This is a genomic window from Brevibacterium sp. AGC70 (assembly GCF_057334195.1).
This window is the reverse complement of the sequence record NZ_JBHFIH010000014.1, coordinates 319,928-373,718: the sequence shown is the minus strand read 5'-3', so window position 1 is coordinate 373,718 and position 53,791 is coordinate 319,928. Positions and strand designations below refer to the sequence as shown.

The 53,791-nt window shown below is 62.1% G+C and carries 42 protein-coding genes; 25 read left to right on the top strand and 17 right to left on the bottom strand.

Going from position 1 to position 53,791, the window contains the following annotated elements:
• Positions 1–98 precede the first annotated feature (98 nt).
• Positions 99–926, bottom strand: a complete 828-nt coding sequence (locus ACE03M_RS11900; RefSeq protein WP_485934096.1) for an MBL fold metallo-hydrolase — start codon at positions 924–926, stop codon at positions 99–101.
• Positions 927–1,139: 213 nt separating this feature from the next.
• On the opposite strand from ACE03M_RS11900, the gene ACE03M_RS11895 reads away from it, so the two are divergent.
• The 6 genes from ACE03M_RS11895 to ACE03M_RS11870 all read left to right on the top strand — a co-directional run bounded on the left by ACE03M_RS11895 (position 1,140) and on the right by ACE03M_RS11870 (position 8,554).
• Positions 1,140–3,272 (top strand): CocE/NonD family hydrolase, encoded by a 2,133-nt coding sequence (locus ACE03M_RS11895; protein ID WP_485934095.1) that lies wholly within the window; start codon positions 1,140–1,142, stop codon positions 3,270–3,272.
• Positions 3,273–3,278: 6 nt separating this feature from the next.
• Positions 3,279–4,232 carry an ABC transporter substrate-binding protein gene (locus tag ACE03M_RS11890; protein ID WP_485934094.1) on the top strand — a complete coding sequence of 318 codons (954 nt, stop codon included), beginning with the start codon at positions 3,279–3,281 and terminating at the stop codon, positions 4,230–4,232.
• Between the two features lie 7 nt (positions 4,233–4,239).
• Positions 4,240–5,283 carry an ABC transporter ATP-binding protein gene (locus tag ACE03M_RS11885; protein ID WP_485934093.1) on the top strand — a complete coding sequence of 348 codons (1,044 nt, stop codon included), beginning with the start codon at positions 4,240–4,242 and terminating at the stop codon, positions 5,281–5,283.
• The gene (locus ACE03M_RS11880; protein ID WP_143921184.1) at positions 5,280–5,999 is read left to right on the top strand and encodes an ABC transporter permease; all 720 of its coding nucleotides are present in this window, start codon (positions 5,280–5,282) and stop codon (positions 5,997–5,999) included. The genes ACE03M_RS11885 and ACE03M_RS11880 overlap by 4 nt, the downstream gene beginning before the upstream one ends.
• Positions 5,999–6,661: an ABC transporter permease gene (locus ACE03M_RS11875; protein ID WP_485934092.1), complete on the top strand. Its 663-nt coding sequence runs from the start codon at positions 5,999–6,001 to the stop codon at positions 6,659–6,661. The genes ACE03M_RS11880 and ACE03M_RS11875 overlap by 1 nt, the downstream gene beginning before the upstream one ends.
• 90 nt (positions 6,662–6,751) lie before the next feature.
• Positions 6,752–8,554, top strand: coding sequence for an ABC transporter family substrate-binding protein (locus tag ACE03M_RS11870; protein ID WP_485934091.1), 1,803 nt, complete (start codon positions 6,752–6,754; stop codon positions 8,552–8,554).
• Between the two features lie 9 nt (positions 8,555–8,563).
• On the opposite strand, the gene ACE03M_RS11865 is transcribed toward ACE03M_RS11870, so the two are convergent.
• Both ACE03M_RS11865 and ACE03M_RS11860 read right to left on the bottom strand, forming a co-directional pair.
• Entirely contained in the window at positions 8,564–10,252 is a 1,689-nt protein-coding gene (locus ACE03M_RS11865) for a DUF885 domain-containing protein (protein WP_485934090.1), read from the bottom strand.
• A 156-nt stretch (positions 10,253–10,408) separates the two neighbouring features.
• Positions 10,409–11,611: an ABC transporter permease gene (locus tag ACE03M_RS11860; protein WP_485934089.1), complete on the bottom strand. Its 1,203-nt coding sequence runs from the start codon at positions 11,609–11,611 to the stop codon at positions 10,409–10,411.
• Between the two features lie 89 nt (positions 11,612–11,700).
• On the opposite strand from ACE03M_RS11860, the gene ACE03M_RS11855 reads away from it, so the two are divergent.
• The 3 genes from ACE03M_RS11855 (at position 11,701) to ACE03M_RS11845 (ending at position 15,102) form a co-directional block, all read left to right on the top strand.
• Entirely contained in the window at positions 11,701–12,303 is a 603-nt protein-coding gene (locus tag ACE03M_RS11855) for a TetR/AcrR family transcriptional regulator (protein WP_485934088.1), read from the top strand.
• A gap of 180 nt (positions 12,304–12,483) precedes the next feature.
• Positions 12,484–13,806 (top strand): metal-dependent hydrolase family protein, encoded by a 1,323-nt coding sequence (locus ACE03M_RS11850; RefSeq protein ID WP_485934087.1) that lies wholly within the window; start codon positions 12,484–12,486, stop codon positions 13,804–13,806.
• Between the two features lie 105 nt (positions 13,807–13,911).
• A complete protein-coding gene (locus ACE03M_RS11845; protein WP_485934086.1) occupies positions 13,912–15,102 on the top strand; it encodes a M20 metallopeptidase family protein in 1,191 nt (396 codons plus the stop codon).
• Positions 15,103–15,132: 30 nt separating this feature from the next.
• Here the strand turns inward: ACE03M_RS11845 and ACE03M_RS11840 are convergent, their stop codons facing one another.
• Together ACE03M_RS11840 and ACE03M_RS11835 are read right to left on the bottom strand one after the other, a co-directional pair.
• Entirely contained in the window at positions 15,133–15,870 is a 738-nt protein-coding gene (locus ACE03M_RS11840) for an MgtC/SapB family protein (RefSeq protein WP_143921190.1), read from the bottom strand.
• A 156-nt stretch (positions 15,871–16,026) separates the two neighbouring features.
• Complete coding sequence (locus tag ACE03M_RS11835) at positions 16,027–18,477, bottom strand: ABC transporter permease (protein WP_485934085.1); 2,451 nt, start codon at positions 18,475–18,477, stop codon at positions 16,027–16,029.
• A 202-nt stretch (positions 18,478–18,679) separates the two neighbouring features.
• Between ACE03M_RS11835 and ACE03M_RS11830 the strand changes: the two genes are divergently transcribed.
• Complete coding sequence (locus ACE03M_RS11830; RefSeq protein ID WP_485934084.1) at positions 18,680–19,336, top strand: TetR/AcrR family transcriptional regulator; 657 nt, start codon at positions 18,680–18,682, stop codon at positions 19,334–19,336.
• 40 nt (positions 19,337–19,376) lie between these two features.
• Here the strand turns inward: ACE03M_RS11830 and ACE03M_RS11825 are convergent, their stop codons facing one another.
• Both ACE03M_RS11825 and ACE03M_RS11820 read right to left on the bottom strand, forming a co-directional pair.
• The gene (locus tag ACE03M_RS11825; RefSeq protein WP_485934083.1) at positions 19,377–20,087 is read right to left on the bottom strand and encodes a DsbA family oxidoreductase; all 711 of its coding nucleotides are present in this window, start codon (positions 20,085–20,087) and stop codon (positions 19,377–19,379) included.
• A gap of 58 nt (positions 20,088–20,145) precedes the next feature.
• Positions 20,146–21,273, bottom strand: coding sequence for an Rv2578c family radical SAM protein (locus ACE03M_RS11820; protein WP_485934082.1), 1,128 nt, complete (start codon positions 21,271–21,273; stop codon positions 20,146–20,148).
• 77 nt (positions 21,274–21,350) lie between these two features.
• Between ACE03M_RS11820 and ACE03M_RS11815 the strand changes: the two genes are divergently transcribed.
• A complete protein-coding gene (locus ACE03M_RS11815; protein ID WP_143921194.1) occupies positions 21,351–22,262 on the top strand; it encodes a phosphotriesterase family protein in 912 nt (303 codons plus the stop codon).
• Positions 22,263–22,308: 46 nt separating this feature from the next.
• On the opposite strand, the gene ACE03M_RS11810 is transcribed toward ACE03M_RS11815, so the two are convergent.
• Positions 22,309–22,833 (bottom strand): flavin reductase family protein, encoded by a 525-nt coding sequence (locus ACE03M_RS11810; RefSeq protein WP_143921195.1) that lies wholly within the window; start codon positions 22,831–22,833, stop codon positions 22,309–22,311.
• Positions 22,834–23,104: 271 nt separating this feature from the next.
• Between ACE03M_RS11810 and ACE03M_RS11805 the strand changes: the two genes are divergently transcribed.
• The 3 genes from ACE03M_RS11805 to ACE03M_RS11795 all read left to right on the top strand — a co-directional run bounded on the left by ACE03M_RS11805 (position 23,105) and on the right by ACE03M_RS11795 (position 27,417).
• A complete protein-coding gene (locus ACE03M_RS11805) occupies positions 23,105–24,472 on the top strand; it encodes an MFS transporter (RefSeq protein WP_485934081.1) in 1,368 nt (455 codons plus the stop codon).
• 72 nt (positions 24,473–24,544) lie between these two features.
• Positions 24,545–25,924: an LLM class flavin-dependent oxidoreductase gene (locus tag ACE03M_RS11800; protein WP_485934080.1), complete on the top strand. Its 1,380-nt coding sequence runs from the start codon at positions 24,545–24,547 to the stop codon at positions 25,922–25,924.
• A gap of 209 nt (positions 25,925–26,133) precedes the next feature.
• Positions 26,134–27,417, top strand: a complete 1,284-nt coding sequence (locus tag ACE03M_RS11795) for an MFS transporter (protein ID WP_485934079.1) — start codon at positions 26,134–26,136, stop codon at positions 27,415–27,417.
• 123 nt (positions 27,418–27,540) lie between these two features.
• Here ACE03M_RS11795 and ACE03M_RS11790 read toward each other — a convergent pair whose 3' ends face one another.
• Together ACE03M_RS11790 and ACE03M_RS11785 are read right to left on the bottom strand one after the other, a co-directional pair.
• A complete protein-coding gene (locus tag ACE03M_RS11790; RefSeq protein ID WP_485934078.1) occupies positions 27,541–27,789 on the bottom strand; it encodes an endonuclease domain-containing protein in 249 nt (82 codons plus the stop codon).
• A 249-nt stretch (positions 27,790–28,038) separates the two neighbouring features.
• On the bottom strand, positions 28,039–28,467 hold the full coding sequence (locus tag ACE03M_RS11785; protein WP_485934077.1) for a hypothetical protein: 429 nt from the start codon (positions 28,465–28,467) through the stop codon (positions 28,039–28,041).
• A 566-nt stretch (positions 28,468–29,033) separates the two neighbouring features.
• Between ACE03M_RS11785 and ACE03M_RS11780 the strand changes: the two genes are divergently transcribed.
• The 3 genes from ACE03M_RS11780 (at position 29,034) to ACE03M_RS11770 (ending at position 33,198) form a co-directional block, all read left to right on the top strand.
• On the top strand, positions 29,034–30,545 hold the full coding sequence (locus tag ACE03M_RS11780; protein WP_485934076.1) for an MFS transporter: 1,512 nt from the start codon (positions 29,034–29,036) through the stop codon (positions 30,543–30,545).
• 348 nt (positions 30,546–30,893) lie between these two features.
• Complete coding sequence (locus tag ACE03M_RS11775) at positions 30,894–32,411, top strand: NCS1 family nucleobase:cation symporter-1 (RefSeq protein WP_143921201.1); 1,518 nt, start codon at positions 30,894–30,896, stop codon at positions 32,409–32,411.
• A gap of 61 nt (positions 32,412–32,472) precedes the next feature.
• The gene (locus ACE03M_RS11770; protein WP_485934075.1) at positions 32,473–33,198 is read left to right on the top strand and encodes an aspartate/glutamate racemase family protein; all 726 of its coding nucleotides are present in this window, start codon (positions 32,473–32,475) and stop codon (positions 33,196–33,198) included.
• 79 nt (positions 33,199–33,277) lie between these two features.
• On the opposite strand, the gene ACE03M_RS11765 is transcribed toward ACE03M_RS11770, so the two are convergent.
• Positions 33,278–33,985, bottom strand: coding sequence for a GntR family transcriptional regulator (locus ACE03M_RS11765; protein ID WP_485934074.1), 708 nt, complete (start codon positions 33,983–33,985; stop codon positions 33,278–33,280).
• Between the two features lie 33 nt (positions 33,986–34,018).
• On the bottom strand, positions 34,019–35,689 hold the full coding sequence (locus tag ACE03M_RS11760) for a DUF885 domain-containing protein (RefSeq protein WP_485934073.1): 1,671 nt from the start codon (positions 35,687–35,689) through the stop codon (positions 34,019–34,021).
• Between the two features lie 244 nt (positions 35,690–35,933).
• On the opposite strand from ACE03M_RS11760, the gene ACE03M_RS11755 reads away from it, so the two are divergent.
• The 5 genes from ACE03M_RS11755 (at position 35,934) to ACE03M_RS11735 (ending at position 41,338) form a co-directional block, all read left to right on the top strand.
• Positions 35,934–37,130 carry an MFS transporter gene (locus ACE03M_RS11755; RefSeq protein ID WP_485934072.1) on the top strand — a complete coding sequence of 399 codons (1,197 nt, stop codon included), beginning with the start codon at positions 35,934–35,936 and terminating at the stop codon, positions 37,128–37,130.
• 153 nt (positions 37,131–37,283) lie between these two features.
• Positions 37,284–38,081 (top strand): carbon-nitrogen hydrolase family protein, encoded by a 798-nt coding sequence (locus ACE03M_RS11750; protein WP_143921206.1) that lies wholly within the window; start codon positions 37,284–37,286, stop codon positions 38,079–38,081.
• 329 nt (positions 38,082–38,410) lie between these two features.
• Complete coding sequence (locus tag ACE03M_RS11745) at positions 38,411–38,569, top strand: VOC family protein (RefSeq protein WP_260847978.1); 159 nt, start codon at positions 38,411–38,413, stop codon at positions 38,567–38,569.
• A 112-nt stretch (positions 38,570–38,681) separates the two neighbouring features.
• On the top strand, positions 38,682–39,512 hold the full coding sequence (locus ACE03M_RS11740) for a TetR/AcrR family transcriptional regulator (protein ID WP_485934071.1): 831 nt from the start codon (positions 38,682–38,684) through the stop codon (positions 39,510–39,512).
• Positions 39,509–41,338, top strand: coding sequence for an MDR family MFS transporter (locus ACE03M_RS11735; RefSeq protein ID WP_485934070.1), 1,830 nt, complete (start codon positions 39,509–39,511; stop codon positions 41,336–41,338). The genes ACE03M_RS11740 and ACE03M_RS11735 overlap by 4 nt, the downstream gene beginning before the upstream one ends.
• Before the next feature lie 278 nt (positions 41,339–41,616).
• Here ACE03M_RS11735 and ACE03M_RS11730 read toward each other — a convergent pair whose 3' ends face one another.
• Both ACE03M_RS11730 and ACE03M_RS11725 read right to left on the bottom strand, forming a co-directional pair.
• The gene (locus tag ACE03M_RS11730; RefSeq protein WP_485934069.1) at positions 41,617–41,898 is read right to left on the bottom strand and encodes a hypothetical protein; all 282 of its coding nucleotides are present in this window, start codon (positions 41,896–41,898) and stop codon (positions 41,617–41,619) included.
• Entirely contained in the window at positions 41,895–43,475 is a 1,581-nt protein-coding gene (locus ACE03M_RS11725) for an acyl-CoA carboxylase subunit beta (RefSeq protein WP_143921210.1), read from the bottom strand. The genes ACE03M_RS11730 and ACE03M_RS11725 overlap by 4 nt, the downstream gene beginning before the upstream one ends.
• Positions 43,476–43,542: 67 nt before the next feature.
• Here ACE03M_RS11725 and ACE03M_RS11720 point away from each other — a divergent pair, with 67 nt between their 5' ends.
• Both ACE03M_RS11720 and ACE03M_RS11715 read left to right on the top strand, forming a co-directional pair.
• On the top strand, positions 43,543–44,490 hold the full coding sequence (locus tag ACE03M_RS11720) for a biotin--[acetyl-CoA-carboxylase] ligase (RefSeq protein ID WP_485934068.1): 948 nt from the start codon (positions 43,543–43,545) through the stop codon (positions 44,488–44,490).
• Positions 44,487–46,253, top strand: coding sequence for an adenylate/guanylate cyclase domain-containing protein (locus ACE03M_RS11715; protein ID WP_485934067.1), 1,767 nt, complete (start codon positions 44,487–44,489; stop codon positions 46,251–46,253). The genes ACE03M_RS11720 and ACE03M_RS11715 overlap by 4 nt, the downstream gene beginning before the upstream one ends.
• A 163-nt stretch (positions 46,254–46,416) precedes the next feature.
• Here ACE03M_RS11715 and ACE03M_RS11710 read toward each other — a convergent pair whose 3' ends face one another.
• The 3 genes from ACE03M_RS11710 to ACE03M_RS11700 form a co-directional block, all read right to left on the bottom strand.
• Entirely contained in the window at positions 46,417–49,164 is a 2,748-nt protein-coding gene (locus ACE03M_RS11710; protein ID WP_485934066.1) for a DNA gyrase/topoisomerase IV subunit A, read from the bottom strand.
• A 286-nt stretch (positions 49,165–49,450) separates the two neighbouring features.
• Positions 49,451–50,005: a TetR/AcrR family transcriptional regulator gene (locus ACE03M_RS11705; protein WP_143921213.1), complete on the bottom strand. Its 555-nt coding sequence runs from the start codon at positions 50,003–50,005 to the stop codon at positions 49,451–49,453.
• 239 nt (positions 50,006–50,244) lie between these two features.
• On the bottom strand, positions 50,245–52,917 hold the full coding sequence (locus ACE03M_RS11700; protein ID WP_485934065.1) for a bifunctional acetate--CoA ligase family protein/GNAT family N-acetyltransferase: 2,673 nt from the start codon (positions 52,915–52,917) through the stop codon (positions 50,245–50,247).
• A 122-nt stretch (positions 52,918–53,039) separates the two neighbouring features.
• Between ACE03M_RS11700 and ACE03M_RS11695 the strand changes: the two genes are divergently transcribed.
• Positions 53,040–53,627, top strand: coding sequence for a DUF5998 family protein (locus tag ACE03M_RS11695; protein WP_143921215.1), 588 nt, complete (start codon positions 53,040–53,042; stop codon positions 53,625–53,627).
• Positions 53,628–53,791: the final 164 nt, after the last annotated feature.

Genomic DNA, 53,791 nt, shown 5'->3' with positions numbered 1-53,791 from the left:
CCGTCAACTCGGACCTGGCCGGTTTTTCGCATATCGATGTGTGCCCTGACGGGAGTATTCAGGGCACGGTCTTCTGGACAGGAACTCGAACCGTCTTCTCAGGTGAGCTCGTCGTGGGCCCCTGAGACCCATTCGGCGTAGCGTTCGGCCGAGGTCGCCACAGCCTCCCTGGCTCCGCTCGAGATGGTCTGCCCGAAGTTGCCGTACATCCGATCGAAATCGAGGTCGGCCACCGAGGCTGCGATGCGTCTGACAACACCTGCCGACAGCGGCAGATAGTTGGGGAAGCTGCGCATGAACGTCACCCACCCTGAGCGGGCAACCGGCGCGATCGTGTCTCCGCTGAGCATCACGCCTCGACCGTCCTTGCCGGTCCACATGGCTACCGCGCTGCCGGGGAAATGACCGCCTATGCGCATCAAGCGGACTCCGGGAACTGGTTCAGCAAACTGATAGTAGCGCCAGATGTTCAATCCCTCGCGCTGGACCCAGCCGGCATCTGCACGGCAGACGAAGATCGGTGCATCGTCGAAGGCCGCGCTCCACTCGAGCTGCAGGCCGAACATGTGAGGATGACTGGCAGCGATGGCCTGAACCCCGCCGAGGTCCGAGACTGCGGCGATGACGTCCTCGTCGATGTAGGGCGGGACCTCGAAGAGCAGATTGCCATACTCGGTCTGCGCCAGATAGCACGTCTGCCCGATGCCCAGCTTCGGCTCCACACGCAGCGCGTAGAGACCTGGTTCTCGTTCGACGACGGAGACGCGGTGGTGTTCGAACTCGAGTTGTTCACGCGTCGTCCAGACCTGACCTGACTCCGGCAGCCACTGGCGGTCATCCGAACAGATCGGACACACATCCGGTGGAGGCGTACTCGTCTCGACACCGCACGTGCGGCATATCGTCACGTTCGCCAGTGCTGTCATCGGTGTGTACCCCCTGCACCCGAGGATAGTCGCCGAGTGCAGGTGGGGCCAGGTAGCCGGTGTCAGGTGTGGTTGGCTGTCATCCATATCACTGAGCGAAACAACTGAACAGCCATGCAGTTACCGCTGTTAACCTCGGGCACTATGGCACCAACTTCTTCGCACCAGCACACACGTACAGCACCACCAGCCGATGCCACGGAGGCATTCTCTGTGAGCAGCAATTGCGGACCTGCCGACCGATATCGCACGAATCCTCGCGGCGTTGACGTCATCGAGCACACGCGCATTCCCCTGTCAGACGGGGTCGAACTCGCCGCCCGGATCTGGCTGCCGGACGACCTCAAAGACAAACAGGTTCCAGCCGTCTTGGAATACATCCCCTACCGCAAGAACGACATGACCGCTGGTCGCGACCAGACGATCCATCCCGAATTTGCCCGCGCCGGCTACGCAAGCATCCGCGTTGATATGCGCGGCTGCGGGGATTCGACCGGGATCATGACGGACGAATACTCCGAAACCGAGCTTGATGACGGTCTTCAGGTGCTCAGATGGATCGCAGCTCAGCAGTGGTCGAACGGTAAGGCAGGAGTGATCGGAAAGTCGTGGGGCGGATTCAACGGGTTGCAGCTCGCCGCACTGCAACCACCAGAACTCGCCGCCATCATCACAATCTGCTCCACCGATGATCGTTTTGCCGACGATGTTCATTACAACGGCGGTGCCATAGTCGGCGACCAAATGCTCTCCTGGGCCTCCACAATGTGGGGATACAACGCACGCCCACAGGATCCTGCGGTCATGGGCGAGGGCTGGGCTCAGGACTGGAAACGTCGGATCGACGAAGCACCGGTCAATATCAACGACTGGCTCAGCCACCAGCGCCGAGACGCCTACTGGAAACATGCTTCAGTCTGCGACACCCCGGAAGCCATCAAGGTTCCGATCCTTGCCGTCGGCGGACTTCTTGACGAGTACCGAACGACCCTGTTTCGGCTGATGGAGAATGCGAACCACCAGCGAGAGACGAATCCCGACTACCCGCCGGTTCACGCACTGCTCGGCCCCTGGGCGCACAACTACCCGCACCAGGCAGCACCGGGACCGGGAATAGACTTCATCGCCGAAGCCGTGCGCTGGTGGGACCAGTGGATGAGTGGAATCGACAACGGAGTCAAGGACCAGCCGCAATTGCGTGCCTATGTCCCCGACAGTGCCCCCGTTCACTCCGACCGGGAGACTCGACCGGGACGCTGGGTCGCAGAGAGCAGCTGGCCCTCACCAGGAATCGAAGACGTCAGCTGGGACGTGCAGGACTCGACTCAGGCAGGTCCCCGTCAGCTGCGCAGCACCGAGCTCATAGGCTACAACGCCGGCAGCTGGCTGCAGTTCGGTGAGGCAGCGGGCATGGCCGGTGACCAGGCCGCCGATGACGCACGCTCCTACACCGCAGACTGGGATCTTCCTGCCGGCCTGGAGATCGTCGGCACCCCGAGCCTCAGAGCGATACTGACTTCGAGTTCAGACCGCGGAGTCATCGCAGCCCGCATATGCGACGTCGCTCCAGACGGCACCTCACGACTGGTGACCATGGGCCTTTTCAATCTGACACATCATTCCTCCCATGAACATCCCGCACCTCTGGCTCCGGGCCGGGACGTCACCATCGACTTCCCGCTCCTATCCACCGCCCACCGATTCCTGCCAGGCCACCGTCTGCGGTTGAGCATCTCCGCGAGCTTCTGGCCCATGCTCTGGCCGTCGCCCGAAGAGACTCTCCTGACGGTCACAGACGATCCGGAGCTTCGACTGCCCGTGCGCAGCGTCGACTCGGCCGAGGCCGACGCTGAAACCTCCCGGGAACTCACCGACCACCTCGGCGTGCCTCCGACCCCGCCAGTGTCCACGATCGATGCGTCAGGGCCGCCCATGACCCGCACCCTGGAGACTGATTTGGTCAATCGCAGCGCGACTGTGACCACTGTGTCCGAGGGCTGGCAGACCAACTCGAGCGACGGACTCTTCTATTACACGCTCGAGCGTGATTCCTATGAGCGCAGTGAAACCGATCCTCTCTCGCCGACAGCAATCTGCGAACGAGTCATCCGCTACCGGAGGCCCGCGCTTGCGGATCCTGTCAGCAGTCAGGCGTTGCTGCAGCAGGCCGATGCCGATGCGCTGACGAAGGATGATCAGGGATGGGATGTTGAGCTGCGGACACGCAGCACCATGAGCGGTGACACAGCGAACTTCCTCGTGACCAATGAACTCGTTGCCTACAAGGACGGAAGGCAGTTCCATTCGAGGACCACCACGAAGACCGTTCCGCGCGACCTGAACTGAGCAACGATGTACAAACTGAATAGACACGCACTCAATCGGCGCCGGGTCCTGCGAACGCTCGGCGCACTCAGCGTTGGAATGGCAGCGGCCACGCTGGGCGGTTGTACCTCCACCACGGCCAGCGTCGGTGGTGCCAAATCAGGTGCTGCCAGGCGCAGGATCACCATCGGATCCAAAGGATTCGCCGAGAGCTGGATCATGGGCGAACTCTACGCTCAAGGGCTTCGAGCTCGCGGATACCAAGTGGATCTGAAGACGAACGTCGGATCCAGCGACATCATCAATACCGCACTCCAGTCGGGCCAGATCGACATCTACCCCGAATACACCGGGGTCATCGTGGTGAATTGGGTTGGCATTGACACTGCGCTGGGCACGGCCGATGAAACCTATGACATAGCGAAGGGGTGGGAGAACGAGCATGGAGTGACCACACTTCAGGCCACACCTTTCGAGAACAAGAACGCGGTCGCTGTGCGTAAGGAATTCGCCGACGAACATGGGCTGAAGAAGGTGTCCGATCTCAAGGGCATCGGAGATTTCACCTATTCGACGTACCCGGACAATGTCTCCGGAGCAATCGGGTATGAGGGCATCGTCGACACATACGGTCTGACGAACATGAAACTCAAGACTCTGAGCATCGGACTGAACTACCAGGCAATCGAACGTGGCGAGATCCAAGCCGCGGACGTGTTCACCACCGATCCGCAGCTGCTGAGATCCGACCTTGTCGTTCTCGAAGACGACAAGAAGCTCTTCGGATTCCAGAACGTCGTACCGCTGATCAGGGACGATGTCTTTAACGACCTCGACGACGACGCGCCTGAGTTCTTGAACAGACTTCATTCACTCCTGACGATCGACGCAATCCAGGCGCTGAACGAAGCTTCCGCAATTAATAGGATCGACCCCGCTCAAGTGGCCAGGGTCTTTCTGCAAGCAAACGGACTGATGTGAGAACACGATGACATTTCCATCCACCGACCCGAAGACGACGTCGACCACGAACTCGTCCATCGTCTTCGACCAGGTCACCAAGCTCTACCCCGGACAGGCCGCACCGGCTCTCGATTCGCTTGACATCGAGGTGAAGTCGGGCGAACTCGTCTGCCTAGTGGGTCCGTCCGGTGGCGGTAAGACGACAGCTCTCCAGCTGGTCAATCGTCTTGTCGACCTCAGCAGCGGAGACATCCGCATCGGTGACCGAAGCATCATGGACATACCTGCCATCGAGCTGCGTCGAACTATCGGCTATGCAATTCAGCAGTCCGGTCTGTTTCCGCACTACACGGTGGCGGAGAACATCGCGATCGTGCCGACCATTCTCAAATGGGACAAGTCACGAATCACGCGCCGGACTGCCGAACTGCTCGAACTGGTCGGACTGACTCCGGTCGACAGCTGGTTGGGCAGGTATCCGTCCCAGCTCTCCGGCGGTCAGCAGCAACGAGTCGGAATCGCGCGCGCACTCGCGGCCGATCCTCCGGTCATGCTCATGGACGAACCCTTCGGAGCACTCGATCCGATCACCCGGATGGCGGTCCAGGACGAATTCCTTGAAATTCATCGGGCTGTCGGGAAGACGACCCTCTTCGTCACGCACGATATCGACGAGGCCATCAAGATGGCCGATCGGATCGCGATCCTCAAGCCTGGGGGCAAGCTGGCCCAGTACGACACTCCCGCCGAGGTGCTCACTCACCCTGCCGATGAGTTCGTCGCGGAATTCCTCGGTGCAGAACGTGGCCTCAAGCGCCTCGCCCTGACCACTGTCGCCGAGGTACTCGTCGCCAAGGCTGAATCCGAGCTGCCGGTGGAGTCTGATCTGCCTCAGGTCGAGGCCGACGTGACATTGAGGGAAGCACTGTCCGTGGTTTCCGCTGCTGGGGCACACGGTGCACGTGTGATGGAGCGGGGGAGCCACCTCGGCGACGTCACCCTGCACGATCTGGTCGATCCGCCAGCCAACGCCGTTGGCGCGAGGAACGGGGAAGGTGTCGGATCATGAGCGGGATCGCGCCTGCCGGCGATCCTGTGATCCCGGACTACGGACAGGCCTCCGACTGTGTGATCGGCAACGGCCCGTTCTGCGGTGATTGGTTCGTCGACCAGTGGTCGACTGTCTTCTGGCCGCCGCTGGTCGACCACATCTACATGGTCGTCATCGCCGTCGTGATCGGATTCGTCATCGCATTCGCCGCCGCGCTGATCGCCTACCGAAAGAAATGGCTGGCCGGACCCATCGGGATCGTCGCAACGTTCCTGTACACGCTTCCTCCTCTGGCGTTGTTTCAGCTGCTGGTTCCGTTCACCGGTCTGACTCTGCTGACCGTTGAGATCGCGTTGGTGTGTTTCACGCTTGTGATCATCTTTCAGGCAGTGCTCGCCGGTCTGGCGGCGGTCCCGGACGATGTGAAGAGATCAGCAATCGGGATGGGTCTGAACCAGAGACAGCTCATGGTCAAGGTCGAATTGCCGCTGGCCCTGCCATCGATCATCTCGGGTCTGCGCATCGCTACGGTGCTGACAGTGAGTGTGGCTACGATTGCGGCATTCGTCGTCGACAGCGGTCTGGGGTCGCCAATCCTCAAGGCCGTGTCGTCGCCGTTCAATACGCAGTTCATCGGGGCCGGAGCACTCGCGGTCCTCCTGGCCTTCGTCCTCGACGGACTACTGGTGATTGTCGGCAGAGTACTGACACCCTGGACGAGAGCGAGGGTCTGATGAAAGAGATATTCGGGGCATTTCCCTTCATCGCAGCCAACTTCGGGATGCTCATGGAGAAGACGAGCGAGCATCTGATCATCAGCCTCGTCCCATTGCTCGCAGCCATCGTCATCGGCGTGCCGATCGGTATCTGGCTCGGCCACATCCACAAGGGCGAATTTCTGGCAGTGAGCATCACGAACATCGGCCGGGCACTTCCAAGCTTGGCCCTCATCGCGATTCTCATCGGCTTCGTGGGCATCGGAATGCTCAACGCAATGATCGCACTGTTCCTGCTCGCTTTCCCGCCGATACTCAGTTACGCCTTCCAAGCCGTGAATTCTGCGGATCGTGATCTGACGAGAGCTGCGAGAGGAATGGGAATGACGCCTCTGCAGGTGCTGAACAAGGTGGAACTTCCCCTTGGCCTGCCGATGGTCATCAGCGGCATTCGCACTGCGGCCGTGCTGACAGTGAGCTCCGCAACGATCGCTACAATCGCCGGCAGCGGCGGATTGGGCGACGTTATTCTCAACCAAGTGGCATACGGGATCGAAGGCGTTCTCGCCGGTGCCGTTTGGGTTGCGATCTTGGCGATCCTCGTGGACCAGATCTTCGCTCTGCTGCTGCGAGTGGCTGCCCCGACAGGGGTGAAACAGCTGCGGGCGACGACGGTGTGAAGCCGAGTCCGCAATAGGAGACAGAAATACGGAACGACTCAATCAGCTGAGCATCAACTGCTCGATCATCTTTCACACACAGGAGTGAACATGAAGAAACGTCTGACGACTATTGCAGGAGTCGCCGCGATGGCGCTCATCGTGACCGGATGTACGCCGCCAGGGGGCAGCTCGGATTCCGCCGGGACAGGATCGGTTCTCAACGTCGGATGGAATGAAGCATTTCGTTCGATGAACGACATGACCAATGACGGCAATGCCGTTGCCAACACGATCATCGCCTACATGATGAACGACAACTTCAAATATTACGACGACCAGCTTGAACTGCACGACGGTGCGCTCGGCACCATCGAGAAGGTCTCCGAAGACCCGTTGAAGGTGAAATATACGTTCAACGAGGACTCCAACTGGTCGGATGGAACTCCTGTCGATGCCGTCGACCTGGCGCTGACCTGGGCTGCCCGCTCAACCAACTTCAATACCGTCGATGAGAACAATGACGACGCCGGAATGGTGAAGAAGAACGACGCCGACACCGTCTATTTCGACTCGACGAGTGTTGGCGCACCCCTGATCAAAGACTTTCCCGAGATCAGCGAGGATCGGAAGTCCCTGACCTTCACCTACTCTCAGCCCTTTGCCGACTGGGAGACAGAATTCGGCCTCGGCGCCTATGGATCGGGCGTTCCCGCTCACATCGTCGCTAAGAACGCCTTGGGCGCCGAATCTTCCGAAGAAGGAAAGACAGCGATCATCGAGGCCATCAAGAACAACGATGTCGAAGCCCTATCGAAGATCTCGAATTTCTGGAACACAGGTTTCGATTTCACATCCATGCCGGACAACGAGGACCTTCTCGTCCACAGCGGACCGTACAAGATCACCGCTTTCGAAGAGGGGCAGTACCTCACCCTTGAACGCGATGAGGCATACACCGGTCCCGTTGATCCGAAGATGGACACCATCACGGTTCGCTACAACGGCGATCCCATGGCGATGGTCCAAGCCATTGAGAACGGCGAAGTCGATATCACTCAGCCTCAGTCGACGGCTGACGTCCTCAAAGCGGCTGAAGATATCGACGGTGTCAGCATCATTCCCGGTGAAGATGCCACATTCGAGCACGTCGACCTCACATTCGACAACAACGGCCCCTTCGACCCTGCTTCGTATGGCGGCGACGAAGACAAAGCTCTGCAGGTCAGGCGGGCATTCCTCAAAACCCTTCCGAGACAGGAGATCGTCGATCGTCTGATCAAGCCGCTCAACGAGGAGGCAGGGGTCCGTGACTCCTTCAACCAGGCACCAGATTCCCCGCTGTACAAGGAGATCGCGGAGGGCTCTGGTATCTCGGATTACGACTCCGTCGACGTCGAGGGCGCGAAGAAGCTGCTCGATGAGGCGGGGGTGAAGGAGCCGACTGTCCGTTTCCTCTATGACAATACGAACGCACGCCGTGAACAGATCTTCCAGTTGGTCAAGGAATCGGCGGAGAAGGCAGGGTTCGCCGTCGAGGATTCCGGCGACGTCAACTGGGGTACGCGCCTCGGTGACGGAACCTACGATGCCTCCCTCTTCGGTTGGGCCCTGACGACGACCGGTGTCACGGAATCGGATTCGTACTACCGCAAGGGCGCGCAGAACAACTACAGCGGATATCACAACCCGACGACGGCGAAGAAGCTCGATCAGATGCTCGTGAGCATTGATCCTGAAGAGCAGAAGACACTGGCCGCGGACATAGAGAAGCAACTCATCGACGATGGGTTCGGGCTGCCGCTCTTCCAGTTCCCTTCGCTGACGATCCACCAGGATTCAGTGAAGAACGCCTCGACGACCACTCTTGATCCGTCGATGTTCTGGAACTACTGGGAATGGGAAAAGGAGTAACCGCTGACGTCAGCGGCGCATGGCCCTTGACAAGGTGTCCAGCCCGAGTGACCCAAGATTGAGTGCCTTCGAGTGGAAGCCCTTGAGATCGAAAGTCTCACCGGCTTCCGTTTCGGCATCGTGTCGAATCTGCTGCCACAGGCGATGCCCGATCTTATAGCTCGGGGCCTGCCCCGGCCAGCCCAGGTAACGGTCGAGTTCGAAGGCCAGGAATGTGCGATCCGTGGCGACATTGTCCTTGAGGAACTGCCATGCCTTGGCACGGTCCCAGGTCCCACCACCCAGATGTGTCGGTGCTTTGAGGCCGAGGTGGAATCCGATGTCGAGTGCTACTCGTGTGGTCCGCAAGCGTTGGGCATCCAGCATGCCGAGCCGATCGGCAGGATCGTCCAGGAAGCCGAGTTCTTCCATCAGCTGTTCGGCGTAGAGAGCCCATCCTTCGCCGTGACCGGATACCCAGCAGACGTGGCGGCGCCAGCGATTGAGTGAATCGGCAAGATAAGATGCCTGACCCATCTGCAGATGATGTCCGGGGACTCCTTCATGATAGACGGTGGTCTTCTCCTGCCAGGTCGCGAATTCGGTGACGCCATGAGGCACAGACCACCACATTCGTCCGGGGCGGGAGAAATCCTCGCTGGGCTGTGAATAGTAGACAGCGCCTGTGGCGGAGGGTGCAATCATGCACTCGATGGTCCGGAGCGGTTCGGGAATGTCGAAGTGCGTCTGCCCGAGTTTCTCAATGGCCTCATCGGCGACATCCTGCATCCAGGCTTGAAGCGCCTCGGTCCCGTGCAGAGCACGGTGCGGATCATTGTCGAGCATTGCCATGACGTCGAAGAGCCCGACCCCTGGGGCGATGGCCTTCGCGATCGCTTTCTGTTCGGAGTCGATTCGGTTGAGTTCATCGAGTGCCCAGCTGTATGTCTCTTCGAAGTCGACCTCAGCTCCCAGGTAGTTCCTGGAATGCAGCGCATAGGCGTCCCGACCACATGCTTCGTTCTCGTGCGCCCGAGTCATGAGCATTGCGAAGTAGTCGCTCAGCTCTGCAAATGAGTCCTTGGCCGCAGCGGCGGCGGCAGCAAGGTCGTTTCGCAGACCGGTCGAGAGGTTCGCGGCACCTTCGATGAGTGTGTCGAACCGACTGTTCTCCTTCGCCAGGGCAAGTGACTGCTCACGAACTCGTTCGATCTGCGCTCGGGCCGGGGTGCGGCCCGAGCGCTGCTGCGCGTAGGTCAAAGATTCTTGATACCCAGATATTGACGCTGGCAGGCCGGCAAGCGTCGACTTGATCGTCTCCCAATCTCTCGTCGTCCGTGTCGGCAAGAGATCGAAGATATCTCTCATCTGTTGGACTGGAGATTCAATCACGTTGAGGACGGTGTGACTGAGGTCGCTGTCGAAGAGGTCATCGGCGACACTGAATCGTTCGCGCATAGCATCGATGGTCACATCATCGGTGTCATCCAGACTGGGAGAACCGTTCATCGCTGCGGTCGTTTCAAGGTCAGCGAGTCTGTTCAAGGCGCGGGCCCGGAGATCCTTCGCGGCTTCGAATCCGGCAGGGGAGTAGTCATCGAAACCCTTGTCGTTGTCAAGGCCGAGGAATAGGGGAATCGACGGATAGAGGTCTGAAAGTCCGTCGAAGTAATCTTCGGCAATTCCATCGACGATTGATGGCTCTCTCACTGTGCTCATTGAGGAACGGTATCGCAGGGATGGAGCAGACGGCTGACGGTTCCAGCCTGTGGATACTTACTTTCGTCGGATGCCGACGCGGAGCCTGACCCTGTGCCTTCTGGGGTCGGCTCCACGTCGTTGAGGAGGAGGAAGTCGTTGAGGAGGAGGGACAGCTCAGCTCACGGCAGTCCGCTGCTTCGAGTGAGCCTTGAGGTGACCGACGAGGATGAGGGCGATGCCCAAGGAGAACCAACCGATGAGCGCCCACCATTGCATCGCCATGGGTGCATCCGGGAAGTAGGACAGGTTGCGCAGCAGGCTACCCGACGCGCCGGGAACGAAGAACTGGCCGATGTCTCCCCAGGCCCCTGCGAGGAACTCCTTCGGTGCCTGGAGCGAGGCGATCGGATTGCCGATGAACATCGTGAGCACCGCGCCGATCGCTATGCCACCCGGACCTATCAGTGAGACGAAGCCGTTGATGAGTGCCGCCGTCGCCGCGACTGCCAGGCCTGCAGCAAGTACGTTGAGCCCGAAGCTGCCCTGCAGAATGCCGAACCACGTCTGCAGGACGAGGGTAAGTGCAAGTCCGCCGATCGTGCCGTAGGCGACGACCGCGACCGCACGCATTCGGCGAGAGCGCACGAGCATGCTGGTGAGCACGCCGCCGACGATGCCGCCGATGGTCAGAGGCAGACCCGCGATCGCAAGGCCGGCACCGGTGGAATCGTTGTCGTTGAGCGGCACGACATCCGTGACCGTGACCTCAGGGACCTCCATCGCCGAGGCGTCTGGGGCCTGTGCCTGGTCGCCTGGGTTTTGCTGTGGTGCACCAGGACTGGGCTGAGATCCGGCTGGCTGAGAGGCCGCTGCGAGTGCATCCTGCATCTCCTGCATTCCGTCCTGCATGCCCGAGATCGCCTGCTTGTCGATCTTCTGCTGCATCTGAGCGGCAATCCCGCCCAGCTGCTGGGCAACAGGAGGGGAGGCAGCAGTCGAGGTGAGGATCTCAGGGTCGTCGCCAAGCAGGAGCGCCCCGTAGACCTCACGTTCACGGATGAGCTGCTGCGCCTCGGCGCGGGAGTCGACCTTCTTCAGATCGAGCATCCCCTCTGGAGCATCGGCCGTGATCTGATCGATCTGTTCCTGATCGCCGACGGCCGCAACCGGAAGATCTTTGGGCTCAGACGTGACAGTCGGCCAGCTGAATGCCAGCAGGATGACTGTGACGATCGCCGCGGCGAAGACCGCGGCGAGCAGTGCCTGTTTGAGGCTGGGCTTGTGCGCCCTCGTGTCGGCCGCCCTCGTGTCGGCCGTGCTCGTTCTGCCGCGCCTATCGTCCGTGCCGTCCGAGCTGCTGAGGATTCTCGTCGCCATGCCTATCCAATCATTGAAAACGAATACTCATTCGTTTTACTCTTTCGAGTACGATATATCAAGAATGGTCATTCGTTTTTGGAGGTTTGGTGCCGAAGGTCACGGACGAACACAGGGAAGCTATGCGCACGCGGATTCAGGATGCCGCGCTTGCGTGTTTCTTTCGCAAGGGCTTCGCCGGAGCGTCGATGGCAGACATCATCAAGGAGGCGGACTTGTCCGCCGGAGCCGTCTACGTCTACTACTCGTCCAAGGCGGAGCTCACGCTCGACGCCGGCAGGCGAATCATGGAAGAGCGTGTGGCCGAGCTGCAGGACTTCGGAACAGCAGACGAGGTTCCACCTCCACATGAGGTCTTCCCGCAGCTTCTGGACAAGATCCTCCATGACACCCCATTCGCTCCGCTGCTGCTGCAGGTATGGGGAGAGGCGTCGCATTCCCCGGATTTCGCCACAATCGCCGCTGAGATCTACCACGAACTCATCAGACGATTCGAGGCCTATCTGAATGTGTACTTCCATCGGAGTGCAGGGCTTGCCGAAGGCGTCGCACAGGCCAGGGCGCATCGGATCGCGCCGGCCGTCCTCGCGCTCATGCAGGGCGCCATCGTTCAGACCGCGATCTTCGATGATGCTTCGCATGCGCGGATCACGGATTCCGTCGAAGCCATGTTCGCTCAGCTCGTGGACTGAGGTTTCGCTGGCAGAGTTCGCGGACTGAGGTTCTGTCGAGACTGGAGCACCTGCCCTTCGCCGCCGGAGCCTGCCCGCTCTTCCTGGTCATGATGCGATCACTGTGCACCGCTGTGTGCGGAATGATCGACAATGGCACATGCAGCGCACGATCTCCCGTTGAAAGGATCACCATCACTGATGTCGACCGCCTACCTGCCCACCACGATCAACGATTCCGAGCACACTGTTCTTCGCGGAGCTGCCCTCATCGATGGCAACGGCGGTGATCCCCTCTCCAGTGCGGAGATCGAGATCAAGGACGGACGCATCGTCTACGCAGGACCCGAGCGCACCGAAGGCACCAGCTCGGCGGGGAAGGGCCACGACACTGGTGGCAAAGCCCCTCGTGTCATCGACCTGCAGGGCAAGACGATCATGCCCGGCTTCATCGACTCTCACGTGCACTTCGGACTCTCGATCGAGAACCAGGCGGCGAACCTCGCCCGCTTCGCCTCGGAGCGGATCGTGCGCAGCGCTGTCAACGCCCGGGCCACCCTCATGGCCGGAGTCACCACTGCTCGTGACCTCGGCGGAACCGACCGCGGCGTGCGCGACAGCATCCAGCAGGGGCTGATCCTCGGGCCCCGGATGCACCTGGCCATCACACCGCTGTCACCGACCGGCGGGCACACCGATTTCACGATGCCCAACGGTTTGTCCACCATGCCTGCCATGCCCGTCGACCCGATCATCGACACCGATGACGACGTCCGCCGGACAATTCGCACCCTCGTACGTTCGGGTGCGGACGTGATCAAGGTCTGCACCACCGGCGGCGTCTCGAGCCCATCGGACACCCCCGATGACATCGGCGTTCCCGAAGAGCATGTGCGACTCATCGTTGAAGAGACAGCCAAACGAGCAGGACAGCCCGTCGCCGCCCATGCCCAAGGAGCCGATGGCATCAAGGCAGCCATCCGCGGCGGTGTCCGCTCCGTCGAACACGGTTACGGAATCGACGACGAAGGCATCGAGCTCATGCTCGAGCGCGGAACGTTCCTCGTCCCGACGCTCAGCAGCGCACTGCGGATTCCGGACCCGAAGAACGTGCCCGACTACCTATACGAGAAGAAGGTCAGATGGTCCGCGATCGCGCGCGAACGCGTGGCCGTGGCGATGGCCGCTGGTGTGAAGGTTGCGCTGGGAACCGACGCCGGTGTGTGCCCACACGGACTCAATCTGCGTGAGGAGATGCATGCCGTCGAGCTCGGCCTGACACCGATGCAGGCGATTGTGGCGGGGACGAGGAACGCGGCGGAACTGCTGCGCCTGTCTGCTGACGTGGGCACACTCGAGGAAGGCAAACTGGCTGACCTTGTCATCGTCGACTTCGACCCGTTGGCCGATATCACCCAGTTGGCCGACCCGGCGAAAATCAAAGTCGTCATGCAGGGCGGGGCGCTGATGAAGGACTCCGCGAGTTGGTTCCCCAGCGCCCCCGTCCGGTCGCTGCTCGGGTGAGTTTGCGTCGACCGCCGAAACAGTCCGAACTCCATCCACCCACCGCTTCATCCACCCACCGCTTCATCCACCCACCGCTTCATCCACGATCAGAGAGGAACTACTATGACCCACGATTTCGCTGCCGAGGCACAGTCTCTGGCGACCGAACTCATTGACCTTCGCCGTGACCTGCACCGCAACCCCGAGCTGGGTCTCGAACTCCCAGTGACTCAGCGCATGATTCTCGACGCCCTCGAGGGACTGCCCTTGGAGATCACAACCGGCAAGGGGCTGAGCTCCATCGTTGCTGTGCTCCGAGGCGGCCGGCCCGGTCCGACGGTACTCCTGCGCGGTGACATGGATGCCCTGCCCGTTGCGGAGGAGAACGATCTGGACTTCGCCTCGACCAACGGCAATATGCACGCCTGCGGCCATGATCTGCACGTTACTGGTTTAGTCGGGGCCGCGAAGCTGCTCAGCGCACACCAGGAGGAACTCGCCGGTACCGTGGCCTTCATGTTCCAACCCGGTGAAGAAGGTCCGGGTGGTGCCAAAGACATGATAGACGAGGGCATGTTCGACACCATCGGTGCAGTCCCCGATGCGGCGTATGCCATCCATGTCGCTCCTGGAGCACACGGAATCTTCACCACGAGACCCGGCACCTTGATGGCCGGAGCGAACACCCTTCACGTCACCTTCCACGGACGCGGCGGCCACAGCTCACAGCCGCATGCCAGCATCGATCCCGTCCGGCCCACTCTCGAATTCGGCCAGGCGCTCTACTCGATGGTCACCAGCACGTTCAGCGTCTTCGATCCGGTTGTCGCCGAAGTCACGCAGCTGCAGGCCGGCGAGGCCGTCAACGTCATCCCACCCTCGGCGAAGATCGGCGCTTCCGTGCGGACGCTGTCAGCAGCTTCGACGAAGAAGTTCGCCGAGGTGGCCCCACGTCTGGCCGAGTCGATCGCTGCCGCTCACGGGTGCACCGCCGAGGTGGTGTGGACCGAACAGTACCCCGTCACGGTCAACGACGACGGCGAGGCCGCGTTCGTCGCAGACACGATGACCGAGACTTTCGGTGAGGACCGTTACGTCGAGGCGCCGACCCCGCTCATGGGGTCCGAGGACTTCTCCTACGTGCTCAACGAAGTTCCGGGCGCGTTTCTGTTCTTCCTCGTGTCTCCGCAGGATATCGACCTGGAGACTGCAGCGTGGAACCATTCGCCACAGGTGCTCTTCGATGATGCCCATCTGGCGGATCAGGCCGCAGCCCTCGCCACCCTCGCATGGAAGCGCTCGCTTCGGGACTGAAGGCGCGTGTGGTGCGCGGAGAGCGGCGAATCACACGGAGTCACCGTCATCGTCGACCGAGTGGACCTGGTCCTCGCGCATGCTCACCTTGTTCACGCCGGAGAGGTCCAGCAGTGCAGGGATGAGCATGTGCAGGGGCGGTCTCCCCTCGAACTTCACGTCGATCTGGACCATCCGCACGCCGTTTTCGGTCTCGAAGCGTTTGGAATCGAGGATGGTGTTCGAGTAGCCCATGTCGCCTGCCACGGCGAGGATGTCACGGAGGATTCCTGAGCCGTCCTCATAGGCGATGCGCAGCAGTTTTCGGTGGTCGCTGTCGGGGATCCGACGGATGAGGGGCGCGACGACGAACAGGGTGAGCAGGTGCAGTGCGGTGAGCATGATGGCCAGTGACAGCATCCCTGCGCCGCAGGCCATGCCCACGGCCGCCGTCACCCAAACGGTGGCGGCAGTCGTGAGGCCACGCACCATGTTTCGGCCCTTGAAGATCACGCCCGCGCCCAGGAAGCCCACACCCGAGACGATCTGTGCGGCGATCCGTGACGGATCCAGACGAGCCTCGTCCCCGAGCACACCGGCGAACCCGTAGGCGGAGACCAATGTGAATGCACATGTGCCGATCCCCACAAGAACATGGGTGCGATAGCCCGCGCTCTTCTGCCGGAACTGCCGTTCGAAGCCGATCAGCGAGCACAGGACGAAGCTGGCCAGGAGCAGCTCGGCCTCGATGAGGCCAGTCGGACCGAAGAAATCGATATGTGAACCCATAGTTATCCGACTGTAGACCCAAAGCTTTCCACACTGAAGATCACGTCACATCAGAGACTCATCTGGCCGGCGGGTGCACTTCTCCGCAGGAAGTGGCGATGTCGGCGCCGAAGAGCGCCGCCGGCGTGAATGCTCCGGGTTGTCCTGGCCAGCTGATCACACGGTGGAGGGGATCCGCCCCTGCTGATCTGCCGATTTGGGATCCGTGGGGTAGTGACTGTCATCATAGGAATGCTCAATCCCCACCTCGGCGGATCGAAGTTTCAGCCGGTCGCCTGCAGTGGGCGCGGCTGTGTAGGCTCTCTGGTCCGTCGACTCTGCTTGTCTTGCAGGCTCGAACCGGTCGCCGACGATCGTCGAGCGCACGGTCGCAGTGGAGCTTGAGCCTTCGAGGGCCTTCGCCTGCTTCCGGGCCTGCTTGTTCCGTTCCCTCTCCTGCTCAAGGTGGAGATTGCCGAAGTCATGTTCTGTACGCGGCGGTTTGATGCTGTCGATGAGGAACACCAGTGCCAGGGACACGAGGCCCCAGAGCCCGAGGACCTGCATATGCTCGGTGACGACATCGCTGTCGAAGTAGATGATCGAACGGATGGTCTCCACCGCTGCCGCCATCGGCAGGAAGTCGTGCAGCGTGGTGAAGAACGACGGGATCATGTACTCGGAGATCGCCCCGTTCGAGGCCGGCATCCCCGCGAACATGAGAGTGCCGATGACCGGAATGATCGCGAGCATGCCGATGAGTCGCTCGAAGACCATGGCGAACATGGCGATGCAGAAGATCGCGATGATTCCGGCTCCCCACAGCGCAGCGAAATGACCGTCGACGGCTCCGGTGATCGGGCCGGCGATGAGGGTGACGACCAGTGACATGAACGGTGCGTACACAGCGGTCAGGGGGATCATCCGCTTCAGTGGTCGGCTCCACGGGTTGGCGTTCGCACCGACGATGACCACCATGAATCCGGCGAGGACCCAGCCCATGGCAACGTACATGACGACTACGCCGTTCTTGTCCCGGTCCGGCAGCACATTGACGTTGTCGACATTGAGCTCCACGTCCTGCTGGGAGGCGACCTGATCGAAGATCCGGTTGACGACCTGGTAGGCACTGTTGTTTCCGGCTTCGTTCGCAATGAGACCGAAATCGGCATTCTTCTGAGTAGGCAGCACGAGTGCTGCGACCTCGTCCCGATCCTCGACCTGGGCACGTGCCTCTTCTTTGTCCGTCGTGGCAGTGAAGTCGAACATGTCCTTGCCCAAGGACTTCTCGAGGTCGGCGATGGTGTCCTTCGACTGCTCGGTCGAGGAACCGACCACGGTCACGGGCATGTCCTTGGGTGTGGGGGAGCCCATCGCACCGAGCATGAAGGTGAGCATCATCGTGACCATTGCCAAGGGGAAGACGATGAGTGAGATGTAGCGCCACACCTTCGAATCCGGACGCCGGCCGCCGTGCAGCGACGGGATGTTGACATCGAGTGGTTTTGGATCCGGATTGCGCCGGTGGGAGATGAAGTCGTAGGCCTTCGTCAGCAGCAGACCGACGACGGCGCCGATAGCCAGCACGAGGAGGTGCTCGGTGACGCCCGCGCCATCGAAGTACAGAACGGAGCGCAGCGCTTCACCGATCGCGGGCATCGGCAGAATTTCGTGCGTGAAGCGGTAGAACGCCGGCATCGTGTACACAGGGTAGGACAGGTTCGACGACGGCATGCCGAGGACCATGAGGAAGAAGATGCCGACGATCACTCCCAGGGCACCGGCGATTCGGGTGATGAGCAGCTGCACGCAGGAGATCGCGAACACACCCAGCCAGGCGACGCCGAGAACGGCGACCGTGTCCTTGATATCGACGATGTCGAGGATCGGGCAGGCGACCGTCCAGACCAGCCCGGCGATCACCGCGGCCCAGGCCCCGAGGATGGGGACGATGCGTGTGAACTTCAGCAGTTCGGGAGAGTTCGAGCGCAGGACGCTGAAGGGCAGGTATCCGGCCATGACGATGGCTGTCATGAGGAACATGGCTCCGAGACCGGAAGGATCGTCGTCCGGCAGGGATGCAATGTCCTCGGTGTCGACGTCGAGTCCCTCCTCCTGTAGGGCGGGCATGACGAGGCCGATGACTGTCGTCTGCTGTTGGACTCCTGCACCACCCGCGGTGTAGAGCGTAGCTTTGTCGCCCGTGATGACGACCGCCGCCGAGGCTTCGCGGTCGTAGACCATCTCACGCGCGGTGTGAGCGTCATCGACGGCATCGACGTCGAGGGCATCCGGTTCGGAACCGTCGAGCGCAAACTTCATGTCCGCGGCCTTCGAGTCCGAACCGGCCACGACGACGGGCATGTCATTGGCTGAGGGAGAGTGCATGGTGCCGAGGTATCCCGTGATCATCATGCCCACCAGGATGAGCGGCATGATGAAGATCGCTGCCGTCCTGCCAATCAGTTCTGCCTTGGCCCGCTTCGCGGCTGCAGCCTCTGCCTCAGCGGTGTGCTGCTCGTCCGTCGACTCCGGAACCTGGTCCTGGTCATAGTCGTCGTCTTGACTGGTGTCGTGTGAGTCATGCCCACTGGCCTCGCGGCGGGTAAGCGGCGGTGGTGTGCCCACTGTCGTCCTCCTGATGGATCGGAAGTCGAGTGATCACCGTTGACCACCTTGAACTCGATCAGTTTAAGACACGTGACTTATACTTGTGAAATCGACATGGATTTGCCAAGGTGGCGGCGATGCTCGCCGAGGTGGTCGGGTCGCTGATATCGCGGCAGGGAGTCCGCATCTTGAGCGGCTTGGGAATGGAAGAATAGGGACTATGGGAATCCAGAGTTACAGAGCGCGCGTGGTGCTGCTCAACTCCGCCGAGGAGCTCTTCGCCATCCACGGCATCGATGCTGTGTCGAATCGCCGCATTGTCGACTATGCAGGGGCGGCGAATCATTCCGCGATCTCATACCACTTCGGGGGTCGAGACGGTCTGCTGCGTGCACTCGTGGAGCGTCATGTCGCCGAGATGTCCCTCCGCAGGGACGCTTACGTCGCAGGCCTGGGTGAGACCCCGAGCATTCATGATTTCGTCCGCAGCAGAATGGGCCCGCTGTTCGACGTTCTCGCCGATCTGCCGCGGCCAAGTTGGCGTGCACAGTTTCTCGCACAGGTGGGGACCGTGCCCTCGGCTGTCGAGATCATGAAGTCCGTGATGGCTGAGTCCTCCCTGCCCGAGGGGCTGAGATTCATCCACGGCGACGTTGAAGGCATTCCCGAAGCGGTCCTGCGTGGCAGGGCCTATCTGCTGGCCCATATGGTCACCAGCGCGTGTTCGGACCAGGAGGTGAAGATGAATGAGGGGACTCACAAAGGCGACTGGGAGCAGGTAGGGCGGTTCCTCATCGATGCCGCGGCAGGCATGCTCGCAGGCCCCGTGACATCACCGGACGGTGCGATCCGCTATCCGTCGATGCCGTTTCTCTGACGAGTGTCCCTGCGGGACGAATCAGTCGCAGCCTGTCGAATCAGCTGCAGCCATCGGGGCCGCACACCGTGCCGTCACGAAAGGCTTCGTCTCCACCGGCGAGTACCGTGAGCTTCTGGCTTTCTTCCCACGCTGTTTCGAGGGCCTGTGCAAATGCTTCGGGTGGCTGGGCACCGGAGATTCCGTATTTGCGGTCGATGACGAAGAACGGGACTCCATTGGCGCCGAGCGCTCGTGCCTCGGTGATGTCGGACTTCACCTCGGCGGTGAATTCGTCGGTGGAGAGGACCCGACGGGTCTCCTCGGCGTCGATGCCGACAGTTCGGGCCACCTCGGCGAGATAGTCGACGTCACCGATATCGCGGCCCTTCTCGAAATGACCGGACAACAGGGCTTCTTTGGCCTGGTTCATGGCCCCGTGGGTCTTGGCCAGGTGGAGGAAGCGGTGGGCGGTGAAGCTGTTGGCCACGACGATGGAATCGAAGTCGTAGTTCAGCCCCTCATCGGCGGCCTGCGCGGTGACGTGATCGAACATCTGCCGGACCTGATCGGCGGGCATGCCCTTGGCCTGGCTGAGGTACTCGGTCTCTGTTCCCGTGTAGTGGTCGGGCAGGCTCGGGTCGAGCTGGTAGCTGCGCCACTCGACCTCGACATCGTCCTTGTGTGCGAAGCCCTCCAAGGCAGTCTCGAAGCGACGTTTTCCGATGAAGCACCAGGGGCAGGCGATGTCTGACCAGATCTCAATCCTCATAACAGGTCAAACCTGGGCGCGGCTCGGGTTATTCCCCACAACGAAAGGTACGAGTGGATCAGAACAGGGCTTCCTGCGGCGGGGGAGTGAGGCTGGCGACTTGAGCAGTGGCCGAAGACTTGGCGGCGGCTCGGGTGAGGTCACCGCGCTTGGTCTTCGGGTAGTCGTCATCGCCGGAACCGCGCAGGTCGTAATTGTCAATGAGCGGATTGATGCGCCGACTCAGCCAGGCTCGGTACTCTTTCGACGCGTACGAGGACTTCGCGTACATGCGACGGTAGCGGGGGAGCAGTTCCGGATATTCGCGTTCCAGCCAGGTGAAGAACCATTCGCGGGCACCCGGCCGAAGATGCAGGGCACCATAGACGACCCTGCTCGCGCCCGCCTCTTTGATTGCACGAAGTGCGGTATCAAGATGCTCCATCGAGTCGGTGAGCTTCGGCATCACCGGCATGAGGAAGACCGTGACTTTGAATCCGAGGTTCGCGGCCGCTTTGACTGTCGCTAGGCGTGCTGTGGTCGTCGGTGTGCCTGGCTCGATTGTCTGTTGGAGGGTGTCATCGTAGACAGCGATCGACATGCTGATCTCCACGTCGACGTCCTCGTTGGCGCGGGCGAGCAGCGGCAGATCGCGCCGCAGCAGGGTGCCCTTGGTCAGCACCGACATCGGAGTTCCATGCTCGGCCAGGACGGTGATGATGCCCGGCATGAGTGAGTAGCGACCCTCAGCGCGTTGGTAGGGGTCCGTGTTCGTGCCCAGAGCCACCAGCTCTCGTGACCACTTCGGTTTGGCCACCTCGGCGGCGAGGACTTCGGGGGTGTTGACCTTGACGATGACCTGCCGGTCGAAGTCCTCACCGGAATCAAGATCGAGATATCGGTGGGTGTTGCGGGCAAAGCAGTAGACGCAGGCATGAGAACACCCGCGGTAGGGATTGATCGTCCAGGTGAATGGCATTGAGCTGGCCGCGGGCACCTTATTCAGCGCCGACTTCGCGAGCACCTCATGGAAGGTGACGCCTGCGAACTCCGGTGTTCGAACACTGCGCACCAGGCCCTTGAGGCCGAAGAGTTCGGCAGGAGATGCATCGCTGCCCTTGCCTGGCGTGCTCGTCGGAGAGCTCGTCGTAGGGCCTGTCTCTGCACCGACAGCTGGTCCAAGAGTGCTCTGCTGATTCCACCTCATGAGTATATTCGAACATGTGTTCTAGTGGGAGTCAAGAGTGCGTAGAGTGGTGGCAACCTCTTTGATTGGAAAGTCTGATGATCCAAACCGTCACGGGCCCTATAGAAGCTGCGGATCTCGGCGTCACACTTCCGCATGAGCACCTTTTCATCAATCTCATGCGTGAGTATCGAGGTGACGGTCTGCTCAACGACCCAGACCTGGTGGAACATGAGTTGCGTCTATACAGTGACCTGGGCGGGAGCTCGATAGTCGATGTGACAAGCAGCGGCCTGGATCGCAACCCGCTTGCGCTGCTCGATGCATCGCGACGCACGGGCCTCAACGTTGTCATGGGATGCGGTTACTACAGGGATCCGTATCTTCCGAACGAGGATGTGGATACGACGACCGTCGAAGGCCTGAGCGAACGGATCGTCAACGACCTGGACGTAGGTGTCGATGGAACCGGAATACGGGCGGGTGTTATCGGAGAGGTCGGCAGCGACAAGTGGTTTGTCAGCGCGCGGGAAGAAAGGTCTCTGCGCGCCGCTGGTCGAGCCCAAGCGCGCACAGGTGCAGCGCTCACGACTCATTCGGCGCGTTGGCCGGTCGGGATGCCGCAGCTCGACATCCTCGAGGAAGAAGGCGTCGATCTCAGGCGTGTGATCGTTGGGCACTCCGACTCGGTGCCGGATACGGAGTACCATCTCGCTCTGGCTCGGCGCGGTGCATATGTGCAATTCGACATGCTCGGTATATACACCTCCGAATACGACCAAGAGCAACGCATCCGGTATATCAAGAACTTGGTCGAATCGGGGTTCGGCGATCATGTACTGCTTTCCCATGACGTCTGCCTGAGGGGGATGCTCACCGTCAACGGGGGCGTCGGCTACGGTCACATACTGAGAGATTTCGTTCCTCGGATGCGTGCAGCCGACATCTCGGATGACCTGATCGAAAGAATGTTGGTCACCAATCCTGCTCGGGCGCTCGAGCCACAATGACAAACCTCAAGGAGTGACAACCCTCAAGGTCGGAAGCCACCGCAGTCTATGAGACTCTCATGCCCTTGAATTCGCTGCGATGGAAGACGAGTGCTTCGGTTTCAGAGTCAGCACCGGAATCGGCACGACTGCCGGTGTCGAGGATCTCGAGCAGTGCGACGGTGTGATCGCCTGCCTCGATCTCGTTATAGAGACGCGTCCAAAGGTGGGCAGGGCTGCCCGGGATAGTCAGAGCGCCATCTGCCGTGACCTCGGGGTCGATCCCAGCGAAGCGCGAAGTACGGTCCTTCGAGGCCAGCTGTCTGGCCAGGTGTGACTGATGGGTGCCGAGGAGGGAGACTCCCAATGCGGGCGCAGTCCGCAGGAGTGGCCACGTACTTGAGCTGGTCTGGACTGCGACGCTGATCAGGGGAGGGTCGAGTGAGACTCCTGCAGTGACGGTCGAGGCGACGAGTCCGAGGGGAGTCCCGTCGACCTCCGCGCCGATGAGCGCAACGCCCTGTGGGAAGTGCGAAAAGGTCTCGCGCAGAGCATCCGGTGACACGGCTGCGGCTCGTGCGATCGTCGACATGAACTTGCCTCCGGTGGAATGTAGTTGTTGAGGGGTGAGGATGCTGAGATATTCCGCTCAACAATGCCTTACTGATCTCAAGTGATCATCACAGATATTGCCACCAAGCGCATCCCGATGTGACACAAGTGAGTCTTCGTGTGTCCCCATATGACGATCAAAGTCCAACAGTGACGCGGCGACGACATGAACCGCCACGGAGTCCCTAGATTGCTCAACGAAACTCTGGCCTTGAATAGACATTCTGACCACGTAGATGAGGGAGAACCCGATGGCACAGTCCTCCGTAGCGGAGACGATCACCCAGGCCCCACCTCGGCGGCTCTTGGCCGGGAAGAAGAGAGTCCTCGCCTCAGCCTTCGCCGGCACCACCATCGAGTGGTACGACTTCTACCTCTACGGCACAGCGGCGGCACTGATCTTCAACGTTCAGTTCTTCCCCAGCGACAGCGAGCTTGGCAGCAGCCTGGCCGCGTTCGCCAGCCTCGCGGTCGGATTCTTCGCGCGACCACTGGGCGGCATCATCGCCGGGCACCTCGGAGACCGAGTCGGCCGCAAGGCACTCCTTGTCGTCTCCCTGCTGTCCATGGGCATCGCCTCAACGCTCATCGGCCTGGTGCCGAACTTCGAGGCCATCGGCTGGTGGGCCGCTGCCGCACTTGTCGTCCTCCGGATTGTGCAGGGACTGTCCGCCGGTGCCGAATGGGGCGGATCCGCACTGCTCTCGGTCGAACACGCCCCACCCCGCAAACGAGGGCTGTTCGGATCCTTCACCCAGATCGGCTCGGCGGCCGGCATGCTGCTGGCCACCAGCGCCTTCTTCGCCGTGCAGAGGCTGCTCACACCCGAGCAGTTCGAAGCCTTCGGATGGCGCATCCCCTTCCTGGCTTCGGCACTGCTCGTGGCACTGGGACTGTGGATTCGCCTCGGCGTCTCCGATGCACCGGAATTCCAAGAGCTCAAGGCCTCGGGCAATGTCGCCAAGGCGCCACTGCGCGACGTGCTGACCAAGCATCCGCGCGTCCTCCTGGTGACAATCGGACTCCGCCTGGCGCAGAACAGCGTCTTCTACCTCATCACCGTCTACATGCTCAGCTACCTGGCCGAGAACCGCAATGACTCGACCGCCGGCGTCGCTGCCGTCATGATCGCCTCGGCCATCGGTCTGTTCACCGGGCCTCTGTGGGGGTGGGTCTCTGACAAGGTCGGTCGCAGACGCGTGACCATCGGCGGCATCATCGGGGTGGCCGTATTCGGGTGGATCTTCTTCGCCTTCCTCGACGCCGGCCCACTGGCCTTACTGCCGATCGTGGTCATCCTCGGCATGAACCTCGCCCACGACGCCATCTATGGCCCCCAGGCAGCCTGGTTCGCCGAACAGTTCCCCATCGAGATCCGCTACTCAGGGGTGAACATGGGCTACCAGCTGGGCACTGTCATCGGAGGTGGCATCATGCCGATGGTCGCGGCGCTGCTCTACGTCGTCGGCGGCCACTCGCCATGGCTGATCTGCGGCTACCTCACACTGCTGTGCCTGCTCTCGCTCATCGCGGCACTGGCGGCAAAGGACCCTGCCCGCGAGCTGGCGATCAGCGACCCTGCCCACGAGCTCGCGATCAGCGACCCTGCCCACGACTGAGATCCATGACCTGACACTGAGGTTCATGACCTGACAACTGCCACCTGACACCGACAAGGAAAGAGACAGACGATGACGAAATCCATTATTCTCAACGCCTTCGACATGATGACCCCGGTCCACCAGTCACCCGGACTGTGGCGCCACCCTGACTCCAGGGTCGACCAATTCACTCAGCTGTCCTTCTGGACGGATCTGGCTAAGACCCTCGAAGAAGGAGGATTCTCCTCCCTGTTCCTCGCCGACATCCTCGGCGTCTATGACGTCTACGGGGGCAATGCCGACGTGACGAACCGCGGGGGAGTCCAGTTCCCCCTCTTGGACCCACTCGTCGCAGTTCCCGCTATGGCCGCAGCGACGAAGACTCTGGGATTCGGCGTCACCGCCTCGGTGACCTACGAACAGCCCTACCTGCTGGCCCGGACCCTGACGACACTTGATCACTTCACCAACGGGCGCGTGGCCTGGAACATCGTCACCAGCTACGTCGACTCCGCGGCACGCAACCTTGGACTCGAAGGCCAGATCCCACACGACGAGCGCTACGACCGGGCCGATGAGTACATGGACGTCATGTACAAGCTCTTCGAAGGCTCGATGACCCCCGAAGCACTGCGCGCCGACGCCGAGGCCAACGTGTTCGTCGACCCCGAACAGGTCCACGACATCAACCACGAGGGCAAGTTCTTCACCGTTCCCGGACAGGCGCTCGCCGTGCCCGGACCACAGGGAACACCGCTGCTGTTCCAGGCCGGTGCCTCCAAGCGCGGACAGGAGTTCGCCCTCGACCACGCCGAGGCGATCTTCTTCTCCGGACCCACGCCGCAGATCCTGCGCACTTGGGTCGACAAGGTTCGTGACGGACTCGAAGAACGTGGCCGCGCCCGCGACAGCGTGAAGATCTTCGCGCTCGCCACCATCATCGTCGACGACACCGACGAAGCAGCTGAAGCCAGGCTCGCCGACTACACACGCTACGTCGACACCGAATCCGCGCTCTCACTCTTCGGCGGCTGGACCGGCGTCGACCTCTCCGGTGCCAAGCCGGACGACCCGCTGGAATACGTCGCCACGGACGCGAACCAGTCCGCGCTCGCCTCCTTCACCACCATGGCCGGCGACAAGACCTGGACCATCCGCGATCTGGCGGAGTTCGTCGCCATCGGCGGACGCGGACCCGTCATCACGGGTTCGCCCGCAACGGTCGCCGACGAGTTCGAACGTTGGATGTCCGAGGCCGACATCGACGGTTTCAACATCGCCGCTGCCGTCCGCCCTGCCGACGCCGAGCGATTCACCAAGTACGTTTCGCCCGAACTGCGTCGCCGTGGTCTCCTGCCGGAGCCGATCGAGGGTGCCACAGTCCGCGAACAGCTGACCGGGCAGGGCCCCCGCCTGGCCGATGACCACAAAGGTGCAGGGTTCCGGCTGGGAGCCGACGCGCTCGTATGAGTCGGTACATGTGAGCCTGTGAGCTCGCCTGTGTTTGGGCTCGCCCGTGCATGAGTCCACTCTGTATGGGGGCTGGCCCGTGTGGGAGCTCGCCCCCGTGGCTGGTGGATGAACGTCTCGTGATGACCCGCGAGTTCATCTGCCGGCCACTTCTGGTGGATAATGGTCTGCGGCCATTTTCCGATCCGCCGATCACCTGAGGATCCAGCATGAGCGCAGCGACGCCACAGACTTCTACCGAGTCCATCTCGGCACCCGCCTACAAACGCAAGGCGCTCTTCGCCGCAGCTGTCGGTTACGGACTCGACGGCTTCGACCTGCTCATCCTCAGCTTTGCCCTCGGCGGCATCATCGCAACCTTCGGACTCAGCGACGTCGAGGCAGGATCGCTGTCGACGATCACCCTCTTCGGTGCGGTCCTCGGCGGCATCATCTTCGGATCACTGGCCGACCGCTACGGCCGCGTCCGGGTTCTGACCTGGACCGTTCTCATCTTCGCCGTGTTCACCGGGTTGAGCTCAATTGCCCAGGGATATTGGGACATGGCCGCCTACCGGTTCATCGCCGGTATCGGCATAGGCGGCGAGTTCGGCATCGGCATGGCATTGGCCGCCGAAGCAGTGCCGGCCAACCAGCGTGCCCGAGCCACCTCTTGGGTGGGAGTGGGATTCCAGATCGGCGTCTTCGCCGCCGCGATCGTCTCCGCTCCGGTCATCGCTCTGTGGGGTTGGCGGGCGCTGTTCGTCATCGGTCTCTTCCCCGCCATCTTCGCCTTCGTCATTCGCCGAGGTGTCGAGGAGCCAGACAAGTTCGTGCAGTCCCAGCGGGGCCGTGCAGCGGGGGAGTCGGGAGACTCAAGCGAGTCGGCAGGCTCACCGGACCTTCCGACCTTCGGTGCAAAGATCCGTGCGCTGGTCAAGGACAAGGCAACCGTGAGGATCTCCTTCGCCTTGATCGTCCTCTCGACGGTGCAGAACTTCGGATACTTCGGCATCATCGCCTGGCTGCCCAACTATCTGTCTGAGAAATTGGACCTCGGCGTGACGAAGGGATCGCTGTGGACGGCGGTGACGGTGATCGGAATGCTCGCGGGCATCCTCATCTTCGGGCAGGTCGCCGACCGGCTGGGCAGGCGTCCGGCGTTCTGGATCTTCCAGGCTGGGGCGATCGTCTCGATTCTCGTCTACAGCCAGATGACCGACCCGACGGCACTGCTCATCGGCGGCTTCTTCATGGGAGCCTTCGCCAACGGCATGCTCGGCGGTCATGGTGCCCTGCTGGCAGAAATGTACCCGACACAGGTTCGGGCCACCGCACAGAACGTCATCTTCAACATCGGACGTGCCCTGGGCGGACTCGCCCCCGTGGTCATCGCCCTGCTTGCCGACTCCTTCGGATTCGCGTTCGCACTTGCGCTGCTGCCGACCATCTACATCATCCAGTTCCTCGCCATGTTCCTGCTGCCGGAGAAGCGCGGCATCGAACTGGAGTAGATGCACAGCGTCGAACTGAGTCAGAAGGGGATACCCAGAGTCGTTACTGTCTATAGATGGTTGTTCAGGAGCGTTCTGAGGACCATTTGCGGACAGTGAATGAGTTGAGAACTCGGGGGTGAGTCAGTTGTGAGCGAGGTGGTGCCTGAGAAGCTGACGGAACTGGTCCATATTCGTCGCTTTCGACACGCGCAACACGGTCCACCCCTGTGCAACGAGATTCTGAATCCGCTCATTGTCGGCGGCGAACTGCTTGTCTGAGCTTCTGTGGTGATCGCCTTCATACTCGATGGCGAGGCGAAGCTCGGGATATCCGAGATCGGGGTGAAGAATGTAGCTGAGGTTCGAGCACTGCACGGGAGGGTGAACCATCGGCTCCGGGAATCCTTGGCTTATGATCCACAGACGTAACCAGGTTTCCTGGGGTGAATCGACGTTCTGCCGCATGCGCGTGAGCACGGAGGCAAGTAAGGGCCGATTTCGCACATATCGGCGACTGTCGACTTCGGCTCTGATTGCTTTGGGGGTCGCCAGCGGGCCGCTGTGCCATTTCCCGATTGCGGCCTCGGCCACAGCGATCAGCTCATCAACTGTAAGGATTGTGGCGAGTTCAACGATCAGCTAAGGGACTGAGATCAGCGGCAGCTCGCAGAAGTTGGCGACCTTCAGGGACGTGTAACGGTGAAGTACAACGCCTCTCCTCTTCAGCGTGAAATCAGGAGAAGCGGAAGCAACATGAATTCGACGGTCGGTGAGCCTCCGTGGGAGCGGCAGCCCATACAGTCGAGCCGCGGTGATGCCTGTACCAGCTAAACCCTCGTGGAGACGCAGGATCCCGGATAGGCCGACTTGCACCTTGGCCCATTCGAGGCCGGCCCACATCGGTGCCGGCACTGCGGTATCGGGTTCATTGTCGATCCAGACGCCGTGGAAGAGCTGAGTGTAGCGAGGGCTGTTCCTCAGCGCGTGCAAGCTGAGTCCGAGCGGGCCAACCTGATCGCGCATGAACGGGACCGGGGCGGTGAGGAATTGTATGGGTTCATTGTTCATGAACGGTGACTCTGCCGGAGATGCGGTTCGAGAGGAACCGAGTGCTCAGCGACTGTGTATCGACGTTTGTCATCCACTGCCGAATCGCGCGCAAGTGAGAAGACTCTCCACAGTCAAGGACGCTCGAGTCAATGCGCTTGTCTGAGTGAGATGCACCTCGACATCGTCGACACCTAAGCGTGGTTGCCTGTTGCAATATGCGGAACGTGGAGACCCTCAGGCCGCGAGGTCGTGTGCAGGTGCGCGGTACATATGTGAAAGTGCGGCCGAGCTCTGAGCGACCAGTCATGGAGAATTTGTGGTTGAGAAATGGTCGCTTTTCCCCAGGCAGACGAACTTAAGTCCACACTGAAATCCGTTTGTCGACTGTAAATCTCGTCGTAGAGGGAGGCAAGTCGTGTGTGCAGGGCAGTGTGTGACCCGAGATCTGAGTGGGAGCAGGCTTGTTCGACGCTGAGACGCTGAGACGCTGAGACGCTGAGACTCTGAGACGCCCCGACGGTCCGTGACATATTGTGACGGCGTGGGGAGCGGGCGGGGACGTGCCCAGACCATACTGAGCGATTGTGAATAGTCCAGAACAAGCCGGCACTTCGGCGCACGCACCAGACAAGACCGACCCAGGCCCCACCTCGGCGGGGGAAGGCACAGCCGATGCAACGAAGCCTCCGCGGATCATCCGCAGCGCATCCGACATCCACTCAGTCCTCGCCGAATTCGGGTCCCAGGGCACGAAGACCAAGGCGGTCATCATCCTCGCACTCGGCGGGATCTTCATGGACGCCTACGACTTCTCCTCTCTGGCCTTCGGGATCACCGCGATCAAGGAACAGTTCGGACTGACCGGATTCATGACCGGGCTCGTCAACGCCTCGATCATGGTCGGAGCGGTCATCGGTGCGCTGTTCGGCGGATACCTCGTCGACCGGTTCGGGCGCTACAAACTGTTCATGGCCGACATGGTGTTCTTCGTCATCGCCGCCATCGGCTGTGCCGTAGCCCCGAACGAATGGGTCCTCATTCTCTTCCGCTTCGTCATGGGCATCGGCGTCGGACTCGACCTGCCCGTGGCGATGGCCTTCCTCGCCGAATTCTCCAAGCTCAAGGGCAAAGGCAACCGCTCGCAGCGCGTCAACGCCTGGTCACCTGCCTGGTACATCGCGACCGGCGTCGGCTACCTCATCGTACTCATCATCTTCGTCAGCCTGCCCTACGACCAGCACGCCATCCTGTGGCGCCTCGTCGTCGGGTTCGGCGCAGTCCCGGCACTCATCGTGCTCCTCGTCCGTCGCCGCTACCTCGCAGAATCGCCCGAATGGCTCGCGAACCAGGGTGACCTGCGTGGCGCCGTCGACGTCATGCGCTCACACCACCACCTCGACGTGGAACTCGCCGCCGATGCCGGCAGCACAGGGAAGGCCGGAGCTGCAGAGCCGAAGCGCGGCGGCAAATGGAGCGGATTCGCCGAACTCTTCGCCCCGCAGTACCGTGTACGCACGATCGTCGCCCTCTGCGTGTCAGTGTTCTCGACCTTCGGCTACAACGCCGTCGCCTACGGCACGCCACTGATCATTACGACGCTGTTCCACCAGACGCCGCTGGTCACCATCATCGCCTCACTCGTCATCAACCTCGGCTTCGGCGCCATCGGCGGACTGCTGGGCATGAGCATCGTCAACCGGTTCGGCACCCGCCGCATCACCCTCGTCGGATTCGCGATCCAGGCAGCATCACTTGCCCTGCTGGCTATCGTCGGCATACCGACCGGTGCACTCGTGCTCGTCTCAGTAGCGATGCTCGCGGCCTTCGTCTTCGCACAGGCCGGCGGACCCGGAGCCAACCTGATGAACTACGCGACTCTGTCCTACCCGACGCGACTGCGCGGAATCGGCATCGGCTTCAATCAGTCGGTACTGCGTGCGTTCTCGATCGTCTCCCTCATCATGTTCCCGATCCTGGCGGGTTCGATGGGCACGGGAGTCTTCTGGATCGTCGCCTGTGCCCCGCTGGCCGGAGCCATCGCGGTCGGCATCGTCAAATGGGACCCGACGGCGAAGGATGTGGAAGAAGAGGCGTGATTGTCTGACGCAGGGGCGTCATGCCTTCGGGCACCATCGGTTGGAACTCAGCTGATGGTGCCCGCTCTTGTCTGCAGGAGGCGCTGCGTAGGCGTTTCTGATCGCTGTTCAGAATAAATGGTATGCCAAATATGTTTGGTGTCGGAAGTCACCGAAGGGCTCGTGGCCAGCACGGATGCAATCCGCACGATCGGCGTAGTTGAGGTTGTTCTGTGGGAATCGGCGTCAGTGCTGTTGCGCGCAATCTGTGACTCAGGTTACGCTGATATCGACAGAACTCGCCGCCACAGCGTTGTGATCAGAGGTTTGGTATCCCAGCGATGTGCTTTTCAGATTTGAGTGACCAGCATGAGAAAGACTGAGATTGCGCAGGATCCTGCACCCAGCTGGATGGGCCCGAGCCCCGAACAGTTGGCGGCACATCGCATCAGTCCGCGGTTCTACAACTCGGACCTGGCACCGAGCAGGAAGGAAGGGCGAAGCTGGACCGCCTACAGCCTGTTCACCCTGTGGGCCAATGACGTCCATTCGCTGGGCAATTACGGGTTCGCCCTCGGTCTCTTCGCGCTGGGGCTCGGTGCCTGGCAGATTCTCGTTGCACTGCTCGTCGGCGCCGGCCTCCTGTTCTTCCTCCTGACGCTCTCGGGTTTCATGGGACACAAGACGGGAGTGCCCTATCCGGTGATGAGCCGCATTGCCTTCGGCATCCACGGCGCTCAACTCGCGGCCTCCGTGCGCGGCATCGTTGCCATCGCCTGGTTCGGCATCCAGACCTACCTGGCCTCGAGCGTCCTCAACGTCCTGCTCCTCACCCTCGTGCCCAGCCTCCAGTCATGGGCCGACACCGAGTTCCTCGGCCTCTCCGGCCTGGGGTGGTTCTCCTTCACCCTGCTCTGGGTCGTCCAGGTCGTGATCGTCAGCTACGGGATGGAGATGATCCGCAAGTACGAGGCGATCGCCGGACCGATCATCCTCGTCACCTTCCTCTCCTTGGCCGTCTGGATGCTCTCCCGCGTCGATTTCTCGATCTCCTGGGCGCGGGAAGATGCCCTGAGTGGGTGGGAGATGTGGATGCACATCCTCGGTGGTGGATCACTGTGGGTCGCGATCTACGGCACCTTCGTCCTCAACTTCTCCGACTTCACCCGTGCCGCGAAGAAGAAGGGCTCTATCGTCGTCGGCAACTTCTGGGGCATTCCGATCAACATGCTCGTCTTCGGCCTCGTCGTCATCTCCTTAGCCGGTGCCCAATACGAGCTCGATGGAACGGTCATCACCTCACCCGCCGACATCGTCCAGTCGATCGGCAACCCCGTTCTGCTGGCACTGGCTTCGGTGGCACTGCTCATCCTCACGATCGCGGTCAACCTCATGGCGAATTTCGTGGCACCGACCTACGCGCTGACCAACATGTTCCCGCGTCACCTCAACTTCCGCAGCGCCGCGCTCATCAGTGCCATCATCGGCTTCGTCATCCTGCCCTGGAACCTCTACGACTCTCCGATTGTGATCGTCTACTTCCTCGGCGGGCTCGGCGCGCTGCTGGGGCCTCTGTTCGGGATCATCATGATCGACTACTGGGTGATTCGGAAGACGAAGGTCAACGTGCCCCAGCTCTACACCGAGGCTGGCGACGGCGAGTACTTCTACCACCGGGGTGTCAATTGGCGCGCGATCGGCGCCTTCATCCCCGCCTCGCTCATCTCGCTCGTCTTCGCGCTGGTGCCCGCGTTCGTCAGCGTCTCCCAGTTCTCCTGGTTCAGTGGGGCGGGTATCGCGGCGATCATCTACTTCTTCATCGCCCGACGCAGCTTCACCTTCCGCGAGGTCGATGGCGAAGAGATCGCCGTCCCCACGACGCACTGATGTCGCATCGCGCCAACCACCGATCGCTTGCAGCCCACGCACAATTCACCGGGAGACATACGTGAAGATTCTCGTCGTCAACGTCAACACGACCGAGTCGATGACCGAAGGCATCGTCCATGCGGCACAAGAGGTCGCCGCGGCGGGCACTGAGATCATCGGGCTGACTCCCAGTTTCGGGGCCGAATCCTGCGAAGGCAATGTCGAGAGCTACCTCGCGGCATTGGGCGTCATGGACGCGGTGATGAAGTATGCCGGCGAGTTCGATGCCGTCATTCAGGCCGGATACGGCGAACACGGGCGTGAGGGACTGCAGGAGCTCCTCGACGTGCCTGTCATCGACATCACCGAGGCGGGTGCTGCCCTGGCAATGTTCCTCGGCCACCGGTACGCGGTCGTCACGACCCTCGACCGCACCGTTCCCCTCATCGAGGACCGGCTCCTCCTGGCCGGTTTGAACACTCACTGCGCCTCGGTGCGGGCGTCGGGGATGGCTGTGCTCGAGCTCGAGAACCAGCCCGACCGTGCCATTGCCGCGATCGCAGATCAGGCCGCCGAGGCGGTCGAGTCCGATCGTGCGGAGGCCATCGTCCTCGGGTGCGGGGGAATGGCAGAACTCAAGGAGACCATCGTCCAGCGATGCGACGTGCCCGTCGTCGACGGAGTCACCGCAGCGGTGAAACTGGCCGAGTCACTGGTCGGGCTGGGGCTGAAGACTTCGAAGGTCCGAACATATGCCACGGCCCGACAGAAGCAGATGAGCGGATGGCCCTTCAGTGCGGCGTGAATTTGCTGCCTGACCTGTGCTGAGCCCGAAGCTGCCTGCGTCAGTCGCCGGAGGTCGCGCTGTCGCCGCTGATCGATTGTCATTCGTCTGATTCGGTGCCCTCGTCGGCGCCCTCGTCGACGGCCCGGGCGAGGCGTTCTTTGTGCTTGTCATGCTGGTCTTGGCTCGTTCCGAGGTGCCGGGCGGCCAGATCTCTGACCTTCGCCTGATCACGATGGGCAATCGCATCGTAGAGCTGAGCGTGCTCTGTGGCGACGAAATCGAGGTCGTCGTGCTGGCTCAGCTGCCAGCGCATACGCGAGTCGAGGAGCTCACCGATCTCGGCCAGCAGTCGGTTGCCGGAGAGTTCGGTGACGATGGCATGGAAGTCCGCCGCCGAACGGTGGGCACCGACGACGTCACCGGCCTTCGATAGTTCCTTGCCCTTGGCCATGGTGGCCTCGAGCTTGGCCAGGCCCTCCCGATTGTGTCGCTGCGCGGCGAGCTCGAAGGACAGAATGTCGAAGACAGCCCGCACTTCGTTGAGGTCGGCGATGTCACTGGGGGAGAATTCGCGCACCGTCGACCAGGTGTTGGGCCGATTCGCCACCAATCCCTCGGCGGCGAGCTGTTTGAGAGCTTCGCGGATCGGCACACGACTGACCCCGAGCTCGGTGGCCAGGTTCCGTTCGACCAGTCTGCTGCCGGGCAGCCTGACGCCGTCGATGATCTCGTTGCGCAGCACTTCGGTGACCCGCACTGTCTCAGAGCGCGGGCCATCGCTGCGCGGACTGTCATTGTTCTTCACCAGGTCATTCTCCCACCAGTGTTCTGCACAGCGTCAGCGCTTCATGGCTCGCCCGAGGGCATCGAGGCCGACCGATCCCAGGTTCAGCGCTTTGGTGTGGAAGGCCTTGAGGTCGAAGTCCGCTCCGGCTTCGGCCTTGGCCTCGTCGCGGAACTGCTCCCACAGTCGCTGCCCGATCTTGTAGCTCGGTGCCTGTCCCGGCCAGCCGAGGTAGCGGTCGAGTTCGAAGGCGAGGAAAGACCGGTCCATCGCGACGTTGTCGGTGAGGAACTGCCAGGCCTTCTCTCGGTCCCAGGTCCCTCCGCCGAGGCTCTCGGGCGCGTCGAGTCCCAGGTGGAAGCCGATGTCGAGAACCACTCGTGCCGCGCGCAGACGCTGCGAGTCGAGCATACCCAGATAGTCTGCGGGGTCGTCGAGGAAGCCGAGGTCGGCCATGAGCTTCTCCGCGTAGAGGGCCCAGCCCTCACCGTGCCCGGAGACCCAGCACATGAGTCGGCGCCAGCGGTTGAGGGTGTCAGAGACATAGGTGGCCTGGCCGACCTGCAGATGATGGCCGGGCACCCCTTCGTGATAGACGGTGGTCTTCTCCTGCCAGGTGGCGAACTCGGTGACGCCTTCGGGCACCGACCACCACATGCGACCCGGGCGGGAGAAGTCGTCGGTGGGTCCGGTGTAGTAGATGCCGCCGGTGGCCGAGGGCGCGATCATGCATTCGATCGTGCGCACGGGTTCGGGAATGTCGAAGTGGGACTTCCCGAGCTCCGTGATCGCCTCGTCGGCGACCTTCTGCATCCACTCACGCAACCCCTCGGATCCGTGCAGGGTCCGCTCGGGATCGTTGTTCAACGTCTCCATGACCTCGAACAGGTCGGCACCGGGCTGGATTCTCGCCGCGACCTCACGCTGCTCGGCATCGATGCGGGCCAATTCCTCAAGGCCCCACGCATAGGTCTCATCGAAGTCGACCTCGGCGCCGAGGAAGTCACGCGAGTGCAGGGTGTAGGCCTCGCGACCGCAGGCCTCATTCTCCGGGGCTGCCGGGAGGAGTTCGGCAGCCAGGAAATCGGCGAGGTGGGCGAAGGACTCACGGGCCGCCTCGGCGTGGTGGCTCAGCTGTTCGCCCAGCGACGACGGGACGTCGGTGGCGCGGGCGATGAGCTGGTCGAAGTTGCCGCCCGGTTCGGCCAGTGTGCGGGCCTGTTCGATGACCTTCTCTATCTGGATCCGGGCCGCGACCTGACTGCGGCTCTTGGCCAGAGCCAGGGACTCCTGATAGCCGGCCACGGAGGTCGGGACTGCTTCCATCGTCGTGGCGATGGTCTCCCAGCCCTCGGTGGTGTCGGTGGGCATGAGGTCGAATGCGTCGCGGATGGACTGCAGGGGAGATTCGATGACGTTGAGGCTCGAATGCTTGAGCCCGGCCTCGAAATAGTCGCGATCAACGCTCAGACGGTCACGCATCGCATCGATGGTCACGAGGTCGACGTCGTCGAGTTCGGCCGTCTTCTCAACCTCGGTGAGCTTGGCCAGTGTCTCGACGGTGAGATCGTTGGCGGCGGCCAGACCGGCGGGGGAGAAGTCATCGAAGCCCTTCGCCCCTTCAATGCCGAGGTAGAGGGCGAGGGAAGGGGAGAGCGCAAGTGATCTGTCGACAAATTCTTCAGCAACGGCGTCAACGGCCGAAGGGGTTCTCTTCTGGGTCATGATTCTCACCCTATATGACCGAGAACACAGCAATCAGGTGACTAGAGCAAGATCACCCTGGAATGGGCCGCCGACAACTGGGGTCACCGGATACCATGGATTGGTTCCCAGCCCGATCTCAGAGATTCGCCGATCTCAACGATCAGCCGATCACAGCCGATCAGCTCTGACCGCCGAGCACCGATCTCAACGGGCATCCTGGGGACTGAGCGCATCATTCGACAGGAAGAGAGACTGATCTTCAGTGGCACGGGCACAGCTATGGACCAAGGACTTCGTCGTCGGCATCGGTCTCAACCTGGCGATGTCGATGGTGTTCTACCTCCTCATGACGTCCATGGCAGGCTACGCCGTCGCCAGATTCTCCGCAGGGGAGGCAGCCGCCGGCTTCGCGTCCTCCTCCTTCGTCGTGGGTGCCGTCGTCGCGCGTGTGCTGACCGGAAAGTACCTCGACTTCATCGGTCGACGGAAACTGCTCATCATCACGATGGCGATCTCGATCCTCGCCTCCGTCGCCTATATCTTCGCCGACACCTTGGTCTGGCTCCTCGCCATTCGCATCATCCACGGCATCGCCTTCGGGGCCGGCAACACGGCCATCATGACCGCGATCCAAAGCGTGATCCCCACCTCTCGCCGAGGTGAGGGCACCGGCTACTTCGGCACCGCCACCACGCTGTCGACGGCTCTGGGGCCCTATCTGGGTGTCATCCTTCCGCGCGCCTACGACTTCCCGATGCTCTTCGCGGCCTCGGCATTCATGTCGCTCGTCGCCTTCATCCTCTGTGTCGTCATCAAGCTGCCCCAGCAGGAGCTCAGCGAGGAGCAGCGTCGATCCAAATGGCACTTGAAGGTCAGTACGCTCGTTGACCGCGATGGTCTGCGCATCGGTTCGATCATGCTCATCGCCGGAACCGCCTATGCCGCGGCTCTGGTGTTTCTCGCCGGCTACGCCGAGGACAACGGAGTCGCGAGTGCGGCTTCTCTGTTCTTCGTCGCCTTCGCCGTGGCGTCACTGATAGCACGACTGTTCGTCGGTCGCCTGCAGGACACCATCGGCGACAACTTCGTCATCTATCCTGTCTTCGTCTTCAACCTCGTGGGCAACGTTCTGCTGGCGATGTGGCCCACCATGACCGGGATCATCCTCGCCGGCGTCTTCGTCGGCCTGGGCTTCGGCTCGCTCATGCCGTGTATGCAGGCGATCACTGTGAAGTCTGTACCGATGTCGAGAGTGCCGGTGGCCACGGCCTCGTTCTTCCTCCTCCTCGACGCAGGGTCGGGGATCGGTCCGATCATTCTCGGCGCCATTATGCCGCTGACCGGCGGCAACGGCATGTTTATGCTGTGTGCGGGGCTCGTGGCCCTCGGCATGATCGTCTACTACTTCGTCCACGGCCTTCGCCGAGGTGGCCGTCCCGGTCGCGAGTACCTGCACTGAGGTGGTGCCGGCTGGACGGAGCGCTCCGTTGGCCGGATGGAGGTCACTGCTGGCTGGACCGAGGTCACTGCCCGCTGGACGCAGGTTTCTCCGCGCGTGCGGTCGCGATAGTCTGAATGCACCGTTGACACTCCCGGATCGCAAGGACTGGCCATGAAATTCGCACTCGCGCAGATCAACTCCACCACCACAGTTGCGGACAATCTCGTCAAGGTCCGGGACTACACGAACAGGGCCGCCGAGGCAGGAGCCGAGTTCGTCGTCTTCCCCGAGGCCACGATGTCCGCCTTCGGCCCAGGCCTGCGAGATGTGGCCGAGGCGAACACCGAGTCCTGGCAGACGGCGATGGCTGAGCTGGCGACCGAGGCCGGAATCACCGTGATCGTCGGCGAGTTCGCGACTTCAGGTGAAAAGGTGATCAACCTGCTTGCCGTCTACCCGCCACGGGGTGAGCGTCGCGACTATGCGAAGATCCACCTCTACGATGCCTTCGGCTTCAAAGAATCCGACACAGTCGTCCCCGGTGAGGACCCGGTCGTCATCGACCTCGCAGGTGAGAGCGTCGGACTGACCCTGTGCTACGACATCCGCTTCCCGAAGCTGTACGCAGAGATCAGCCGTCGTGGTGCCAAACTCGCCATCGTCTCCGCATCCTGGGGTGCAGGGAAGGGCAAGGTCGAACAATGGGAGACTCTGGCTCGTGCCCGGGCACTGGACTCCAATATGTTCGTTGCCGCCATCGGCCAAGCCGACCCTGAAGTCAGCGGGGTGGAGGTGCCGAAGAAGGGACCGACCGGCGTCGGCCACAGTCTCGTCTCCGATCCCTTCGGCCACGTCGTCTCCTCACTTGAGGGTGAAGAGGCTCTCGAGGTCGTCGACGTGGACCTCGCCGTAGCCGACAAGGCCGCCGAAACGATTCCGGTGCTGACGAACGCCAAGCTCGGGTACTGAACTTCATCTTTATGCTGCGTTCCTGGAGCGACCTGTATGCTCCAGGCCATGGCGATACAGAGGATGGACAACGTCGGGATCGTCGTTGAGAACCTGAATTCAGCGGTCGACTACTTCGCCGCGCTCGGCATGGAGCTGGAAAGCAGGACAGTGGTCGAAGGCGACTGGGCGGACAAGACCGTCGGGCTTGACGGCATTCGCAGCGAGATCGCGATGATGCGAACTCCAGACGGCCACAGCAAGGTCGAACTCACCGCGTACCACGCACCCACGGCCGTGGGTGCCGAAGGGCAGCCCCCTGCGCCCAATACGTGGGACTGCATCGGATCATGTTCGCCGTCGACGACATCGATGACACCATCTCTCGGCTGCGTGAGCACGGAGGCGAACTGCTCGGTGAGGTGGCGGAGTTCGAGTCGATCTTCCGGCTCTGCTGCATTCGCGGCCCAGAGGGCATCGTCGTGGCCCTGGCCGAGCGGTTCGACTGAGACGGGGCATGGTGTGAGCATCGTCTCGCATTTCGGGTGCTCGCTGTGAGTGTGCCATAAGACACAATATTTGCACTTGAGGTAAAAATGCACTGGGTGCAATAATGTGATTATGAATTCCACATCTTCTGGCGAGCCAACTCGCGCAGACTCGGCTGCGGCCGAGCCTGGACGCGCAGCCGACTCTGCCGCGCCCGATCCAGTCGAGACCACAGGCCATGCCGACCAGCCCGAGGGGCTGCGCGAGCGCAAGAAGCGCGAGCGTGGTCAGGCTCTGCGTCAGGCGGCCCTCGAGCTGGCACTCGAGAACGGATACGCCAACGTCACCATCGAAAACATCTGCGAACGCTGCGGGGTCTCCCGGCGCACCTTCTTCAACTACTTCTCCAGCAAAGAAGAAGCTCTGCTGGGCCGTGCCGACACCGTCTTCGACGATGAGGACCAGCCCGATATCGAGGCCTTCGAAGCCGGCGGCCCGAGCGGGCGACTCCTGGCCGACCTCCAGCATCTGTTGGCCTCGGTTGTGCGGACACGTCTGAACAGGCGCGAAGAGATGCACCAATACCACCAGCTGCTGAAGCAGGACCCTTCGCTCATGCAGGTTCAGATGTCTCGTATGGGCAACAACGAGCGCCTGTTCCGCGAGATGATCCAACGTCGCCTCGATGGGGCGACGACGACCTCGGGCGCCCCTGCGACCGACGAGAACTCGGCGGCCACCTCGGCGACCAAAGCTACTTCCGATGATTCCGGCTCAGGTCACTGCCATGACGACGGCGACGGGGTGTCGGTGTCCATCCGCGCCGAGGCACTCGCTGCTTTGGCGATGATGTCGATCAAGGCGACGTTCATGCGTCTGCGCAAGGTCGAGGGCGACCCGGCCCCGGTCATCGAAGAACTGTTCGACGAACTACGAGACATCTTTGAGGAGGAATCGGCATGAGTTCAACAGCCGAAACTGCTGAGAAGGCCCCGATGGTCTTGACCAAGAAGACGATCGTCTTGATCTTCTCCGCGCTCATGGCCGCCATGTTCCTGGCAACCCTGGACCAGACGATCGTGTCGACGGCAATGCCGACGATCGTGGGTGAACTCGACGGTGTCGAGCATCAGGCCTGGCTGGTGACCATCTACCTGCTGGCGATGACCATCGTCATGCCGCTGTATGGAAAGTTCGGCGACATGTGGGGCAGGAAGGTCATCTTCCTCGTCGCGATCGCGATCTTCGTCGTCGGCTCATTCGGGTCCGGCATGGCCCAGACCTTCTGGGAACTCATCGCCTGGCGCGGCTTCCAGGGACTGGGCGGCGGCGGTCTGATGATCCTGTCGCAGGCCATCATCGCCGACATCATTCCCGCCAGCGAACGCGGCAAGTACATGGGCCCCCTCGGCGGCCTGTTTGCGATCTCGAGCGTGCTCGGCCCGGTCCTGGGCGGATTCTTCACCCAGCACATGGACTGGCGCTGGTGCTTCTGGATCAACGTCCCGATCGGCATCATCGCATTCTTCATCGCGCTCTTCGCCCTCAAGCTGCCGAGCCACAAGTCGGACAAGAAGGTCGACGTCCTGGGCATCATCTTCATGGTCGCCGCGACCTCGCAGCTGATCCTCGTCACCAGCTGGGCCGGCCACGACTATGACTGGAACTCGCCGACAATCATCTCCCTGATCATCGGCACCGTGGTCTCCGCTGCCATCTTCGTCTACGTCGAATCCAAGGTCAGCAACCCGATCATCCCGATCTTCCTGTTCAAGAACAAGACCTTCGTCCTCTCGACAGTCATCGGCCTGCTGCTGGGCCTGGGCATGTTCTCCGCAATGGCATTCCTGCCCACCTTCATGCAGATGGCATCCGGGACAGACGTGACAGGATCCGGCCTGCTCATGCTGCCGATGATGGCCGGCGTCATGCTGACCTCCATCGTCTCCGGCTTCATCGTGTCGAAGACCGGCAAGTACAAGATCTACCCGCTCTTCGGCACCCTCATCGCCGGCATTGCTTTGGCCTGGATGACCACGTTGACGGCCGATACCTCTATGGTGCTCATCGGATGCATGATCTTCACCATGGGCTTCGGCCTTGGCCTGGTCATGCAGATCATCGTCCTCGTCATTCAGAACTCCGTGGCCCCGGAGTTGGTGGGCACCGCGACGTCGACGAACAACTACTTCCGCGAGATCGGTGCCTCTGTGGGCACGGCACTGTTCGGGTCGATATTCACCTCCCGGCTGGCAGACAAGGTCGGCGAAGCGATGTCGCAGTCTCCCGGCAGTGGTGCAGGCGCGGGCGGTGCTGGGGCAGGTGCTCCGACCACCGACTCGCTGACACCGGAGTCCGTGGCCTCGCTGCCCGGCCCCATCCATGACCTCGTCGTCAATGCCTACGCGGATGCTTTGGCGCCCTCGTTCTGGTACATGGTGCCGGTGTTCCTCGTCGCCTTCGTCCTCGCTTGGTTCCTGCCGCAGCTCAAGCTCTCCGATGTCGCTGGAATGGTGGCTCGCGGTGAAGCTGTCTACGGTGACGATATGGGCGGCCCGACGCGAGGCGTGACGAGCGTTTCGGATGATTCAGCAGCCGGTTTGGGTGCCTCGTCGGCCGGTTCGTCGGCGGCCGACGGGCGCAGTCCTCAGCGTCTGAGCACGGTCACCATCGATGACGGATCCGCGCCTCAGCCTGGAGTCGATACAGGAACCATCCATCAGGTGGAGCCTGATCACCAGGTGGGGCCCGGAGCCGACCCGGCGAAGGACCAATACCGGCTGAGATGAGCTGACGTCCGATGCCACCGACTCACCGGTGGCATAGAGGGGGCTGCTTACCGTCGGGAGGACGACTTACCTTCGAGAGACCCAGCTGCAATCTGCCCGCTTGACTGTAAGCAGTCCCCTCGGCGAGCGGGCACAGGGTGACATGATTCGGGCGCCGACAGGTCAACTGTCGACGCCCGAAATGTGTCATCTGTGTGTTCAGCGCTGGTCATGGCAGCCAGATGCTGAGCCCGCCGAGGTCCCAGCGCGCTCAGCGCCTCAGGGTCAGTGCCCCACCGTCAGCGCCCCAGCGTCTGGGTCCAGGCTTGGGGGAGGCGGCGGCGCACGTTGCGGCGTGGGGCATTGAACCCTGCGCGATCGTGCTTCGCCGTCTCCATCTGGTCCAATGCCGCCGCCTGATTGGCAGCGTAGGCAAGGGCCACCTGTCGGATCGCAACGACGGCCGCCACCGCTGCGGCATTGGCCATGTCATCGCTGACGGGCTCGCCGTCTTGGGCTCGCACCTGCGTCCGATCCTCGACCGCCGAGGTGGCTGTGGCCTCGTGTGCATCCTGGCTCATAGTGGGATGTTACCGTGCTTGCGCGCTGGAGCGTCAACATGCTTGTTCTTCAGCGCCCGCAGGCCGCGCACGATGCGGTTCCGGGTCTCGCTCGGCTTGATGACCGCGTCGATGTAGCCCTCTTCGGCCGCCAGATACGGGTTGAGGAGGGCATCCTCGTAGTCCTGGATCAGCTCGTCCCGCAGCGCATCGACGTCTTCGCCCGCTTCACCGGCGGCCTTGAGTTTGCGCCGGTAGACGATGTTCGCCGCACCCTGAGCGCCCATGACCGCGATCTGCGCGCTGGGCCAGGCGAGGTTGATGTCTGCGCCGAGTTGTTTGGAACCCATGACGCAGTACGCTCCGCCGTAGGCTTTGCGGGTGATGAGAGTGATCAGGGGAACTGTCGCCTCACCGTAGGCGTAGATGAGCTTGGCCCCGCGGCGGATGATGCCGCTGAACTCCTGATCGGTGCCGGGCAGGAAGCCGGGCACGTCGACGAACGTGAGGATCGGAATGTTGAAGGCATCGCAGAGGCGCACGAAACGGGCGGCCTTCTCCGAGGCATCGATGTCCAAAGTCCCCGCCAGCTGCATAGGCTGGTTGGCGATGACCCCGACGCTGACTCCCTCGACGCGTCCGAATCCGGTGACGACGTTCGGGGCGAAGAGTTCGGAGACCTGCAGGAATTCTGCATCATCGAGGACAGTGGTGACGACATCGAGGATGTCATAGGGCTGTGAAGGCGAATCCGGCATGAGCGTATCCAGGGCCTCGTCCTCAGGTGCGACGCTCAGGTCCGATTCGAATTCGTCGGCATCGGCGGGGTCGAGGTTGTTCTGTGGCAGGAATGAGAGCAGGTCGCGCACATAGTTCAGTGCATCGTCCTCGTCGCTGGCCAGGTAGTGGGCATTGCCGGACACGGTGTTGTTCGTGCGGCCGCCGCCGAGCTCCTCATGGCCGACCTCTTCGCCGGTGACGGTTTTGATGACGTCGGGGCCCGTGATGTACATGTGGCTGGTCTGATCGACCATGATCGTGACGTCGGTCAGCGCGGGGGAGTAGACGGCGCCGCCGGCCGAGGGGCCCATGATGAGCGAGATCTGCGGGATCACACCGGAGGAGGCCACATTGAGGCGGAAGATCTCTGCGAACAGAGCGATCGAGCCCACACCCTCCTGGATTCTGGCGCCGCCAGAGTCGTTGATGCCGATGATGGGGCAGCCCAGCTTGATGGCAAGCTTCTGGACCTTGACGATCTTCCGACCATTCGCCTCGGCGAGGGAGCCGCCGAGGACGGTGAAGTCGTGAGCGAACACGGCCACGGTCTTGCCCTCGATCGTACCCAGACCGCACACGACACCGTCGCCATCGGGGCGGTTGTTCTCCATCCCGAATTGGTGGTTGTGGTGGCGCGCGAACTCGTCGATCTCCTGGAACGAATCCTCGTCGAGGAGCGCTTCGATCCGTTCGCGAGCGGTCTGCTTGCCGCGTTTGTGCTGGTTCTCCACCGACTTCACATTGCCGGTGTGGGCCGCATCCCGGCGCTGGACGAAAGCGTCGATGCGCTCAACTGTTGTACGTGGGGTATCCGTCATGCCTCCACAATAACGACGCACGGTGGGATCATTGTGCACTCTCGCCAAAAGAATCTAAAGTGGACTGGTGAACAGCCAACACAATTCCTTCCTCATCGATGTCGAATCACTGCGCCGCAAGGCCGCGGACCGTGGTCTCGCTCTACCCACTGTCATCTGGGACGACGTGTGTTCGTCGACGAACGACGAGCTGGCTGCACTGGTGCGCGGACAATCCACCCTCACCGACGACCCCACCGATCGCATGCGCCGGATCGCGAGCTCCGAGAGCAGCGGCCTCGCCGAGGTGCCCGCCGAGTTCTCGGTCTACGGAACCGATCACCAGAACGCCGGCCACGGCCGGTTGGGTCGGACCTGGACAGTGCCCCCGCGACGGTCCCTGACGTTTTCGATCCTGCTGGCACCGGGTGGCGTCTTCGACTCGTGGGGATGGATTCCCCTGATTGCCGGTGAGGCCGTTCGAGCCGCCATCGCCGAGGTGGGTGTGCCTGCCGTACTCAAGTGGCCCAATGATGTGCTGACGCAGGACGGGAAGAAGCTGTGCGGGATCCTCGCTCGGGTCGAACCGCTGCCGACAGGGCCGCGAATCGTTCTGGGGATGGGGATCAACACTCGTCTGCAACCTGACGATCTGCCTCGTGAGAGAGCCAGCTCCATTGCAATCGAAAAGGACGGCGACGGCTCAGAAGTTGCTCATGAAGACTTGTTAATCTCGATTCTGAGCACACTGATTCCTGCCTACAGGGAGCTTGTCGAGTATGACGATGACGATTTCAGCCGGAGCACGGTCGGCGAAGAGGTGCGTGCGAATATGGTGACTCTCGGGACACGGGTCAGGGTCGAACGCCCCGACGGAAGCAACCTCTACGGCCGTGCCACAGGGCTCGACGCCGGTGGCGACCTCATCATCGACGATGACATCTGCGTCAGCGCAGGCGATGTCCACCACCTGCGACCGGCCGGTGACAGTACGGGGCCGGAAACCACGGGGACAGAAGCTGGGGGCCGCAGATGACGGGCGTCTCGGATTTCACCGCCGAATTCAACATCGTGCCCGATGAGAGTGCCGATGGTACCAACATGCACTCGTCGAACGGCGTCGACTCGACCCACGCCGGTTCGGACGACTCAGCCTCGAACGACACACCTTCGAGTGGCACCGCTTCGAACCGCACCGCTTCGAACGACACAGCGTCGAACGACACAGCGTCGAACAGAACTGAGGAACAGGACTCCACCCAAGAGCAGGACAGCAGCGGCGCTCGGGGGTCTTCTGAAGCTCGGGAATCCAGCGAGAACAATTCAGGAGCAGCCGAACCAGAGGATTCGCACCAGGCCAGCGGCCCGAACCGGACTGGTAACTCAAGCCAGGAACCCAGCTCCGACCAGGAACCCAGCACGACCCAGGAACCCAGCACGACCCAGGAACCCAACTCGATTCCGGTGATCACGGACGATCAGATCGGCTCGTCGCCGGATGCCGCTGAGCCTCCAGCCGCCTCGGCGCCACCCTCTATCCAAGGGATTGAGCACGGCGACGAGGACCTGCCCGCCACACTGCCCGCCACCTCGGCGATGTCGACGGTCCCGTGGGCAGATGACGAGGAATCAGCTGACGAAGACTCTTCCGGCAATGAGGTGGGCGGCGATTTCTTCGGAGGATTGCACGAGGATCCGCGCACTGCGGCCCTGCAGATCCTCGACGAGGCAGACGAAGACGACACCATCTACGAAACCCGCACCGCGGCTGAACGGCTCGAAGAGATCCTGCTCGACGGCAAACGCGTGCTCGACCGGCGTGAAGCGGCGAAACTCGGGGGCATCTCCACGGTCTCTGCGCGCAAGATGTGGCGAGCGTTGGGCATGTCCCAGACGGACGGCACGGAGAAGGCCTACACCGTCAGCGATGCACATGCGCTGCGCATGTGGGCCAAGCCTGTGGCCGACGGCCTCATCGACCAGGGCACCGCGCTGTCGCTGGCTCGCGCGATCGGCCAGACCACGGATCGTCTCGTGGTGTGGCAGATGGAGACTCTCGTCGACTTCCTCACCGAGGAGAAGGGGCTGACCGATCCCGAAGCCAGGCGCGACGCTCTGCAGGTCGTCGAGGACATGGTCGATCCCCTGCAGAAGATGCTGACGTATTCCTGGCGACGCAACCTCGCCGAGGTGATGGGACGACTCAACGTCAACGTCTCTGATGGTCTGGCCATCGACAACAGGCAGGGCTGGTATGACTCCTCGATGCCGCTGGCACGTGCGGTCGGCTTCATCGACCTCGTCTCCTACACGCGTCTTTCACAGAAGATGGAGCCCAGACAGCTGGCGAATCTGGTGCAGGAGTTCCAGGGAATGGCCTACAACATCGTGGCCACCGGAGGCGGTCGAGTCATCAAGACCGTCGGCGATGAGGTGTTCTTCGCCGCCGAGACGCCGTTGGGCGGAGCAGAGATCGCGATGACCTTGATGGAGCGTGTGACTGCGGCCGAGGATCTGCCGCAGGCCCGCGTCGGGTTCGTCTGGGGCAGGGTTCTGTCTCGCCTGGGCGACATCTTCGGGTCGAGCGTCAATCTGGCTGCCCGGCTGACCGCCGTTGCCGATCCGGGCACGATCTTCACCGATGAGGACACCGCTCGGGTTCTCTCTGCCTCGGATGCCTATGTGTTCGAGCGGCGCGAATCTATCTCGCTCCAAGGGCTGGGGGAGACCGGCATCGGCGAGATGAAGCGTGGAACGGCTGCCCGAATGAAGCTGGACCTCGACGACGACGAAAACTGAGCCTGACGCCACGGCGTACCCCGCACCGTTGGCAGCGCTTCGCACTGTTAGCTGGAAGTCATACAGCTGCAGTGGTTGTCTACGCGAGTACGGGTACCACTAGTGAAGTGGCCCGTGATCGCGATCACTGCTGACGGCAGGGCAGCTTTTCTCAGCCAATTCCTCAGAACAGCGCTGTGTCGTCGTCATCGTCGTCGTCATGGGAGACGATGACGGCGTCGTCGGAGTCGATCTTCGAACGGGCGATCTCTTCTTTCGCCTCATCGAGATCACGCCCGTCGTCAAGGTCGAGATCGAGCTCGTCGAAACTCGTCGCCAATCCCTGCGAGCGGGTCGCAGCCGGGGGCGTCGAACCTCCGCCGGACTCGCCACCTGCAGCGGAACCCCCGCCCGCGTCATCGCCGTCACCCGCGGAACCGCCACCTGCAGCACCGCCGACAGGACCTTCGGCGCCGCCGAGGCGAGGGACCGTTCCGATGACGTCGATCTTTGACTCGAGGGGCGAGCCCGTGGCGTCGCGCTTGGACATCTCGGCCGGAAGCGTCCTGGCCCCTCCTGCCTGGGCAGCCGCCTGCGGGGTGTCGCCGACCCAGGCCAGGGACAGCTCGGTTTCGCCCTTGAGGAACTTGTGGGCACGCACACCCGAGGTCGCACGGCCCTTGGTCGGATATTCGGAGAAGTCGCTGACCTTGATCGACGACGATGGTGCGCCGTAGAAGTTCTCGCCACTTGCGACTGTGACCACGGCGAACGTGCCGATTCTGGTGTCGGCGTCGCCGTCCTCGTCGGTTTTGGCCTCCTTGGGAGTCATACCGAAGAACAGCGCGCGCGCATCGGCGGCAACCTTCATCCCGGCCACACCTGAGGCGTTCCAGCCCTGTGCTCGCAGTCCGGAGGCATCGAAGGCCAGCAGCTGCGCATTCGAGGTCACGAACACCGCCAGGGACTCATCGATGTCCTTCGGCTGAGCAACGCCGATCACGGAGTCTTTGCCCTTGAGTGTGATCGCCTCCCACTCGCTCTTATTCGGCTTGGCAGCCACGGACACGCGTTTGACGACACCGCCTGCGGTGCCGACGACGAACTCACGGTCGAGGTCGATGAGACCGAGGACAGTCTCATTCTTCTCCAACGTCACGTAGTCGGCGATCTTGACGCCGCCGGCGACGTTCGGACGTGTCGCGGCCGGCGGCAGAGCCGGGAGGTCGACGACATCGACCATGTGCAGACGACCTGTCGAGGTCACCGCCCCGACCTTGCCCTGAGTCGTCGATACGATCTCCGCTCGCAGCGCATCATGGCTCGAGCGCTTCCCGATCCTCTGCAGTGCCGAGGCATCAGCGGTTCGGGCGATGCGCCCGGAGGTCGAGAGGAGGACCCGGCAGGGGGCGTCGGCGATCTTGAGATCAGACTGAGCCTTCTTGCCCTTGGCTGAGAGCTCCTTCATCGATCCTTCGATGAGGACCGTGCGCCGAGGTGAACCGATGACCTCTGCCGTCGCCTCGAGCTCCGTGGCGACGAGTTCACGCAGCTTGGCCTCATCGGCGAGCAGGTCCTCGAGGTAGTCGATCTTCTTGCGCAGTTCGTCACGCTCGGCTTCGAGCTCGATGCGCGAGAACTTGGTCAGCCTGCGCAGCTGCAGATCGAGGATGTAGGTGGCCTGGAGCTCGGAGAGCTCGAAGACGTCCATCAGGCGAGTGCGCGCCGTGGCCGCATCGTCGGAGGAGCGGATGAGTTGGATGACCTCGTCGATGTCGAGGATCGCAATGAGCAGACCCTCGACGAGGTGGAGGCGGTCCTTGGCCTTGCGCAGCTGGAACACGGTGCGGCGGCGGATGACGTCGATGCGGTGGGCGAGGTAGACGGTCAGGAGCTCGCGCAGTCCCAGTGTCCGCGGCTGGCCGTCGACGAGGCAGACGTTGTTCATGCTGAACGATTCCTCGAGCGGAGTCTGCCGATAGAGTTCAGCGAGGACTGCCTCCGGATTGAACCCGTTCTTGATGCCGATGACCAGACGCATTCCGTTCTTGCGGTCCGAGTAGTCATCGATCGAAGCGATGCCGGTGAGCTTCTTCGCCCCGACAGCGTCCTTGACCTTGGACACGACCTTCTCCGGTCCCACAAGGTAGGGCAGCTCGGTGACGACGATGCCCTTGCGGCGGGCATTGATGTTCTCGATTGAGACCGTGGCTCTGGTGCGGAACGTACCGCGACCGGTCTCGTAGGCCTCACGGACCCCATCGAGGCCGATGATCCGTCCGCCGGTGGGCAGATCGGGACCGGGGATGAAGCGCATAAGCTCGGCCAGGCCAGCCTCGGGATTGCGGATCAGGTGGCAGCAGGCGGCGATGACCTCACCCGGATTGTGCGGAGCCATATTGGTGGCCATGCCCACGGCGATTCCGGACGTGCCGTTGATGAGCAGATTCGGGAAAGCACTGGGCAGAACGTCGGGCTGGGTGAGTGTGTTGTCGTAGTTCCCGACGAAGTCGACGACGTCCTCATCGAGGCCGGCGATCATCTGCATGGAGGCCGAGGTCAGCCGGGCCTCCGTGTAACGCGGGGCGGCAGGACCGTCGTCGAGGGAGCCGAAGTTGCCGTGGCCGTCGACGAGCGGTACGCGCATGATGAAGCTTTGGCTCAGGCGCACCAGCGCATCGTAGATCGCAGTGTCGCCGTGCGGGTGGAGCTTGCCCATGACATCGCCGACGATGCGAGAGGACTTCACATGCCCACGCTCGGGGCGCAGACCCATGTCGCCCATCTGGTAGACGATGCGACGCTGGACGGGCTTGAGCCCGTCCCTGGCATCGGGCAGGGCGCGGGAGTGGATGACCGAGACCGCATATTCGAGGAACGAACTCTCCATCTCTGACGAGACGTCGACATCGATGACTCTGCCTTCGGTCATGGAACTCCTTTGACGCACGAATTTTCCGCTCCGGGTGCTCTCTTACACGCCGAGGTTCGGCATCGACAACGGAGAGCACCCGTCGATTCTAGCGTTCGATTTGAGTTCTACGGCTCAAGCCCGCATTTCCGGGGCGTCCGTGTCGTTGTCTGCCGGCGTCCGCGGTGTGATGATCGGCGGTGTGTGTTGTGTCGAAGTGTGCGAGCGTCTGTGCGCCGAAGCGGCATCGGAACTGTGCCAGCGAAGGGATCAGGTTCGGAGAGTTCAGGCCCGTTCTTCGGAAAGGTCAGGCCTGCGTCGTGTTGTTGCCCACCCATGTGAGGAATTGCCCCATGAATGATTCGACGTGGGAGCGATCGGCCGTTCCTGCGATCAGCTCGGTGATCATCATTCCCATCACGGAGCTATTCATCGCGCGAGCCATCTCAGCATCGACATTGGCCAATCGCATGACGAACTCGTCGATCTTCGCGGTGTTCTTCTGCTTCGCGGCCAAGGCTTCGTTCGGAAGCGCCGGGTCGAGGCTGAGCATGATCATCGTGTAGAAGCGGTTGCGGTCGGTCGTCAGCCAGTTCATGCAGAAATCGACGGAGATCTCCAGCGCGGGTTTTCCGCTGTCTCGGAACATGTCCGGCAGACGGTCGAGCTGCTGCGAGTTGAGGTCTCCGATGCGCTCCATGATTCCAGTGATCAGGGCATCACGGGTACGGTAGACATTTGATGTCGAGCCGACGGGCAGTTCGGCAAGGGCATCGACTGCCCTGTGGGTGAGTCCACGAACTCCCTGTTCGGCGACTACAGCAATCGCGGAGTCGGTGACGACGTCTCTTCGTGAAATCATTTCTTTCATGCCTCACTCTCGTGAGGCACCCGCAGTACAGGTGCCTTTTGGATGGTGGATGGCCAGTGGCTGGCCACAGACTATGGCCAATGTATGGCCACACACTAAAACACGAATTCATAACGTTTCGTGCCGAACGGATACAGACACTACCTGGAATAGAGAAGAATTGGTATAAGACTCGCCAAACTGACAGTCGGTTCTCACTAAATGGGCTGTCTCTGAATTCCCCGGGGGCGTCAGCTCAGCAGTCTCCGCGTCGAATCGATCCGTGTGGAATCGGTGAGCAGATCAATCCTCACACTCAGAAGATGTCCGCCGGTCACAGTGGCGACCATGGGGTGGATTTCGAGTTCGAGGATCTGCGGGTGCCTCTCGACGAGCACCGACAGGCGTTCGAGCACATCCTTGAGGGGATCGATATTCACCGGCGGCAGACCCCGATAGCCGAACAGCCTCGGCGAGGACTTGACCGATCGGATCATGTCCTCAGCATCTTTGTCCGTCAACGGGGCCACGCGATGCTCGACATCGCCGAGCAGCTCCGTCGTATCCCCGGCCAGGGAGAACGACAGCAGCGGCCCCAGCAGCCGGTCCTCGCCCGCACGGATGACGCAGGGAACCCCCGGGGGAGCCATGGCCTGAACGTCGACCAGAGGGTCCTCATCGACGAGGAGGGAGCTGATGGTCTCCTGGATCGCTTGGAAGTCCTCGCGCAGCTCCTCCGGTGAGTCGATGTTCAGTCGCACACCGCCCAGCTCCATCCGATGGCGCAGCGTGTTCGAGACGGCCTTGAGCGCGACCGGATAGCCGATGTCGTCGGCAGCGGACAGGGCTTCATCCACCGAGGCCGCGGTGATGTGGGGCAGCACCTCGATCCCGTAACAGGACAGGAGAGCCCTCGCCTGATCCCGCTCGAGTCGAACGGGCCGGCCCGTCTGGGCCTCGGAGAGTGCAGATTCGATGATCGTGCGCACGCCCTTGTCGTCGAGGTCTTCGACCTCAAGGAATCGGCCGTGGTCAGCGCCTCGCCAGCGGGCGTAGTCGGTGGCTCTGGCCAGGGACCATACGGCGTCTTCGGGTCCGACGTAGCTGGGTACGGTGTGTGAGTTCCGGTTGCCTTCGCTGTCGCTGAGGTGAGTGGTCAGCTCGTCCTGGACACCTTGGATGCCGAGGAAGCAGGCCACGGTCGTCTTCTTCGAACGGGCCGCCGCTTCGGCGAGGTGGGCCGCGATCTCGGATTCCTCTGCTCCGGCCGAGGGGGTGAAGGTGACGATCACGGAGTCGATGTCTTCGCGGGCATACATCGCCTCGAGCTCGTCCCGGAACGTCTCTGCCTCGACCTCAGGGTGCAGAGACACCGGGTCGGCTTCGACGTGCAGACCCTCAGAGCGAGCCCGCTGGATGACGAGTGTGGCCATCGCCGCCGAGTTGCCGATGACACCCAGGCGCCTGCCCGCGGGCAGGGACTGGGTCGAGAACACCTGGGCTAAGTCGAAGAGCTGGTGGATCGTATCGGCCCTGATCACGCCCGCCTGACCAAGCACCTGGTCGAGGGTGTTCGGTGCCAGAGACGAGGTGCGCACGATGTGCCCGGGCGGCAGCTCGCGGCCGGTGAGGTCGGATTTGATGACGATGACCGGTTTGACGCGTGAGACCCGGCGGGCGATACGGGCGAACTTGCGCGGGTTGCCGATCGATTCGAGGTAGAGGCCGACGGTCTTCGTCGCTGGATCCTCCTCCCAGTATTGGAGGACGTCGTTGCCGGAGAGGTCTGCGCGATTGCCTGCGGAGACGAACGTGGAGATGCCGAGTCCGCGCTTCTTCGCCGCCGCCAGCAGTGCGGTGCCCAGCGCGCCCGACTGGCTGAACAGGCCGAGCGTGCCCGATGCCGGCAGGAACGGGGCCAGCGATGTGTTCAGCGAGATGTTCTCGGACTCGTTGACGAGGCCGAAGGAGTTCGGGCCGACCACGCGCATCCCGTAGGCGCGGGCGGTGGAGACCATCTGGCGCTGCAGCTCGGCCCCGGCCTCACCGGTCTCGGCGAATCCCGAGGAGATGACGAGGACCGCTTTCACCCCGTGGGCCGCGCACTCCTGGACCACCTCGGTGGCGGACTCCGCAGGCACCGCGATCACGGCGAGGTCTGCCTTGCCGGGCAGATCATCCAGGCTCGGATACGCCTGGACTCCGGCGATCTGGTCCACTTCCGGGTGGACGACCCAGAGGTCGCCGGTGAACTTCGCCGAGGTGATGTTGCGGATCAGGAGATGGCCGGTGGAATTGCGTTTGCGGCTGGCGCCGATGACCACCACCGAGGTGGGGTGGAGGACCGTGCGCACGCTCAGTGCCTCGGCACGGTGCTCCCGAGAGGCCTGGACTTCGATCGACCGTGCCGTCGGGTCGATGTCGAAGTTCACGGCTACGACGCCGTCGTCGAAACCGCGAGAGACCTCGTAGCCGGCGGCTTGGAAGACCTGCAGCATCGATCGGTTCTGAGGCAGCACCTCGGCGGTGAATCTGCGGATCCCCAGATCCCGGGCTGCGGCGGCGAGATGCTCAAGGAGGATCGAACCGATGCCGCGTCCCTGGTGGGCATCGGCGATATTGAAGGCCACCTCGGCGGAGGCGGCTGAGATCTTGTCGAAGCGCCCGACGCCGATGATATCGGATCCGACCAACATGATCATGGCCACTCGGTCGTGATGGTCAACGGTGACGAACCGGTCCAGATCGCGCTTGGGCAACCTGGGCAGCGGGGCGAAGAAACGCAGGTAGATGGACTCGGGCGACTGGGCCTCATGCATCTTCGAGAGTGCATCGGCATCGCCAGGGACGATGGGACGCAGATGGGCGGTGCCACCATCGCGCAGGACGACATCGGCTTCCCACTCGGAAGGATAGTTTTCCATGCTCCCAGCATAAGCGGATGGCGAGAGTCCCAGGCCGTACAAGACCTGCAAGGTCGCAGAACGGGAGCCGAAGGAATGGGGCGAAGTGGGAAGAGGCGGGCGAGTACGGCACAATGGGAGTCATGGCTTTACCCGAAGTTCTCGTTCACGATCTGCAGTCGGCCGGATATTACCCACAGCTCACACAGGGGATTCTGGCTGATTCTCTGTTCGACGAACCGGTGCTCGCTCATTTCGTTCACATCGACACGCATGTCGACATCGAATCCATTCACCGTCACGTCACCGCCTTCGTGCTCACCGAGACACGGCTGCTGCTTGCGCACGTCGACGATGACCCGAATGCTGCACCCGGTTCCAAACCGCGGGCCGTGACGAGCAGCGAAGACATCGAACTCGAGCGCCTCGGCACCGTCATGGTCGGCCGGACGTTTGCCGACCCTGCTGCATTCATTCCCGGCGACAAGCCTGTCGAGGTGTCCCTGACCATGTCATGGGGCGCTTCTCGACGCATCGAAGCCTTCCCGGAGACCTGTGGTGACCCGGACTGCGCGGCCGATCACGGCTACGGCGGATCCATCTTCTCTGAAGACGTCATGCTGCGCGTGTCCGCCGAGGCCGAAGGCCAGGCGGCAGTTGATCGCATCGGAGAATTCGCCGGAAAGCTGCGTGCCGCGGTGTTCCAAGCCAGGCTGCGGTCTCGCCGCTGATGGCAGATGCGAGCACCTCACCCCTGACGGGGCCACCCGACTACTCCGGGCCCATCCTCTCCGACGTGGTTCCCGCCGCGGCCCTCAGCCTCGGCGCGGGGGACATCTTCGATGACTCGGTGCGCGCTCGGGCTCAGTCGCTGGGCCTTGACCGGGACTCGCGG

Coding starts and splice junctions, on each gene's coding strand:
- ACE03M_RS11815 (WP_143921194.1), top strand. CDS start 21,351: ATGATCCAAACCGTCACGGGCCCTATAGAAGCTGCGGATCTCGGCGTC.
- ACE03M_RS11845 (WP_485934086.1), top strand. CDS start 13,912: ATGACCCACGATTTCGCTGCCGAGGCACAGTCTCTGGCGACCGAACTC.
- ACE03M_RS11800 (WP_485934080.1), top strand. CDS start 24,545: ATGACGAAATCCATTATTCTCAACGCCTTCGACATGATGACCCCGGTC.
- ACE03M_RS11775 (WP_143921201.1), top strand. CDS start 30,894: ATGAGAAAGACTGAGATTGCGCAGGATCCTGCACCCAGCTGGATGGGC.
- ACE03M_RS11840 (WP_143921190.1), bottom strand. CDS start 15,870: ATGGGTTCACATATCGATTTCTTCGGTCCGACTGGCCTCATCGAGGCC.
- ACE03M_RS11860 (WP_485934089.1), bottom strand. CDS start 11,611: ATGGCGACGAGAATCCTCAGCAGCTCGGACGGCACGGACGATAGGCGC.
- ACE03M_RS11890 (WP_485934094.1), top strand. CDS start 3,279: ATGTACAAACTGAATAGACACGCACTCAATCGGCGCCGGGTCCTGCGA.
- ACE03M_RS11700 (WP_485934065.1), bottom strand. CDS start 52,917: ATGGAAAACTATCCTTCCGAGTGGGAAGCCGATGTCGTCCTGCGCGAT.
- ACE03M_RS11825 (WP_485934083.1), bottom strand. CDS start 20,087: ATGAGGATTGAGATCTGGTCAGACATCGCCTGCCCCTGGTGCTTCATC.
- ACE03M_RS11710 (WP_485934066.1), bottom strand. CDS start 49,164: ATGACCGAAGGCAGAGTCATCGATGTCGACGTCTCGTCAGAGATGGAG.
- ACE03M_RS11870 (WP_485934091.1), top strand. CDS start 6,752: ATGAAGAAACGTCTGACGACTATTGCAGGAGTCGCCGCGATGGCGCTC.
- ACE03M_RS11885 (WP_485934093.1), top strand. CDS start 4,240: ATGACATTTCCATCCACCGACCCGAAGACGACGTCGACCACGAACTCG.
- ACE03M_RS11760 (WP_485934073.1), bottom strand. CDS start 35,689: ATGACCCAGAAGAGAACCCCTTCGGCCGTTGACGCCGTTGCTGAAGAA.
- ACE03M_RS11735 (WP_485934070.1), top strand. CDS start 39,509: ATGAGTTCAACAGCCGAAACTGCTGAGAAGGCCCCGATGGTCTTGACC.
- ACE03M_RS11725 (WP_143921210.1), bottom strand. CDS start 43,475: ATGACGGATACCCCACGTACAACAGTTGAGCGCATCGACGCTTTCGTC.
- ACE03M_RS11795 (WP_485934079.1), top strand. CDS start 26,134: ATGAGCGCAGCGACGCCACAGACTTCTACCGAGTCCATCTCGGCACCC.
- ACE03M_RS11695 (WP_143921215.1), top strand. CDS start 53,040: ATGGCTTTACCCGAAGTTCTCGTTCACGATCTGCAGTCGGCCGGATAT.
- ACE03M_RS11810 (WP_143921195.1), bottom strand. CDS start 22,833: ATGTCGACGATCGCACGAGCCGCAGCCGTGTCACCGGATGCTCTGCGC.
- ACE03M_RS11705 (WP_143921213.1), bottom strand. CDS start 50,005: ATGATTTCACGAAGAGACGTCGTCACCGACTCCGCGATTGCTGTAGTC.
- ACE03M_RS11740 (WP_485934071.1), top strand. CDS start 38,682: ATGAATTCCACATCTTCTGGCGAGCCAACTCGCGCAGACTCGGCTGCG.
- ACE03M_RS11875 (WP_485934092.1), top strand. CDS start 5,999: ATGAAAGAGATATTCGGGGCATTTCCCTTCATCGCAGCCAACTTCGGG.
- ACE03M_RS11785 (WP_485934077.1), bottom strand. CDS start 28,467: ATGAACAATGAACCCATACAATTCCTCACCGCCCCGGTCCCGTTCATG.
- ACE03M_RS11830 (WP_485934084.1), top strand. CDS start 18,680: ATGGGAATCCAGAGTTACAGAGCGCGCGTGGTGCTGCTCAACTCCGCC.
- ACE03M_RS11880 (WP_143921184.1), top strand. CDS start 5,280: ATGAGCGGGATCGCGCCTGCCGGCGATCCTGTGATCCCGGACTACGGA.
- ACE03M_RS11745 (WP_260847978.1), top strand. CDS start 38,411: ATGTTCGCCGTCGACGACATCGATGACACCATCTCTCGGCTGCGTGAG.
- ACE03M_RS11750 (WP_143921206.1), top strand. CDS start 37,284: ATGAAATTCGCACTCGCGCAGATCAACTCCACCACCACAGTTGCGGAC.
- ACE03M_RS11790 (WP_485934078.1), bottom strand. CDS start 27,789: ATGGTTCACCCTCCCGTGCAGTGCTCGAACCTCAGCTACATTCTTCAC.
- ACE03M_RS11820 (WP_485934082.1), bottom strand. CDS start 21,273: ATGAGGTGGAATCAGCAGAGCACTCTTGGACCAGCTGTCGGTGCAGAG.
- ACE03M_RS11850 (WP_485934087.1), top strand. CDS start 12,484: ATGTCGACCGCCTACCTGCCCACCACGATCAACGATTCCGAGCACACT.
- ACE03M_RS11805 (WP_485934081.1), top strand. CDS start 23,105: ATGGCACAGTCCTCCGTAGCGGAGACGATCACCCAGGCCCCACCTCGG.
- ACE03M_RS11715 (WP_485934067.1), top strand. CDS start 44,487: ATGACGGGCGTCTCGGATTTCACCGCCGAATTCAACATCGTGCCCGAT.
- ACE03M_RS11900 (WP_485934096.1), bottom strand. CDS start 926: ATGACAGCACTGGCGAACGTGACGATATGCCGCACGTGCGGTGTCGAG.
- ACE03M_RS11865 (WP_485934090.1), bottom strand. CDS start 10,252: ATGAGCACAGTGAGAGAGCCATCAATCGTCGATGGAATTGCCGAAGAT.
- ACE03M_RS11730 (WP_485934069.1), bottom strand. CDS start 41,898: ATGAGCCAGGATGCACACGAGGCCACAGCCACCTCGGCGGTCGAGGAT.